The sequence below is a fragment of the Pseudomonas sp. P4_C4 genome (genome assembly GCF_056402055.1).
In genome coordinates this window covers 1-52,364 of record NZ_JBFUID010000045.1, presented here as the reverse complement: position 1 = coordinate 52,364, position 52,364 = coordinate 1, and the positions used below count along the sequence as shown (strand labels likewise).

Genomic DNA, 52,364 nt, shown 5'->3' with positions numbered 1-52,364 from the left:
CACACCGCCATCGCGAGCAAGCTCGCTCCCACAGGGATAGTGTTCCAACTTCGCGCATTCTGGGCATGAAGACCCGGCTCAAGGAGCTGGCGGCGGTCGGGATCAAGCCGATTCTGCTGATGGTGGGGGAGACGGTGTTCCTGGTTGTGYTGGTGCTGTTGTTGCTGCGCTGGGGCTTCTAATCGTCAGGTTGATACAAAACCTGTGGGAGCGAGCTTGCTCGCGATAGCGGTTTCACATTCAACACTCATGGCGGCTGACACACCGCCATCGCGAGCAAGCTCGCTCCCACAGGGATAGTGTTCCAACTTCGCGCATTCTGGGYATGAAGACCYGGCTCAAGGAGCTGGCGGCGGTCGGGATCAAGCCGATTCTGCTGATGGTCGGGGAGACGGTGTTCCTGGTCGTGCTGGTGCTGTTGTTGCTGTGCTGGGGGCTCTGAACGCGTCACCCTCTATACGTTTTATGGCAGGACCACACGGCGTTGACTCCTCATGCCGTGGGGTTCTCGACCGGTGTCACAAACACCGGTCTTTCGCGGCGACTGTACCAGCAGTCGCCGTTTTTTTTTGCGCTGTCGATTCAGAGTTCTTTAGGGCCAGCGAGGGGTTTGGCGGTGGTTTGTTTTTGCGCCCGCCACGTCGCCGGCGGCATACCAAACTGGCTGATAAACCACCGCGTAAACGAACTCGCCATCGAGTAGCCGAGCATGTCGGCAATGCGACTCAGCGAGTAGTTGGGGTTGTCCAAATAACGCAGCACCAGGTCGCGGCGCACGTCGTTGATCACGTCGTTGAAGGCGCAGCCGTCGTCCTTGAGGCGGCGTTGCAGGGTGCGCACGTTCATGCCCTGGCTTTGGGCGACCTGTTCGATGGTGGCGCGCCCCATGGGCAGCAGCAGGTAGATGGCCTTGCGCACCTCGAACAGCATCGAGGCGCCTTCGTGGTTCTGCAGCGAATCGAGGTAGCTCTGGGCGTAGCGGGCCATGGCCGGGTCGGCGTTGGGGTTGGTCATGTCGAGGCTGACGTCCGGGCAGACGATGCCGTTGAACTCGCTGCCGAACTCCAGGTTGCAGCCGAACAGGCGGCGATGCAGGTGCAGGTTGTCCGGTGGCTGGTGCATGAAGTTGACGCTGTAGGGGTGCCAGTGTGAGCCGAGCAATGCCGAGCACAGCCGGAACATCACACCGATGGCCAGCTCTGTGGCCTGGCGGCTGGGCATCGGCGTTTCGGTGACCACCTCTTCGCGAATGATCACCATCTTGCCGGCCTCTTCAATGAAGATCGCCAGCGAGTCATTCATCAGGTGCCGGTAATCCACCACGACCTGCAAGGCATCGCGCAGGGTGCGCTGGTGGCTGAGCAGCAGGCTGACCACGCCGAAGTCCGAGAGCTGGCGCGATTCGGCCATGCTCAGGCCGAAGGTCTGGCAACCGCTGGCAGCGGCCGAGTCTTCCAGCAACCGCACGGCGGCATCGATCTGGATACGGTGTTCAGGGGCTTGCAGTTGGGCCCTGCTCAGGCCGACAGCGGCCAGCACGTCGCGCGGGTTGAAACCCAGGTACTGGGTGACCTCCAGGTAGTTGGTCAAGACAGCGGCGCGAACAAGCTTGGTCATGCGAAAGTCTTCCCTGGGCCTATGGCGATTGGCGTGAGCGTGGCGACTATATCCAGCGCATCAACAGTTGAACAGTTGTCATGTCGTTGATGGATTTCATGCTGTCCGGTCACCCATCCTCTACGCTGCAGGGAGCCATCAGCGCTCATCCGTTGATTACAGTGACCTTGCGCCAACCTGGGGGATTTTTCGACCAGTGGTCGCGCTGTCCTGCTGTCCGACAATTTGTCATCAAAAGAAAAGTGCCTGACGTCCAATGTAAAGCGCTTCGGGTGGGCGCTCTTTAATGTCGACACTACAAAAAGCCCCTGGCGAAAACAGCCAGTCGAGTTATCGAGAAAGCGAAGGTGTTGACCGTGGACAAACTGCAAACTGCCGCCACCATTCTGATCGTTCCGGGTCTGCGCGAGCACGTGGCCGAACATTGGCAAACATTGCTTGCAGCCAGGCTGGGCAAAGTGCGCAGTGTTGCGCCGCTGGAGACCGACAAACTCGATTGCATGGCCCGTGTGCGGGCGATTCAACACGAACTCGAACAGATCGACGGCCCCGTGATTCTGGTGGCCCACAGCGCCGGCGTGCTGATGGTCGCGCACTGGGCGGCGCACTACAGCCGACCGATCAAGGGCGCTTTGCTGGCCGCGCCACCGGACCTCGATGCGGTCTGGCCGGCAAACTATCCTTCTTCCGAAACCCTGCGTAGCCAGGGCTGGAATCCTCTACCACAAGGCCCGCTGCCATTTCGCAGCGTCGTGGCCGCAAGCACCAACGATCACCTTGCCAGCCTTCCTGCAGTCACCCGCATGGCAGAAGGCTGGGGCGCCGAATTGCTCGATCTGGGCGATGTCGGCCATCTCAATCCGGCCGCAGGATTTGGCCATTGGCCGCAGGCCGAAGCACTCATCCTGGAGCTGGACCGCTAGTACAAGGAGCTGGACTGGCAGTACGCCAACCGGCATTTGCCCTCATTCCTTAAACGCAAACCCATCGATGTTTGCGCGGGGGCGGCTGCGCTTAAAACAAATACAAAAAGGCGGAGACAACGCAATGCACAACAATAAGAGTCACGGCTTCACCGCTCCACGCTACACCTTGTTGGCCTCAGCCATTCTCGCGGCAACCCTACCGGTGGCCCATGCGGCCGAGATCGAGACGGGGAATCCGGACTGGAACGTACGCGTGGATAACACCATCAAGTACAACTACGGCGTGCGCACCGAAAGCGCCGACAAACGCATGTTGGCAACGCCGAACAACAACGACGGCGATTACAACTTCCGCAAGGCCGGCACCAACATCACCAACCGTATCGACCTGTTGACCGAAATGGACGTGGTCTACAAGAACGCCATGGGTTTTCGCGTCAGCGCCGCCAGCTGGTACGACAAGGCCTATGACAACACCGGCTCCAATTCCAACCCGTTCGTCAACGGCAACGATGCGCGTTCGGGCCTGATCGCCAACGACCCGCGCCTGGCTGGGGTGACCCATGACAACGTCGGCAACGGCAGCCCGCACCTGAGCAACTATGCCCAGCGCTACTACAGCGGTCCTTCGGGCGAAATCCTCGATGCCTTCGTGTTCTACAGCACCGAAGTGGGCGAGGAGTCGATGTTCAGCGTCAAGGCCGGTCAGCACAACGTGTTCTGGGGCGAGACCATTCTCAACCCGGTGCACTCGGTCAGCTACGGCCAGTCCGGCCTCGACCTGGCCAAGCTTGCCGCGTCGCCGGGTACCGAGGCCAAGGAACTGTTCGTTCCGCGTAACCAGTTGTCGATGACGTTCACCGTCAATCCGGAATTGACCGTGGGTGCCCAGTACTTCCTCGATTGGGACGCCGCGCGTCTGCCGGAAGCCGGTACTTATTACGGTGGTTCCGACCTGGTCGGTTTTGGTGCGCAATCGTTCCTGCTCGGCAACACCAACGCCGTGGTGCCTGGCAGTCCGCTGGGTTGTGGCCTGGCGCCGTGCAACGCGTTGACCAACGTGCGTCGCGGCCATGACCTGACACCGGGCAGCAGCGGCGACTGGGGCGTCATGGCCAAGTGGTCGCCGGCCTGGCTGGATGGCACCCTCGGCGTCTACTACCGCGAGACTTCGGAAATCTTGCCGCAAGCCTGGCTGGACGCCAGGGGCATTACCTCGGCCAACCCCAACGGCACTCGGCCGGCAGGGCAAGTGCCTGCGGTGATCAACACCCTCAATTCGCTGGACACCGCCACCTATCAGATGGCCTATGCCGACAACATCAAGATCGTCGGCCTGAGCCTGTCCAAGGACGTGGGCGGGATCAGTGTCGGTTCGGACCTGAACATCCGTCACAACATGCCGCTGGCCAGTATCCCGGCGATCGTCAGTACCCGCAGCCCGCTGGGTCTGGGGCAAGGGCTTGGTCTGCTGCCTGCACGTACCGACGCCACCGGTGTGGTCTACGACACCCCGAGCCGCGGCGACAGCATGAGCGCCACCGGTGACACCTTGCACTGGACGCTCAACGGTCTGATGACCCTGCCGAAAACGCCGGTGTTCGATCAGGCAACCGTGCTTGCCGAGCTGTACTACAGCAACCTGCTCAAGCTCGATAGCAAGAACGAAGCGCTCTACAAGGGCAAGGACAGCTATCGCGGCATCGACGCGCCGACCCGGGACAACTGGGGTCTGGCAGTCAACTTCACACCGACCTGGTACCAGGTATTCCCGGGTGTCGACCTCAACGCGCCGATGTCGGTCAACGTCGGTCTCGCCGGCGTGTCACCGGTCTCCGGTGGCGGTGCCAAGGACACCGGCAACTATGCCGTGGGCGTCGGTGCCGTTGTGTACAACAAATACTTCGTTGACCTGAAGTACGTGGACTCCTTCGGCAAAACCGAAAAATGCAACGTCAGCGGTGTGAGTACCGGCCCGAACGGTGGTGACGGCTCCACGCCTAACGCCTTTAGCGGCAACGAGAACTACGCCTGTTTCGCCGGTGGCTACTCGTCCTTCTCCGGAGGTGGTGCCACGACTGAGGACCGTGGCGCCGTGTACCTGACGATGAAAACAACATTCTGATTCACCACTGATTTGCTCAATGCAAGCAGGAGAATAACAAGATGAAATTTGTAAAAACCGTGTTGGCCGCTTCGCTGGCCATGGTCCTTGCCGCCCAGGCACAGGCCGCTGTTTCAACCCAGGAAGCTGCCAAGCTGGGCACCAGCCTGACCCTGGTGGGCGCTGAAAAAGCCGGGAACGCTGATGGTTCCATCCCTGCCTACAACGGTGGCCTGACCACGCCGCCGGCCAGCTTCAAAGCCGGTGACAGCATGCGCCCGGATCCGTTTGCCAGCGAGAAGCCGCTGCTGGTGATCGACGGCAAGAACGTCGATCAGTACAAGGGCCTGCTCAGCGCAACCACCGTTGAACTGGCCAAGCGCTTCCCGACTTTCCATGTCGACGTTTTCCCGACTCACCGTACCGTTTCGCTGCCACAAGCCATTCTGGATAACGGCGTGAAGAACGCCAGCGGCGCCAAGTCCCTGGAAGGTGGCCTGGCCATCGACAACGTCCTGCCAGGCATACCGTTCCCGATTCCGCAGTCGGGCAACGAAGCGATGTGGAACTTCCTGTTGCGCTACCAAGGCGTCAGCATCAGCTCCAAGTACGACTCCTGGAACGTCGACTCGGCCGGCGTGGCGAGCCTGGCGACCACCGGGCAAGCGAACATTTCCTACCCGATCTATGAAAACCTCTCGCAGCCGATCAGCAGCGCCGACGTGTACTACCAGATGAAGCTGGCATACACCGGCCCAGCGCGCCGCGCCGGTGAGGCGATCATGCTCAAGGACGCCGCCAACCCGTTGCAGCAACCGCGTCGCGCTTGGCAGTACTTGCCGGGGCAGCGTCGAGTGAAACTGGCGCCGAGCTTGGCCTACGACACGCCAAACCCTGGTACCGCCGGTGCGGGCACCTACGATGACGTGTTCGTGTTCAATGGTGCACTGGATCGCTACGACTGGAAACTGGTCGGCAAGCAGGAAATGATCGTGCCCTACAACACCTACAAGCTGACCTACGTGCAGGATCCTAAGTCGCTGACCACTGCCAATCACCTGTCACCGGACTTCGTACGCTGGGAAAAACACCGCGTGTGGGTCGTTGAGGGCAACCTCAAGGCCGGTGCCCGTCACATCTACGCCAAGCGCCGCTTCTACCTCGACGAAGACAGCTGGACCGCTTTGGCCTCGGATCAATATGACGCCCGTGGTCAGCTTTATCGTGGTTCCTTCGCCTTCTTGAGCCAGAGCTACGACAAGCAGGTTCCGGACTCCACGCCCTTCATGATCTACGACCTGGTCGGTGGTTCGTACAACATCAACGGTGTAGTCGGCCCTTACGGCGGCATCAAGTACATCGACCCGCTCTCCAAGGCGCAGTGGTCTTCGGAATCCCTGGCCGGCGCCGGTATTCGCTAAGCCAACCGCAACAACGCACCCGCACGGTCCGGTGCGTTGTTGTAGGAGCGAGCTTGCTCGCGATGGACCGGAGGGCGACGCGGGCATCCAGACAGCACGCGTCATCGTTAACGTCCATCGCGAGCAAGCTCGCTCCCACATGAGCTGCACGGCGCGAGGTGTAGCGCGGTTTTCCGAAGAGGACGCAGTATGTGTTCGTATAAAAATAATATGTTGCAGCTGGCCTTTGGCGTTGTGCTTTGCCTGTCGCAGGGCATCACCCATGCGGCCGATTACGTCGATGTACTGGACCTGCCCGCCAGGGCTAGTGCCTTGGCCATCAACAGCCCGTTGTCCGGAATGACCCGCGCCGGTGGGCGCGTGATCGCCGTCGGCCAGCGTGGCCATATTCTGTTTTCCGATGATTCGGGAAACCATTGGCAACAGGCCGCCGTACCGGCCAGTGCCGACCTCACTGCGGTGAATTTTCCGACCACCACCCAAGGCTGGGCGGTGGGAAATGACGGCGTGGTGCTGCACAGCAGCGACGCCGGCGCGACCTGGCACAAGCAGCTCGACGGTCGTCAGATCGGCGCCTTGCTGGTCAAGCATTACACGGCGCTGGCCAGCGCCGAACCGGGCAATGAGCAATGGCCGCAGTTGGCTATGGAAGGCCAACGACTAGCCGATCAGGGCGCGGACAAACCGCTGCTCGACGTCTGGTTCGCCAACGACAAAACCGGCTATGTGGTCGGTGTATTCAACCTGATCCTGCGCACTGACGACGGTGGCCTGACCTGGACGCCATTCCAGGACCGCACCGACAACCCCCAGGGTTTCCACCTCAACGCCATCGCCTCCACCGGCGACAGTCTGTACATCGCGGGCGAGCAAGGCCTGCTGCTCAAATGGGACGACAGCGCCCAACGCTTCAATGCCGTGCCGACGCCTTATCAAGGCAGCTTTTTCGGCGTGCTCGGCAAGCCTGGCGAAGTGCTGATCTACGGTCTGCGCGGCAACGTGTTGCGCAGCACCGACGGCGGCCAGAGCTGGACTGTGCTGGACACCGGCCTGCACGTCAGCATCACCGCGGGCCTGATCGATGCCCGTGGCAACTATCGCTTGTTCACCCAGGGTGGGCAGATGCTGGTCAGCCAAGGGACGGGCGCGCAGTTGCATCTGGTGCGGCAACCGGCACCGACCCCGGTCGCCGGTGCCACCCAGTCCGCCGCTGGCGCGTTGGTGGTAGCGGGCAGCCGTGGCGCCCGGACGCTGTCCGCCGATCCAGCCCTCGAACCCTAAGAGCGAGAACCCAGACATGGGCAATATCAAACAAGACGCCATGCCGGTGATCCGCGAACTGCGGGATTTCGACCAGCGCTCCGGCAACCTTCTCGAGCGGCTGGTGTTCAACTACCGCCCGCTGTTCATGCTGCTGATGGCGCTCGCCACCGTGGTGCTGGGCTTCATGGCCGTGACTCGCCTGGAGCTGCGCCCAAGCTTCGAAAAAATGATTCCCCAGAGCCAGCCCTACATCCAGAACTTCCTGGAAAACCGCGCTTCGCTGCGCGGCCTGGGCAATTCGGTGCGGGTAGTGGTCGAGAACACCCAGGGCGATATTTTCGATCCGCAATACCTCGACGTGCTCAAGCAGGTCAACGACCAGCTGTTCCTCACCGAAGGCGTCGACCGCGCGTGGATGAAGTCGCTGTGGAGCCCGGCGGTGCGCTGGACTGAAGTCACCGAGGACGGTTTCCAGGGTGGCCCGGTGATGCCCGACAGTTATCAGGGCTCGCCCTCCGACATTGAACAGTTGCGCCAGAACATCTCCCGCGCCGGTCTGGTGGGCAGCCTGGTGGCCAGCGACTTCAAGTCGACCATGCTGATCGTGCCGCTGATGGACAAAGCCGCCGCCGGTGGTCAACGCATCAACTACCACGCTTTCTCGCAGATGCTCGAAGAGCAGTTGCGCGACAAGATCGAATACGCCGGCGACAGCGCTGCGCGTAAATCCGGGGTCGAAGGCACCGGCCATTACAAGGTGCGGGTGATCGGCTTCGCCAAGCTCATGGGCGACCTGATCGACGGCCTGATCCAGGTGATGATGTTCTTCGGCCTGGCCGTGGTCACTTCGCTGATCATCATTTACGGCTACACCCGTTGCGTGCGCAGCACTCTGCTGGTGGTCGGCTGCTCGCTGATCGCGGTGGTCTGGCAACTGGGTATTGTCGCCTGGCTCGGCTACGCCATCGATCCGTACTCGGTGCTGGTGCCGTTCTTGATCTTCGCCATCGGCGTGTCCCACGCCGCGCAGAAGATGAACGGCATCATGCAGGACATCGCCCGTGGCACCCATAAACTGATCGCTGCGCGCTACACCTTCCGCCGTCTGTTCATCGCCGGTGTCACCGCGCTGCTGGCCGACGCCGTGGGCTTCGCCGTGTTGATGCTGATCGACATCCCGGTGATCCAGGATCTGGCGATCACCGCCAGTATTGGTGTCGCCGTGCTGATCTTCACCTCGTTGTTGTTGATGCCGGTGGCGCTGTCCTATGTCGGTGTGGGCGCGAAAGCTGCCGAGCGTGCGCTGAAAATCGACAACCGCGCAGAGAAGCACAAAGGCTTCGGCAGACTGTGGGACGCGCTCGATCGCTTCACCACCGCCAAGTGGGCCACCGGCGCGGTAGTGGTCGCGGTGTTGATGGGCATTGGCGGTTACATGGTCAGCCAGAACCTGAAAATCGGCGACCTCGACAGCGGGGCGCCGGAGCTGCGCGCCGACTCGCGCTACAACCGCGACAACGCCTACATCACCCAGCATTACGCGCTGTCCAGCGACCTGTTCGCGGTGATGATCAAGACCGCGCCGGAAGGCTGCCTGAACTACAAGACCCTGGTCCTCGCCGACCGCCTGGCCTGGGAACTGCAACAGTATCCGGGCGTGCAGGCGACCGCGTCCTTGGTCAACGCGGTACGCCAGATCACCGCCGGCACCTACGAAGGCAACCCCAAGCTCAACAGCATCCAGCGCAACCAGGACGTGCTGAACTACGCCGCGCAACAAGCCTCGGTCAACTCCCCGGAGCTGTTCAACACCGACTGCTCGCTGATGCCGGTGATCACCTTTCTCAAGGATCACAAGGCCGAAACCCTGGACGCGGTGGTGGCGATTGCCGACAAGTTCGCCAAGGAAAACAGCACCGCGGATCGCCAGTTCCTGCTCGCCGCCGGTACCGCCGGTATTGAAGCCGCAACCAACATAGTGGTCCGCGAAGCCAACCGCACCATGCTGCTTTACGTCTACGCGGCGGTGACGCTGTTCTGCCTGATCACCTTCCGCAGCTGGCGCGCCACGCTGGTGGCGCTGTTGCCGCTGGTGCTGACCTCGATCCTCTGCGAAGCCTTGATGGTGGCCATGGGTATCGGTGTGAAAGTCGCGACCCTGCCGGTGATCGCCCTCGGCGTGGGCATCGGCGTGGACTACGCCTTGTACCTGCTCAGCGTGCAACTGCACTTCCAGCGCCAGGGCCTGCCTTTGTCCCAGGCCTACCGCAACGCCGTGTCGTTCACCGGCCGGGTGGTCGGGCTGGTGGGCATCACCCTCGCTGCTGGCGTGGTGTGCTGGGTCTGGTCGCCGATCAAGTTCCAGGCCGACATGGGCATCCTGCTGACCTTCATGTTCCTGTGGAACATGCTCGGCGCGCTGATCCTGATTCCGGCCCTGTCCTGGTTCCTGCTGCGCGAACGGGCCCCTCAGCCCGGTTCTGTCGCGGTAACCGAAAACGCTGAATCCACTGAACGTCCCGGCATGCCCCATGCCGTGACCACTTCCGAGTAAGCCAAGATGTCTGATTACAAAGCTCCCCTGCGCGACATGCGCTTCGTACTCAACGAGGTTTTCCAGGTGTCCCGGCTCTGGGCGCAATTGCCCGGCCTGGCCGACGTGATCGATGAAGAGACCGCCGCCGCCATCCTTGAAGAGGCCGGCAAGATCAGCGCCGAAGTGATCGCGCCACTGAACCGCGCCAGCGACGAACAGGGCTGCACCTGGAACGACGGCGCGGTCACCGCTCCGGACGGTTTTGCCCAGGCCTATCAAGCCTTCGCCGAAGGCGGTTGGGTGGGTGTCGGCGGTGATCCGCAGTACGGCGGCATGGGTATGCCCAAGGCGATTTCGGCGCAGGTCGAAGAGATGGTCAACTCGGCCAGCCTGTCGTTCGGCCTGTACCCGATGCTGACCGCCGGCGCCTGCCTGTCGATCAAGGCCCACGCCAGCGAAGAACTGAAAGCGGCTTACTTGCCGAACATGTACGCCGGCACCTGGACCGGTTCGATGTGCCTGACCGAAGCCCATTCCGGTACCGACCTCGGCCTGATCCGCACCAAGGCCGAACCCCAGGCCGATGGCAGTTACAAGGTCAGCGGCAGCAAGATTTTCATCACCGGTGGCGAGCACGACCTGACCGAAAACATCATCCATCTGGTGCTGGCGCGACTGCCGGATGCACCGGCCGGGCCGAAAGGCATCTCGCTGTTCCTGGTGCCGAAAGTGCTGGTCAACGCCGACGGTTCGCTGGGTGAAAACAATGCGCTGTCCTGCGGCTCCATCGAACACAAGATGGGCATCAAGGCCTCCGCCACCTGCGTGATGAACTTCGACGGCGCCACCGGCTGGATCGTCGACGCACCGAACAAAGGCCTGGCGGCCATGTTCACCATGATGAACTACGAGCGTCTGGGCGTGGGCATACAAGGCTTGGCACAGGGCGAGCGTTCGTACCAGAACGCCGTCGCCTACGCCCGTGACCGCCTGCAAAGCCGTGCACCGACCGGCGCGCAGCACAAGGACAAAGCGGCCGACCCGATCATCGTGCACCCGGACGTGCGCCGCATGCTGCTGACCATGAAAGCCTTGAACGAAGGCGGCCGTGCGTTCTCCAGCTACGTGGCCCTGCAACTGGACATCGCCAAGTACAGCGAAGACGCACCGACACGCCAGCGCGCGCAGGATCTGGTATCGCTGCTGACCCCGGTGGCCAAGGCATTTCTCACCGACATGGGCCTGGAGACCACCATCCACGGCCAGCAGGTCTTCGGCGGCCACGGCTACATCCGTGAGTGGGGCCAGGAGCAACTGGTGCGGGACGTGCGCATTACCCAGATCTACGAAGGCACCAACGGCATCCAGTCGCTGGACCTGGCCGGGCGCAAGATCGTCGGCAGCGGCGGGGCGCTCTACCGTTTGTTCGCTTCGGAAATCCGCAACTTCACCGCCACTGCCTGCGCGGACCTCGGCGAGTTCACCCAGCCGCTGAACGCCGCCGTCGACACCCTCGACGACCTGACCGCGTGGCTGCTGGACCGGGCACAAAACAACCCGAACGAAATCGGCGCGGCCTCGGTCGAGTACCTGCACGTGTTCGGCTACACCGCGTACGCCTACATGTGGGCGCGTATGGCCAAGGCCGTCATGAGCGGCGATGGCGAAGACGATTTTTACACCAGCAAACTGGCCACCGCACGTTTCTACTTCGCCCGGTTGCTGCCGCGTATCCACTCGTTGAGCGCATCGGCCAAGGCCGGCAGCGACTGCCTCTACGAGCTGCAAGCTGATCAGTTCTGATCGAAAGGACAAGGAACCTTAAACATGATGGCGACAAAAATAATTCCGCCCGCCGACGGCGCTTATGCCTATCCCTTGCTGATCAAGCAACTGCTGCTGTCCGGCGTGCGCTACCAGCCGGGCCGGGAAATCGTCTACGCCGACAAGCTGCGCTACAGCTACCAGACCCTCAACAAGCGTATTCGCCGCCTGGCCAATGCGCTGACGGCGGCCGGGGTCAAGGCCGGTGACACCGTGGCTTTACTCGACTGGGACAGCCACCGTTACCTGGAATGCTTCTTCGCCGTGCCGATGATCGGCGCGGTGCTGCACACCGTGAACATTCGCCTGTCGCCGGAGCAGGTGTTGTTCACCATGAACCACGCCGAAGATGACCTGGTGCTGGTGCATGATGATTTCCTGCCCCTGGTCGAGCAGATCCAAGGTCGGCTGGAAACCGTTAAAGGCTACCTGCAGCTCACCGATGACGAGGCAACCACCACCTCGCTGCCGATGCTGGGCGAGTACGAGCACCTGCTGTCCCTGGCCCCGGACCAGTACGACTTCCCCGATTTCGACGAGAATTCGGTCGCCACGCTGTTCTACACCACCGGCACCACCGGCGACCCGAAAGGCGTGTACTTCAGCCACCGGCAACTGGTGCTGCACACCCTGAATGCCGTCGGCACCCTGGGCGCCTATCAGGGCCAGCCGCTGCTGCGCTCCGACGATGTGTACATGCCGATCACGCCGATGTTCCATGTGCATGCCTGGGGTGTGCCGTATGTCGCGACCCTGATGGGCATCAAACAGGTGTATCCCGGCCGCTACGAGCCCAACAGCCTGGTCAGGCTGTACCGCGAAGAGAAGGTGACCTTCTCCCACTGTGTGCCGACCATTTTGCAGATGATCCTCAACTGTGAGGAAGGCAAGGCGACCCGTTTCGATGGATGGAAAATGCTCCTGGGCGGTAGTGCGCTGACCCTCGGCGTTGCCAGCGAGGCCAATGCCAAAGGCATGGTGGTGCATGCCGGCTACGGCATGTCCGAGACCTGCCCGTTGCTGTGCCTGACGTACCTGCGCGACGAAGACCTGCAGCTATCTGCCGAAGCGCAACTGCCGATCCGCATCAAGACCGGCACGCCGGTGCCGATGGTCGACCTGAAGATCATCGACGCCGAGGGCAATGACGTGGCCCATGACGGCGAGTCCCTGGGCGAGATCGTGGTGCGCGCGCCGTGGCTGACCCAGGGCTATCTGAAAGCCCCGGACAAAGGTGCGCAGCTGTGGCACAACGGCTGGCTGCACACCGGCGACATGGCCTCGATTGACCCACTGGGCGGCGTGGAAATCAAGGACCGCATCAAGGACGTGATCAAGACCGGCGGTGAGTGGATCAGCTCCCTGGAACTGGAAAGCCTGATCAGCGAACACCCAGGCGTCATGTCCGTGGCCGTGGTGGGCATCGTCGATGAACAGTGGGGCGAACGCCCGATGGCCATGGTCGTCTGCGAGCCGGGGCAATACCTTGACCGCAAGATTCTGGAGGTTCATTTGCAAGCCTTCGTCGACGGCGGGCGCATCAACAAATGGGCGATCCCCAAGCAGTTCAAGTTCGTGACCGAAATCCCCAAGACCAGCGTCGGCAAGATCAACAAGAAGCTGATCCGGGAAACTGAAGCGAACTGAGGGGTAAACCTGCCGCTGTTGTTGTAGGAGCGAGCCTGCTCGCGATGGACTCGAGAGCGCCGCGTTATTGTAGGAGCGAGCTTGCTCCGGGCGGCGTTCCGACGATGGACTGGAGAGCGCCGCGTTTAACCAGTAAACACGCGTTATCGTTAACGACCATCGCGAGCAAGCTCGCTCCTACAACGAGTCCAGCAGCAGGCGGTTTCTGGATAGCCCGATTGGCGTCATCTTTGTCATAGTCCTCGCCAGAGATAACGCCCCGTTGGTCGCAGTTTTCAGCGCTTGTGCCAAGCTGAACGGGGTATTGAACCGCCGTGTATTCAAATGCCGGCCAGCCAAACCCCAGGAAGCCCGCGACATGAACTTCACCCGTGCATCAAACGTCCGCAAAGAGTTCTACAAAGCCGTCTGGTTCTACTTCAAAGTGGTGTGGCCGATCTTCTCGATACTGCTGTTAGTGATCGTTGCGTTTGGCCTCATCATCGCCCAGATGGAAGGATGGAGCCCTGATGACGGTGTCTACTTTGCCTTCGTGACGGGGCTGACCATCGGCTACGGAGAGCTGGTGCCCAAACTGGGCGTCTCGCGAGTGTTGGCAGTGCTGCTGGGTTTCAACGGCGTGCTGATGACCGCGACGTTCGCGGCAATCAGTGTCCGGGCGATTGAAGTGACCGTGACGGCGGCGCGGAAGGAGTAGGGCAATCCCAACCACAACACATATCCCCCTGTGGGAGCGAGCTTGCTCGCGATGGCGGTATATCAACCAGCAAAAATGCTGAATGTTAAGCCCTCATCGCGAGCAAGCTCGCTCCCACAGTGTTTTTTTGCAGCCAGCAGGCTAAGCCTCCCACCCCGCCCCAGTCACCGCCGCCTGCACCAGTGGGTGCAAGTCCGCCCCCTGATGTTCCGTCTGCCAGGCCAGCAGTTCCTTGCGCATGCTCRGCGCCCAGTACATCTGCATATGATTGCGCACGCTGAGCACCGCCTGTTGCTGGTCCGGCTGGCTGGCGAAGTACTGGGCGATCTGGTTGGCCATCTTGATCAGGTTGTCAGTACTCATCGGCGTACCTCGGCTTTGGTCCCGCGTGCCTGACGACGTTCATCGAGCAAACGTTGCTGTTCCTCGCTGAATTCCTGGAAGCGCTTTTGCCACTCCGAAGGGTGATAAACGCGACTGACCTCCACGGCCGTGACCTTGTACTCCGGACAGTTGGTCGCCCAGTCGGAGTTGTCGGTGGTGATGACGTTGGCGCCCGATTCCGGGAAGTGGAAGGTGGTGTACACCACGCCTGGGGCGACCCGTTCGGTGATTCGCGCACGCAGCACGGTCTGCCCTGCGCGGCTGCCGATGCCGACCCAGTCTCCTTCGTTGATGCCACGGCTCTCAGCGTCGGTCGGGTGGATTTCCAGGCGGTCTTCGTCATGCCAGGCGATGTTATCGGTACGCCGGGTCTGCGCGCCGACGTTGTACTGGCTGAGGATGCGCCCGGTGGTCAGCAACAGCGGATAGCGACTGTTGACCTTTTCCTCGGTGGGCACGTAGCCGGTGAGCATGAAGCGCCCCTTGCCACGCACGAATTCTTCGATGTGCATGGTTGGCGTGCCGTCCGGTGCCTCGGCGTTGCACGGCCATTGCAGGCTGCCGTGGCGGTCCAGTTCGGCGTAGCTGACGTTGGTGAAAGTCGGCGTCAGGCTGGCGATTTCATCCATGATTTGCGATGGATGTTGGTAGTTCATCGGGTAGCCCAAGGCATTGGCCAGGGCCACCGTGCCTTCCCAGTCGGCCTTGCCGCCCAGCGGGTCCATGACCTTGCGCACCCGGGAGATGCGTCGCTCGGCGTTGGTGAAGGTGCCGTCTTTTTCCAGGAACGAGCAGCCCGGCAGGAACACGTGGGCGAACTTGGCGGTTTCGTTGAGGAAAATGTCCTGCACCACTATGCATTCCATGGCCGACAGGGCCGCGGTGACGTGCTGGGTATTGGGGTCGCTCTGGGCGATGTCTTCGCCCTGGCAATACAGGCCCTTGAAGCTGCCGCCCAAGGCTGCCTCGAACATGTTGGGGATACGCAGGCCCGGGTCGGGTTGCAGGGTGACGTTCCAGGCCTGTTCGAACTGCGCTCGTACCACCTCGTTGGAGACGTGCCGGTAGCCGGGCAGCTCATGGGGGAAGGAACCCATGTCGCAGGAGCCCTGGACGTTGTTCTGCCCGCGCAGTGGGTTCACGCCCACGCCTTCGCGGCCGATGTTGCCGGTGGCCATGGCCAGGTTGGCGATGCCCATCACCGAAGTACTGCCCTGGCTGTGTTCGGTGACGCCCAAACCGTAGTAGATCGCCGCATTGCCACCGGTGGCATACAGGCGCGCAGCGGCACGGATGTCGGCAGCGGGTACACCGCAGACAGGGCCGAGGGCTTCCGGCGAGTTTTCCGCACGGCTGACGAATTCACTCCAGATCGCGAAATCGCTACCCTCGCAACGGGCGTCGATAAAGGCCTGGTTGAGCAGTCCTTCAGTGACAATCACATGAGCCAAGGCGTTGAGCATGGCGACGTTGGTACCGGGGCGCAGGGCCAGGTGATACTCGGCGCGGGCATGCACCGTATCCACCAGATCAATGCGTCGCGGATCGATGACGATCAGCCGCGCGCCTTCACGCAGGCGACGTTTGAGTTGAGAGGCGAACACCGGGTGGGCGTCGCTGGGGTTGGCACCCATCACCAGGATCACGTCGGCCTGCATCACCGAGTCGAAACTCTGGGTGCCGGCGGACTCGCCCAGGGTTTGTTTCAGGCCATAGCCGGTGGGCGAGTGGCAGACCCGCGCACAGGTGTCGACGTTGTTATTACCGAAGGCGGCCCGCACCAGTTTCTGCACCAGATAGGTTTCTTCGTTGGTGCAGCGGCTGGAGGTGATGCCACCAATGGAATCGCGGCCATATTTTTGCTGCAGCCGGCGAAATTCGCTGGCGGCGTAAGTCACCGCTTCATCCCAGCTGACTTCCTGCCAAGGGTCGCTGATGTGCTTGCGGATCATCGGCTTGGTGATGCGATCCGGGTGGGTGGCGTAGCCCCAGGCGAAGCGCCCCTTGACGCAGGAGTGGCCGTGGTTGGCCTGGCCGTTCTTGTCCGGAACCATGCGTACCAACTGGTCGCCTTTCATCTCGGCACGGAACGAGCAGCCCACACCGCAATAGGCACAGGTGGTGATCACGCTGCGTTCGGGTTGGCCCAGTTCGACCACGCTTTTTTCCATCAGGGTCGCGGTGGGGCACGCTTGCACGCAGGCGCCGCAGGACACGCATTCCGAATCGAGGAAGTTCTCGCCGCCGGCAGCGGCCACCCGGGATTCGAAACCGCGCCCGGTAATGGTCAGGGCAAAAGTGCCCTGGGTTTCTTCGCAGGCGCGCACGCAGCGGTTGCAGACGATGCACTTGCTCGGGTCGTAGTCGAAATAGGGGTTGGAGGTGTCTTTCACGTCCTCCAGATGGTTCTCGCCTTCATAGCCATAACGCACTTCCCGCAGGCCGACCTGACCGGCCACGGTTTGCAGCTCGCAGTTGCCGTTGGCCGAGCAGGTCAGGCAGTCCAGCGGGTGATCGGAGATGTACAGCTCCATGACGTTGCGGCGCAGGGTCGCGAGCTTGGGCGTCTGGGTGTGCACGCTCATGCCTTCGCTGACCGGCGTAGTGCAGGACGCCGGATAACCACGCATGCCGTCGATCTCCACCAGGCACATGCGGCAGGAGCCGAAGGCTTCCAGGCTGTCGGTGGCACAGAGTTTGGGAATGGTAGTGCCCAGCAGCGCGGCGGCGCGCATCACCGAGGTGCCTTCGGGCACGCTGATGCTGCGGCCATCGATGTTGAGGGTGACTTGCACCTGGCTGTCGCGGGCAGGCGTACCCAGGTCAATGTCTGTTTTCGGGTCGAAGAGAGTGATCATTGTTCGGCCTCCGAGGCTTGCAGACCGAAGTCGGCGGGGAAGTGCTTGAGGGCGCTGGCGACCGGAAAAGAGACCATGCCGCCCAATGCGCACAGCGAACCGTATTGCAGGGTGTCGCACAGGTCCTTGAGGATGATCACCTGTTCATCGCGACCGTTCTGGTCGGGAGCGGCCAGCAGGCGGTCGATCACTTCAACGCCACGGGTAGAGCCGATACGGCACGGCGTGCATTTGCCACAGGATTCCTCGGCGCAGAACTGCATGGCGAAGCGCGCCATGCGGGCCATGTCCAGGGTGTCGTCAGCCACCACCACACCACCGTGACCGAGCATCGCACCGATGGCCATAAAGGCTTCGTAATCCAACGGTGTGTCGAATTGCGAAGGTGGCACCCAGGCGCCGAGCGGGCCGCCCACCTGCGCAGCCTTCAACGGCCGGCCACTGGCGGTACCGCCGCCGTAGTCTTCCACCAGCTCCCGCAAGGTCAGGCCAAAGGCACGTTCCACCAGACCGCCGTGACGAATATTGCCCGCCAGTTGAAACGGCATAGTTCCCAGGGAGCGGCCCATGCCGTAGTCGCGATAGAACTGCGCGCCCTTGGCCAGAATCAGCGGCACCGAGGCCAACGTCAGCACGTTGTGCACCAGCGTCGGCAAGCCGAACAGCCCCTGCAACGCCGGAATCGGCGGCTTGGCGCGAACGATCCCGCGCTTGCCTTCGAGGGAGTCCAGCAGCGCGGTTTCTTCACCGCAGATATAAGCACCGGCCCCGACCCGCACTTCCATATCGAATGCCAGGCCGCTGCCGCCGACATTGGCGCCCAGGTAACCGGCTTCTCGGGCGATGTTCAACGCGGCCCGCAACGTGGCCACGGCATCCGGATATTCCGAGCGCACATAGATGTAGCCGAAAGTGGCGCCGACGGTAATGCCGGCAATGGCCATGCCTTCGATCAGCAGGAAGGGGTCGCCTTCCATCAACATGCGATCGGCAAAGGTGCCGGAGTCGCCTTCGTCGGCGTTGCAAACAATGTACTTCTGCACAGCCTGAGTGCCGCGCACCGTGCGCCACTTGATCCCGGCGGGGAAGGCCGCGCCGCCACGGCCACGCAGGCCCGAATCGAACACTGCCGTCGCGGTCTGCTCGCCGCCAATGGCGATGGCCTGGGTCAAACCCTCGAAACCGCCGTGGGCCCGGTAATCCTCCAGGGACAGCGGCCGGGTAATGCCGGCGCGCGCAAACAGCAGACGTTGTTGAGACTTGAGATAAGGCAATTCTTCCACCAGCCCCAAGGCCAGCGGATGAGCGGACGGCTCGCCTTGCAACGCATCGAGCACCGACGGCACATCCGCCGCCGTCAGCGGCCCAAAGCCGATCCGACCTTGCGGACTGTCTACCTCCAGCAACGGTTCCAGCCAATACAGACCACGCGAACTGGTGCGCTGCAACTCCAGCGGCAAATTGCGTTCCCGGGCCTGAGTGATCAGGGCCACCGCCACCTCATCGGCACCCACGGCACGGGCAAGGGAATCACAAGGCAGATAAAGAGTCGGCATCACACGTCCTCCCGGCATGCATCGAGCAATGCATCCAAACGCTCAGCACTGAGTCGCGCATGCACCCGGCCATCCAGCTCCAGAGCCGGCGAACAGGCGCAGGCACCCAGGCAATACACCGGCCGCAAACTGATGCTGCCATCAGCACTGCTGCCGTGATCGTCCAGTTGCAGACGCTCGCGCAACTGCGCGGCAAGCTGCTCGGCACCGCGGCTCTGGCAGGATTCGGCCCGGCACAGCCGCAAGATATGCCGCGCGGGTGGCGCGGTACGGAAGTCATGGTAAAAACTGATCACCCCACGAACCTCGGCCTGACTCAGGTTCAGGGCATGGGCAATCTCGGGGACGGCGACATCGGGGATGTAACCGATGCGCTCCTGAATATCATGAAGAATAGGCAACAGCGCACCCGGGGTGCCCTTATGGCGCTCCAGCAGACTGTTGACCACAGGCAGGTGCAACATCTCATCAGGCATTCAGCAATCCTCACGGTCACGGACAAACCAGGCGGTTGTCGGTTGTCCGAAAGTGTCGGCTGCGGCATTCACACCACGTCACGGTATCGTGGCATCTACAGACCGTCGGCCAGGGCACCCTGAGCGGGCATCTTGTTGCGCCCGGCACGGTCTTCGCCGCACCTCAATAGGGGCATAAAAGCCAGATTGCCACGCGGCCCTTGATTCGGCTGCACCAGAGCGACGTGTTCGGTTCTGTCTACGACCTTGTATTGAGTCTAGAAGAATGAGGGGTGAGGCGCCGTGCCAGAGGGGAGGTTGCTGGAGTTATGCACAGCGGATTGCCTGTGGAAAAGGTGACGATCAAGCCCACCGGAAGCACCCGGAGGCCGGGAAATCTGACACTCTCAAAAACGGTTTAGAGCGGGTTTGACAGTCAGAACCAGAACGAAAATCGCGTTCCTACGCAAATTTCAGGTCCGCTGATACACCAATCATTGGCAGATTTTACGTAGCGACGCAGACTTCAAAACAGTGTCTGCGTTTTTACATAGCCTGGTCCCAAAGCTGACGGTAGTAACAGGCAGAAATCAGCCAAAAGCGGCCTGTCGAAAAACCGTTAATCTCATTCCAACTTGGTCTTCACATTCTGCCCCGTGACCGATCAATGCTTCACTGTCTAAAAAAACCTCCCCCCTTGGGTGAGTGTCGCTTTTCGCATCAACTCTTTGCGCAATTTTCCGGGGGACATGCCAAACATGTTCTGAAAATGTCGAATGAAATGGGGCGCATCGGCGAACCCGCATTCGAAAGCGATTTCCCCTATATGTCGATCCGAGCTGATGAGGAGCCATCGGCCAAACCTGAGTCGAACCTGACGGTAGAATTGGGCTGGAGTGTTACTGGTTTCGGCGACAAACAGCCGCTCAAGTTGCCGTTTACTGGTACCGACAAGGTTTGCGATTGAGTCAATATCCAAGGGCTCGGTCATGTGCTTTTCCATCAGCATCACGGCTTCGTGCAGGCGCCTGTTCGAAGAGCTGGCATAGCCAAGTGCCTTGCGCCGGTCGACGAAACTGCCGGAGCTGGTTTTTGCGACCGTCATCTGATGAACAACTTTGCCGGCCCGATCCGGGCCGCAATGCACCCCAATAAGATGAATGGCCAACTCAATCACTGAGATACCGCCTGCGCAGGTGATCCGATCCTTGTCGATGAGGAAGTCACTGTTGCTGACAAAGCGCAATCTGGGGAACAGACGTTTCCAGTCGTCGCAATGGTAGGCATGTACGCAAGCGGTACGTCCCTCCATCAAGCCATGTCGAGCGAGCACGAAGCTGCCCGTGCATAGACCGATCAACGGCACGTTAGCGGCTGCTGCCTGAAGCAGAAATGCCGGATACGTCTTTGGTGCGGCCTCAAGGGAATCAAGCAGTCCACCAATCACCACGATGTAATCAAATTGATGAGGATTGGTGAGCTCACTGTCGATAGGCACATCCAGTCCGCAGCTGGAAATGACTCTTTGCCCGGGGGTACCGAGTACTTTCCATTGGCATCGTATCGGGCGGCTCTGATCACCCGTATCGGCAGCATGTCGCAACGCATCGGTCAGCCCCGAGAGTGACAGCAAGGGGAAGCGCGGCCACAACACAATACCGATAGACAACTCGGTGGCGCCGCGTCGGCTTGGCGGATGTCGTGCCTGACCATTATCAAGCCCTTCCACAAGGCTTTCGCTGGAGGTCCTGGGCAGTACATCTCCGAAATGTCGCAAATGTTCAATCATTCATGCAAACCATCCAACCAGTTATACCGTCGATCACCATACGATGAGCGCCTGCCCAACACCATGCTGTTCATAAAAAAACAATCGAGGAGCACGTGATGAAGAAGCCCAACGTTCAACGTTTTGCCGGTATCTATGCGGGTCTGCTGGTATCCATGCTGGCCTCGGTACCGGCATTCGCACTGGAAACGGTAGAGCCGGGAAGCCTGACTATCGCGTTCACTGGCGATATGCCGGGGACCGGTTATCAAGACAGCCGGATGGTCGGCTACGACGGTGAAATCCTTCAACAAATATCTGAGAAGCTGGGTTTGAAGGTTAAACCTGCCTTGATGGACTGGGCCGGCACCATCGCCTCAGTACAAGCTAAACGCGTGGATGTCATGGCCGGCACCATGGGCTGGACCGAGCAGCGCGCGAAGATCATGACCGTGAGCGACCCGATTCACTATTTCAAGAACGGCATCACCCAGACCGACAAGACCAACTGGAGCACCCTCAAAGATTTGCAGGGCAAGAAGGTCGGCACCATCACGGGTTTCTCGTTCATCCCTGAGATGCGCAAGATCGAAGGGCTGCAAGTAGCGCTGTATGACACCTCCGATGCCGCGGTGCGCGATCTCCTCGCCGGGCGCATCGATGCAGTGATTGGCGATCCTCCGGTCATGCAATACGCCATTTTTCGCAACGAGCAGTGGCACCTGCACTTCAATGCTTTCACCGACAACGATCCGAATTTCCCACTGCTGACGGGGCTAGGTCAGGTGGTGTACGGCTTCAATAAAGGGGCCAGCCCGCAGCTGGTGGCTGCCGTGAACGAGCAGATCCAGACCCTCTGGAAAAGCTGTGAAATGCGCAAGATCGGTGCCCGCTACGGTCTGACTCAGGATGTCTGGTATGTGCCGGAAGGCAAGGACCTGAGGCTGGGTGTCGACCGCCCGGCGGACTGGAAACTGCCCGGCTGCAAGTAAGCGCTTGAGCGGATGAATCGGCCTGATGGCCCGTGCCGATTCATCGCCATGTCTATAACAAAAAGAGGTTAACCAAGATGTCGACCCCGTCCGAACCTGCGTTGCTGCGAGTGCATGACCTGCACAAAAGTTATGGTGATCTGGAGGTGCTCAAGGGGATCAACCTGGAGTTGAAAGCCGGTGAAACCCTGTCGTTGATCGGCCCGAGCGGGTCGGGAAAGTCCACTTGCCTGCGTTGCATCAATTACCTGGAAAAACCCACTCGAGGCGATATCTGGCTGGGCGACGAGTTGATCGGGCAGATCAAGGACGGTAAACGCATACGTCTGATGAGTGATCGGGAAATGGCTCCGCAGCGACGCGAGATCGCGATGGTGTTCCAGCTCTTCTACCTCTGGCCACATTTGAGCGTACGCGACAACGTCGCGCTGGGGCCGATCAAGGCACAGGGTATGCCGCGCAAGCAGGCCTATGAGCTGGCTGATGCCATGTTGGAAAAAGTCCATCTGCGGCACAAGGCCGAGGTCTATCCCGAGCAGTTGTCCGGCGGACAGCAACAGCGGGTCGCTATTGCCCGCGCGTTGGCCCAACAACCTAAAGTCATCCTGTTCGACGAGCCGACCTCGGCGCTGGACCCCGAACTGGTGGGGGAAGTACTGGCCGTGATTCGTGAGCTGGCGCAAGAGGGCCGCACCATGATCATGGTGACCCATGAAGTGCGCTTCGCTCGGGATGTGGCGGATCGGGTGATCTTCATGGACGGCGGACACATTGTCGAGCAAGGGCCTTCGGCGCAGGTTATCGACAACCCAAGCCATGAGCGCACCCGCAGTTTTCTTGGGCGCATGGCCATGGAGGGCGCTTGATGGCGAACTTCGAGGTCTTTCTCGGGCTACTGCCTCTGTTGTTGAAAGGCGCGCTCACCGCCCTGGAAATCGCGCTGTGTACCTTGCTGCTGGCGAGTGCCGGAGGGGTAGTACTGGCGGTGTTGCTGACGTTCAGTCGGTCACGGGTGTTGCATGGGGTGATCGGCTGTTTCATTGAGTGGATGCGCAATGTTCCCGCGCTGGCGCATCTGTTCCTGATCTATTTCGGTCTCTCCTACCTTGGCATCAACTTGCCCGCGTGGCTGGCCGCCATCGTTGGCTTGAGTCTGGTGGGCAGCGCGGTGTTGGCCGATATTTTCCGTAGCGGCTTGCAGTCGCTGCATGTCGGTCAGCATGAAGCCGGATTGGCTGTCGGTCTGAGCCGGATGCAGATTTTGCACTGCATTCTCTTGCCCCAGGCCCTGCGCGTGACGTTGCCAGCGTTCGCCAACTACGTCACGCAATTGGTCAAGGACACGTCCATCGCCTCGGCCATTGCCGTGCCGGAAATCATGTTCCTGGCGCGTAATCTGGTGACCTCCACCTTCCAGACTTCACTGATCTATTTGGCTGTGATGTGCATCTACGCCGCGATGATTTTACCGATCGGTGTGGGATTCATTCGGCTCGAACGTCATTTTGGGAGCGCGCGATGATCAGTTTTTTTCAGCAATACCCGGAGTACTGGAGCGACTGGATCGCTCGCCTGTTGCTCGGTGCACGGATCACTGCCGAATTGTCCCTGATGGGGTTCGCTCTGGCGGTCGTGCTGGGGGCGTTGTTGGTCTGGGCGATGAGAAGTCCGAGTGTCATCCTGAAACGGTTGGCAGCGTTCTTTATTCAGAGCATGCGCGCTGTACCTCTTCTGGCGTTGCTGCTGGCCCTGTATTTCGCGTTGCCCAGCCTGGGGTTGACGTTGTCCGGCTATTGGGCCGGGGCCATCGGTCTGGGTTTGCAGGGTGCCGCTTACGTTGCGGAGATCCTCCGTGGCGGCCTGGATTCGCTGCATCGCGGCCAGCGCGAAGCCGCTATCGCCATCGGACTGACGCCGCTGAAAGCGTTTACCACCGTCATCCTGCCGCAAGCGATTCGCGGCATGTTGCCGCCACTGCTTAACGCCTACGTGTCGATCCTCAAGGACAGCTCGTTGTGCGCTCTGATCGCCACCGATGAGTTGATGCTGGCGGCGCGGGCCATCGCTTCGGAAACCTTCCTGCCAATGCATGTCTTCCTGCTGGTAGGGCTGTTCTATTTTGTTATCGCTTTCCCTCTTTCAATGCTGTCGCGTGTGCTTGAAAAGCACTTTTCACGCGGGCGCAAAACCGTGCGAGGTTGAACATATGAGCACCATAGATCGAGTTACTTCCCACAGCATTGCCCAGTTGCAGCGGGCGCTGCAGGCGGGATCGCTGACTAGCGAAGCGCTGGTTCGTGCGCAACTGGCGCGCATCGAGCGCTTTGACGAGCAGCTCAATGCCTATGTCGAGACCTATTCCTCGCGTGCTTTGAACGCGGCTATCGCCGCTGATCGCCAGCGTGCGTCCGGCATACACCTGGGACCGCTGCATGGCATTCCTCTGGCGATCAAGGACTTGTTCGAGATCGATGGCCAGGCCATCACGGGTGGATCATTGGCACAGGCACCGCGTGTTTCGAGGTTGACCGCCACTGCAGTGCAACGCCTGGAGCGTGCCGGTGCAATCATTCTTGGCAAGACCCACACCGTCGAATTCGCTTTCGGTGGCTGGGGCACCAACGCGGTGATGGGCACGCCGTGGAACCCGTGGGACCGTAACGTGCATCGCGCTCCGGGTGGTTCAAGCAGCGGCTCGGCAGTGGCCGTGGCCAGCGGGTTGGCGAGCGCTGCGTTGGGCACCGACACCGGCGGCTCGGTGCGGATTCCGGCGGGCATGTGCGGCTTGGTCGGGCTGAAAACCACGCGTGGGCTTATCAGTCGCCATGGCTTGATCGAACTGTGTCCTTCGCTGGATTCGGTAGGGCCTATCACCCACACCGTTGAAGATGCGGCGTGGATGTTGGATGCACTGCTGGGCCCGGACCCGCTGGATCCGGTTTCGGCCCAGGCACCTGTATTCAGCGCCGCTGCCGGTCTCAATCAGCCGGTAGCCGGTTTGCGCATCTGGGTGTTGCCACAGGCCGAACGAGCGCATGTCGCTCCCGGGGTGCTGAAGGCTTACGATTTGGGGCTCAAGCAGTTGGCCGCGTTGGGCATGCAACTGATCGAGCAACCGCTACCCACGTCGTTGGAGCAGTGCATGCGCATCGCTGGTGGGCTGATGAGCGCCGAAGGTTATGCCAGCCTGGGTAGCTTGTTCGAGCGCGACGATCTGCGTTTCGACCCCCATGTTCAACGTCGCGTACTCAGTGGTCGCGCCATCGACGCAGCGTCGTATATCCAGTTGCACAATCAGCGCCGCGCCGCTCGGCACGCCATGCAGGAGGCCATGACCAACATAGACGCCTGCGCTTTCCCGACCAACGCTATTGGCAGTGTGCCGTTGGATGAGGTCGATGAATATGGCACGCCACTGGCCTTGTTGGGGCGGTTCGCCAACTTGCTGAACTTGTGTTCGGTGGCGCTGCCCATCGGGCTTGATGAAAAGTGCATGCCGGTCTCGATGCAGATTGTGGGTCGGGCATTCGCCGAACCGCTGATTCTGCGCATCGGCCATGCCTATCAACAGGTCAGCGATTGGCACACGCTACGGCCTGAGGGCTGGGAGCTGGCGGACAACGCGGTTGCGTGATGGATATAACTGCTTGATATATCCCTGGATATCACCCTGCCAGCGCCCCAAGTTAAAGTGGGGTTAGAAAGTGTCACCTATAAATTTATATAAAAATTTAATATATACCTTCCCAGTGATTTCGCGAGTTATCAAAAATTTCACCGGAAGGGTTACTCCAGGGATAACGTTTCAATAATGTTGTTCGCCATGTACTGAGTTTGCTTTTGTCGCTATCAGTGGTGTTTCCTGCCGCCCATAAAGTCAGGCCATTTCCTTAGTCGGGTAGTGGCTTGCGCAGAGTCATGTATGTCGTCAAATCGTTAGTTGTCATCAACAACGTTCTGTATCAGGAGATGTATTGTATGCCTTTCACTCGGACTGTTATTGCTCTTTCTTTAGGTCTGATTATAGGGCAGGGGTATGTTCAGGCTGCGCCGCTGCTTTCTTTGGATAATGGTCAGTCTGAACGGGCCGTGGTAACCAGTAATGCATGGGTTGAAATTAACCAGGCGGCGTTTGAAAACAATATTCGTACGCTCCAGAACACCTTGACGAATAAATCACGGCTTTGTGCCATCCTCAAGGCGGATGCCTATGGTCATGGTGTCGCGTTATTGATGCCGTCTGTCATGAAAATGGAAGTACCCTGCGTAGGCGTTGCCAGCAATGAAGAGGCTCGAGTTGTACGTGAAAGTGGATTCAAGGGGGAACTTGTCCGAGTGCGTACAGCGACGTTGGCCGAGGTGGAAGGAGCATTGCCGTACAAGATAGAGGAGTTAGTCAGTAGCCTCGATTATGCTCGAGAAACGGCCGCTATTGCTGAAAAGCATGGGGGTCGCCTGAAGGTTCACTTGGCGTTGAACGCAGGTGGTATGAGTCGCAACGGCCTGGAAATGAGCACTGAACACGGTCGGCAAGAAGCCTTGGCGATCAATCGTTTGGCTCCTCTGGAGCTGGTCGGAATCATGACTCACTTCGCGGTGCAGGATAAGGATGATGTTCGGCAAGGGCTCAAGGCTTTCAATGAGCAAACGGCTTGGCTGATAAAGGCCGCCGGAATTGATAGAAGTAAAATCACTCTTCATGCGGCGAACTCTTACGCGACGTTAGAAGTGCCAGAGTCGCATTTGGACATGGTACGTGCCGGAGGCGCCTTGTATGGGATGATGGAACCTTCGCATGCCGAGTACAAACCGGTCATGCAGGTCAAGTCATACGTGGCGTCTGTTAATCAATACCCTAAAGGCAATACAGTGGGGTATGACCGAACAGTGACACTGAGTCGTGATTCAAAGCTTGCGAATATTCCAGTGGGCTATTCTGATGGCTATCGTCGAGCGTTTACCAATAAAGGCGTTGTCCTTATAGATGGGCAGCGTGCTCCAGTGGTAGGGAAGGTCTCCATGAATACACTCATGGTGGACGTGACAGATATCCCTGCTGCGCGCGCTGGCGATCAAGTGGTGCTCTTCGGTAAACAAGGCGACAGTGAGATCGCCCAGAGTGAACTTGAAGAACTCAGCGGAACATTGCTGGTGGACCTTGCTACCGTTTGGGGGAGTAGCAATCCCAAAGCCCTGGTGGCGGATAAAGCCTCCGACTAACCAGTGAGGGTGCTAGTCGCTACTGCGGTGGTAACGCTCACACAGTAGCGACTTTTGGCAGTGACGCCTTGAGGATTTGACAGATCTGTTCTCGTCAACACTCGTCGGCCAGGTGCGGTCCATGGATGAGATGTTCCCCTCTTCGGGCAGCCTCATTACTCACTGAATAACTTTCAAGTAATCCCTAAGCGCAATGAGCGGCGCTTCAAGCTGCTCCAACGTCCGCGCATTGCTGAAATCAGCTGACAACCGATGCAGCTCACGCCCTAGCAATGTGTCAACACCACCTATAGCGTCCAGCGCCAAACCTACACAGTGTGCCACTCTAAACTGAATACCCTCGACATCACCCCGGCGCACCAGCAAGCCAAATACCTCCCGCTCGTAATCACTCATGATCGGATCATCCCGCAAAATCGGACTTTCACCTTCAGTCTCATAGGCCAGCTTGAGGCCGAAAAGGGCAACGGTTTCCAGTGGCAATTCCATTGTGTGAATCCTTGATTCGTTAGCCGAGCGGGTTCGGGTTGTGGCGTTGAAAAGCAGGATCAAAGGATCGCAGCCTTCGGCAGCTCCTACAGGTCAGTGCGTTGTTAGGGCGTTGTCGGTGGGGTGTCAGGTGCTTTTTTGCGGGCGAAAAAAAAGGCCTTGCAAAGCAAGACCTTTCTTAATTTTGGTGCCCCGAGGGAGACTCGAACTCCCACTCCTTTCGAAAACGGATTTTGAATCCGCCGCGTCTACCAATTCCGCCATCAGGGCTCAATGGCGGCGAAGTATAGAGATGAGATAACCGCTGGTCAATCAGGTACATGGAGAATTTTTGATATTTCCGCTAGACTTCCCGGCCCTGCTAGACGACACCCCATCATGCGCGTTGCTGACTTTACCTTCGAGCTCCCTGATTCGCTGATCGCCCGCCATCCGCTGGCCGAGCGGCGCAATAGTCGCCTGTTGACCCTGGATGGGGTCAGCGGCGCCCTGGCACACCGTCAATTCACTGATTTGCTGGAGCATTTGCGCCCCGGCGACTTGATGGTGTTCAACAATACCCGGGTGATTCCGGCGCGGCTGTTTGGCCAGAAGGCTTCCGGCGGCAAGCTGGAAATCCTGGTGGAGCGGGTGCTCGACAGTCATCGCGTGCTGGCCCATGTGCGTTCCAGCAAGTCGCCCAAGCCTGGGTCGAAGATCCTCATCGACGGCGGTGGCGAGGCCGAGATGCTGGCGCGGCACGATGCGTTGTTCGAGCTTAAGTTCACTGAGGAGGTGTTGCCGCTGCTCGACCGTGTCGGGCACATGCCGCTGCCTCCTTATATAGACCGCCCGGATGAAGGCGCCGATCGCGAGCGTTACCAGACCGTCTACGCCGAGCGTTTGGGTGCGGTGGCGGCGCCGACGGCGGGGCTGCATTTCGATCAGGTGCTGATGGAGGCGATTGCCGCCAAGGGCGTCGAGACTGCGTTCGTGACCTTGCACGTCGGTGCCGGCACTTTCCAACCGGTGCGGGTCGAGAAGCTCGAAGACCACCACATGCACAGCGAATGGCTGGAAGTCGGCCAGGACGTGGTCGATGCCGTTGCCGCCTGCCGCGCTCGCGGTGGTCGCGTGGTGGCCGTGGGGACCACCAGTGTGCGTTCCCTGGAAAGCGCCGCCCGCGATGGCGTGCTCAAGCCGTTCAGTGGCGACACCGACATTTTCATCTACCCGGGCCGGCCGTTTCATGTGGTCGATGCCCTGGTCACCAACTTCCATTTGCCCGAATCCACGCTGTTGATGCTGGTTTCGGCGTTCGCCGGTTATCCCGAAACCATGGCTGCCTATAAGGCTGCCGTGGACAACGGTTACCGCTTTTTCAGCTACGGTGATGCGATGTTCATCACGCGTAATCCTGCGCCGACTGCCCCTAAAGAATCGGGCCCCGAGGAAACAGTATGAGTCGCACCTGTCGTATGTCTTTCGAGCTGCTGGCCACTGATGGCAAGGCTCGTCGCGGTCGTTTGACCTTCCCGCGCGGTACCGTCGAGACCCCGGCCTTCATGCCGGTGGGCACCTACGGTACGGTCAAGGGCATGCTGCCACGGGATATCGAGGCGACTGGCGCTGAAATCATTCTGGGCAACACCTTCCACCTGTGGCTGCGCCCAGGCACCGAAGTGATCAAGAAGCACGGCGACCTGCACGATTTCATGCAGTGGAAAGGCCCGATTCTGACCGACTCCGGCGGTTTCCAGGTGTTCAGCCTGGGCGCCATGCGCAAGATCAAGGAGGAGGGCGTGACCTTCGCTTCCCCGGTCGACGGCGCCAAGGTGTTCATGGGCCCGGAAGAGTCGATGCAGGTGCAGCGTGACCTGGGCTCCGACATCGTGATGATTTTCGACGAATGCACGCCGTACCCGGCTGACGAAGACGTTGCCCGCATCTCCATGGAGTTGTCCCTGCGTTGGGCCAAGCGTTCGAAAGAAGCCCATGGCGAGAATACGGCGGCGCTGTTCGGCATCGTTCAGGGCGGCATGCACCAGGACCTGCGCATGCGCTCCCTGGAAGGCCTCGACAAGATCGGCTTCGACGGCCTGGCCATCGGCGGCCTGTCGGTGGGCGAGCCCAAGCACGAAATGATCAAGGTGCTGGATTACCTGCCGGGCATGATGCCGGCTGACAAACCTCGTTACCTTATGGGCGTTGGCAAACCGGAAGACTTGGTTGAGGGTGTGCGCCGCGGTGTGGACATGTTCGATTGCGTGATGCCAACCCGTAATGCCCGCAACGGGCATCTGTTCATCGATACCGGCGTGCTGAAGATCCGTAACGCGTTCCATCGCCATGATGATTCGCCGCTCGATCCGACCTGCGATTGCTATACCTGCCAGAACTTCTCCCGCGCTTATCTGCATCACCTGGACAAGTGCGGCGAAATGCTGGGAAGCATGCTCAATACCATCCATAACTTGCGCCATTATCAAGTGCTTATGGCTGGTTTGCGCGAGGCTATTCAACAGGGTACATTGGCCGCCTTTGTCGATGCCTTCTACGCCAAACGCGGGCTTCCCGTGCCGCCTTTGGACTGAGTTTTCTGACCCCAAGATTCAACATTTGCAACTGGAGTGCTAAATGAGCTTTTTTATCTCTAATGCCATGGCTGACGCCGCTGCACCTGCTGCGGGCCCAATGGGTGGCGGTTTCGAGTGGATTTTCCTGGTCGGTTTCCTGGTCATCTTCTACCTGATGATCTGGCGTCCACAGGCCAAGCGCGCCAAAGAGCAGAAGAACCTGCTGAGCAGCCTGCAAAAGGGCGACGAAGTTGTGACCACCGGCGGCATCGCCGGCAAGATCACTAAAGTGGCCGACGATTTCGTCGTTCTGGAAGTTTCCGACACCGTCGAAATGAAGTTCCAGAAAGGCGCCATTGCCGCCACGCTGCCAAAAGGCACGCTCAAAGCGATCTAAGTTTCAACTTCATATTCAATCGACGGGGCGCGCAAGGCGCCCCGCGTCATAAACGGGCGGCGTGATGCTGAACAAATATCCTCTGTGGAAATACATTCTGATCCTGGCGGTGCTGGCGGTCGGTCTGATTTATTCCGCTCCCAATCTTTATCCTGATGACCCGGCCATTCAGGTCAGCGGTGCAAGCACTGCACTGCAAGTCAATCAGGCTGATCTGGACCGTGTGAGCGCTGCGCTCAAGGAATCCGGGATCAACGTCAAGGCTGCCACCCTGGCTGCCAACGGCAAGGGCGGCCTGATTCGCCTGACCAAGGCTGAAGACCAGCTGCCAGCCAAGGACGTCGTGCGCAAGGCATTGGGTGATGACTACGTCGTTGCACTGAACCTGGCACAAACCACCCCGCAATGGCTGCGCAACCTCGCTGCGCACCCGATGAAGCTGGGTCTGGACTTGTCCGGTGGTGTGCACTTCCTGCTGGAAGTGGACATGGAGAAAGCCCTCGACGCGCGCCTGAAAGTCTACGAAGGCGACGTCAAGAGCCTGCTGCGTAAAGAGAAGCTGCGCTATCGCAGCCTGCCGCAACTGGGCGGTGCTATCCAGCTGGGCTTCGCTGATGAAGACAGCCGCGAGCAGGCCCGTTCGATCATCCGCAAGAACTTCAACGATTTCGACATTGTTCCGGCCGACCTCAATGGTCAGGCGGTGCTGCGTCTGGCGATGACCCCGGCCAAGCTGGCGGAAATCCGCGAATACTCCATCAAGCAGAACTTGACCACGGTACGTAACCGCGTCAACGAGCTGGGTGTTGCTGAACCGATCGTTCAGCGTCAGGGCGCCAACCGCATCGTGGTTGAGCTGCCGGGCGTGCAGGACACTGCCGAAGCCAAGCGTATCCTCGGCAAGACGGCCAACCTCGAGTTCCGTCTGGCTGCTGAGCCGGGTGCTTCGAAAGCCACTTCCGAGGAATTCGAGTTCCGTGAAGGCAAGCGTCCTCCTGCGCTGATCGAGCGTGGCCTGATCATCACCGGTGACCAGGTGACTGACGCCAAGGCTGGCTTCGGCGAGCATGGCACACCGGAAGTGAACATTCGTCTGGATGGTCACGGCGGCGAGCTGATGAGCCGTGCGACCCGTTCGAACGTCGGCCGCAGCATGGCGGTGATCTTCATCGAGCAGCGTCCGATCACCACCTACACCAAGCAGATGGTCAACGGCGTCGAGAAAGACGTGCCGGTTCAGACCTTCAAGGAAGAGAAGAAGATCATCAGCCTGGCGACCATCCAGTCGCCGCTGGGTGCTCAGTTCCGCATCACTGGCCTGAATGGCCAGGGTGAGTCGTCCGAACTGGCGCTGCTGCTGCGTGCCGGTGGTCTGGCTGCACCGATGTACTTCGCTGAAGAACGTACCATCGGCCCAAGCCTGGGTGCCGACAACATCACCAAGGGTATCGATGCATCGCTGTGGGGCATGCTGTTCGTCTCGCTGTTCATCATGGCCATCTACCGCTTCTTCGGCCTGATCGCCACCGTCGCTCTGGCGGTGAACATGGTGATGCTGCTGGCCCTGATGTCGCTGCTGGGTGCAACGCTGACCCTGCCGGGTATCGCCGGTATCGTGTTGACCATGGGCATGGCGGTCGACGCCAACGTGCTGATCTTCTCGCGGATTCGTGAAGAGATCGCCGCCGGCATGACCGTGCAGCGCGCAATCAACGAAGGCTTCGGCCGGGCATTCACCGCGATTCTCGACGCCAACCTGACCACCTTGCTGGTCGGCGGCATCCTCTTTGCCATGGGCACCGGCCCGGTCAAGGGCTTCGCAGTGACCATGTCCCTCGGGATCTTTACCTCGATGTTCACGGCCATCATGGTGACCCGCGCGATGGTCAACCTGATCTTCGGCGGTCGTGACTTCAAGAAGTTGTGGATTTAAGGGGCTGCCATGTTACGTACAATCAACTTCATGGGCGTTCGCAACTTTGCGTTCGGCGTCACATTGTTCCTTACCGCACTGGCAATGTTCAGTGTCTTCCACAAGGGCATGAACTGGGGGCTGGATTTCACCGGCGGTACGCTCATCGAGCTGACCTACGAGCGTCCGGCCGATGTCACCAAGGTGCGTGAGCAGCTGGTGACCGCGGGTTATCACGAAGCCATCGTGCAGAACTTCGGTGCGACCACCGATTTGCTGGTGCGCATGCCTGGTGAAGACCCGCAACTGGGTCACCAGGTCGCCGAAGCCTTGCAGAAGGTGGGTGGCGAGAACCCGGCGACGGTCAAGCGTGTCGAGTTCGTCGGCCCGCAGGTGGGTGAAGAGCTGCGCGACCAGGGCGGCCTCGGCATGCTGATGGCGCTGGGCGGTATCCTGATCTACCTGGCGTTCCGCTTTCAGTGGAAGTTTGCGGTCGGTGCGATCGTGTCCTTGATCCACGACGTGATCGTGACCGTCGGTATCCTGTCGTTCTTCCAGATCACCTTCGACCTGACGGTGCTGGCGGCGGTACTGGCGATCATCGGTTACTCGCTCAACGACACCATCGTGGTATTCGACCGGGTTCGTGAGAACTTCCGTGTACTGCGCAAGGCCAGCCTGATCGAGAACATCAACATCTCGACCACGCAAACCCTGCTGCGGACCATGGCGACTTCGATCTCCACCTTGCTGGCGATCGCGGCCCTGCTGTTCTTCGGCGGCGACAACCTGTTCGGCTTCTCCATCGCCCTGTTCATCGGTGTTCTGGCGGGTACTTACTCGTCGATCTACATCGCGAACGTGGTGCTGATCTGGCTGAACCTGAGCACTGAGGATCTGATTCCTCCGGCCAACACCGAGAAGGAAGTCGACGACCGTCCTTGAAGGCAAAGTCTTTAAGCGATGTAGTCCAAAAAAGGCGCGAGTTGAACTCGCGCCTTTTTTTGTGCTCCAAGGCTGGGAGAAGCGCGGACATGTTCCGCATGTGATGGTCCAGGAGGTTCATGTGAACAAGTCGATGCTGGTTGGTGCTGTACTGGGTGCTGTCGGTGTAACTGCCGGGGGTGCTGTGGCCACCTACAGCCTGGTTAAAAGCGGCCCGGAGTACGCACAAGTACTCGCCGTTGAGCCGGTCAAGACACAAATCAAGACTCCACGTGAAGTATGCAAGGATGTAGCGGTCACCCGGCAGGCGCCGGTGAAAGATCAACATCAGATCGCCGGTACGGTGGTCGGTGCATTGGCAGGTGGTTTGCTGGGTAACCAGATCGGTGGCGGCACCGGTAAGAAGATCGCCACGGTCGCGGGTGCTGTCGGTGGCGGTTACGCCGGCAACAAGGTGCAGGAAGGCATGCAAGAGCGTGACACCTACACCACGACCCAGACCCGCTGTAACACGGTTAACGACATCAGTGACAAGGTTGTAGGTTACGACGTGCGGTATTCGCTGGACGGCAAGGAAGGCAAGGTGCGCATGGATCGTGATCCAGGCAACCAGATTCCGGTGGATAAGGAAGGCAAGCTGATCTTGTCGGAGAATCAGGCGGCTCAGTGATCTGCTGACGCTGGATAAAAAAGAAGCACCCTGCGGGGTGCTTTTTTTGTGCTCGCGATTTAAGCATCACCCCCAATCCCCTGTGGGAGCGAGCTTGCTCGCGATGACGGTGTCACATTCAGCATATGAGGTGACTGATACATCGCTATCGCGAGCAAGCTCGCTCCCACAGGGGTTTGTGGTGTTTTGAAGGGCAAATTCCAGGCATAAAAAAAGCACCCCGAAAGGTGCTTTTCTGTCGCGGGAAGCTTAGCGCTTCAGCGAGGCTGGCAGGTGCGGCTGGATCGCCGTCAATACTGCCTTGAAGCATTTGGTGTTGCCGGCAACGACGTGGCCTTTCTCAAGGAAGTCGTGACCGCCGGTGAAGTCACTCACCAAACCGCCGGCTTCCTGGATCAGCAGGGCGCCCGCAGCCATGTCCCACTCGGACAGGCCCGACTCCCAGAAGGCGTCGAAACGGCCGGCGGCCACGTAGGCCAGGTCCAGGCTAGCCGAACCTGCGCGGCGGATGCCGGCAGTCTGGCCAACCAGCGCGCGGAACATGCCCAGGTAGTTGTCGAGGTTGTCCATCTGGTCGTCACGGAACGGGAAGCCGGTACCCAGCAGGGCGCCGTCCAGGCTGGTGCGACCGCTGACGCGCAGGCGACGACCGTTCAGTTGAGCGCCGCGACCACGGCTGGCGGTGAATTCTTCCTGGCGAACCGGGTCCAGAACAACAGCGTGCTCAAGACGACCGCGGTATTTGCAGGCGATGCTGACAGCGAAGTGAGGAATGCCGCGCAGGAAGTTGGTGGTGCCGTCCAGCGGATCGATGATCCACAGGTACTCTTCGCCTTCGATGCCGGTGCCGGCGTGCATGCCGGTTTCTTCACCCATGATCGAGTGATTCGGGTAGGCCTTGCGCAGTGCATCGATGATTTTCTGTTCGGCAGCGCGATCCACCTCGGATACGTAATCCTTGGCGTCTTTTTCGTCGACCTTGATGGTATCCAGGCGCTCGATGGAGCGGAAGATCAATTCACTGGCGCTGCGGGCGGCGCGCAGCGCGATATTCAGCATGGGCTGCATGGATGTGTCACCTAAGGTTGTTAAAGAAAGCCGGGCATTCTATCAGAAAGTTTCTACAGGAGAAGGACGACGTTCGCTTTCATGGCTTAACGGTAGCCAGCGCTGTAAGATTCCGCTCCCGATTATCGTGTTCGAGAGCGCCTCCCTTGCTGCAAAACATTCGTGTCGTCCTGGTCAATACCAGCCATCCGGGCAATATCGGCGGGGCTGCGCGTGCCATGAAGAACATGGGGCTGTCGCGGCTGGTGCTGGTCGAGCCTCGTGTGTTCCCGCATCACGAGGCCGATGCCCGTGCCTCCGGTGCCGGGGACATCCTTGAAAACGCGCAAGTCGTCGCCACCTTGGAAGATGCCTTGGTCGGCTGCAACCTGGTGCTGGGTACCAGTGCCCGCGATCGGCGTATTCCCTGGCCGTTGCTCGACCCCCGCGAATGCGGAACGAAGGTGGTCGAGGAAGCCGGGCAGGGTGCGGAGATTGCCCTGGTGTTCGGTCGTGAAGACTCCGGCCTGACCAACGAAGAGCTGCAGCGATGTCATTATCACGTGCACATCCCATCAGACCCTGAGTTCAGCTCGCTGAACCTTGGGGCGGCGGTGCAGGTGTTGGGTTATGAAGTGCGCATGTCCTGGCTGGCGGCCCAAGGTCAGCCGAGCAAGGTCGAGAAGGAAGAAGTGGCTTCGGTCAAAAGCGCTGAGCTTGCGACCATGGACGAGCTGGAACGATTCTATGAGCACCTGGAGCAGACCCTGGTGGCCATCGAATTCCTCGATCCGGAAAAGCCACGGCACTTGATGGCGCGCCTGCGCCGGTTGTACGGACGCAGCTCGGTCAGCCGGGCGGAAATGAATATTTTGCGTGGCATCCTCACGGAAACCCAGAAAGCGGCCCGTGGCGAGCTCCTTAAGCGGAAGGATTAATGATGTTCGAGCGTTTGCGTGAAGATATCCAGAGCGTATTCCACCGAGACCCGGCGGCGCGTAACGCTTTTGAAGTCCTGACCTGCTACCCCGGCATGCACGCCATCTGGATTCACCGTTTGTCGGCGATGCTGTGGCGCGCGGACCTGAAATGGCTGGCGCGGCTGGTGTCGAACTTCGGTCGCTGGTTGACCGGGATCGAGATCCATCCGGGGGCCAAGGTGGGGCGTCGCTTCTTCATTGACCATGGCATGGGCATCGTTATCGGTGAAACCGCCGAGATCGGCGATGATGTCACTATTTACCAGGGCGTAACCCTGGGCGGCACCAGCTGGAACAAGGGTAAGCGTCACCCGACCTTGGGTGATGGCGTAGTTGTCGGGGCGGGCGCGAAGGTGCTCGGCCCGTTCACTGTCGGTGCCGGGGCCAAGGTGGGTTCCAATGCTGTAGTGACCAAGGAAGTGCCGCCGGGTGCCACTGTGGTGGGTATTCCGGGGCGGATCATCGTCAAGTCCGATGTCGAGCAGGACGCCAAGCGCAAGGCCATGGCCGAGAAGATCGGTTTTGATGCCTACGGCCTCAGCGAAGACATGCCCGACCCGGTGGCGCGTGCCATTGGTCAGCTGCTCGATCACTTGCAGGCGGTCGATGGGCGCCTGGAGGGGATGTGCGGGGCGCTGAAGGACCTGGGCAGCAATTACTGTGCGAAAGATCTGCCTGAGCTGCGCGAAGAGGACTTTGCCTGTGTGAAGGACAAGGATCAGAGTCAGGCTAGCTAGACCGAGTTGACCTTATCGCGAGCAGGCTCACTCCTACATTTGAAATGCGTTCCCCTGTAGGAGCGAGCTTGCCCGCGATGAACGATAACTCGGTATTACTGGCTGTTCTCAGCCAGCCTTTGCTATGATGCTGCCGCTCTTTTGCGGGTAAACCTGACTAAAGCACTAGGTCTTATAGTTGACTTAAATACTCGGGAATTGCATACTCGCCTCATTCCGAACTCCGTGGTAATTGTCCATGCGACTGACTACAAAAGGCCGATACGCCGTGACCGCCATGCTCGATCTGGCATTGCACGCGCAGCACGGGCCCGTGTCCCTGGCCGATATCTCCGAGCGCCAAGGCATCTCCCTGTCCTACCTCGAACAGCTTTTCGCCAAATTGCGCCGCAGCAATCTGGTGTCCAGCGTGCGCGGTCCGGGCGGTGGCTACCAATTGTCCCGCGACATGCAGGGCATCCAGGTCGCCCAGGTGATCGATGCGGTGAACGAATCGGTCGATGCAACCAAATGCCAGGGGCAGGGTGATTGCCATTCCGGCGACACTTGCCTGACTCACCACTTGTGGTGCGATCTGAGCCTGCAGATTCACGAATTTCTGAGCGGTATCAGCTTGGCTGACCTTGTGACTCGCCGTGAGGTGCAAGAAGTAGCCCAGCGTCAGGACCAGCGCCGTTGCAACAGCAAGGCGCCACGCCTGGACAAGATTGAAGCGTCCGCCGTCGAATGACAGCCGAAGAGCTAGCGGCACGCCAGCCAGCCTGATTTAGGAGATAGTCCATGAAATTGCCGATTTACCTTGATTACTCTGCGACCACCCCGGTTGATCCGCGTGTTGCGCAAAAAATGAGTGAATGCCTGCTGGTCGACGGAAACTTCGGTAACCCGGCGTCCCGTTCCCACGTGTTCGGCTGGAAAGCCGAAGAGTCCGTCGAAAACGCCCGTCGTCAGGTCGCTGACCTGGTCAACGCCGACCCGCGTGAAATCGTCTGGACCTCCGGTGCCACCGAATCCGACAACCTGGCAATCAAGGGTGCGGCGCATTTCTATGCCACCAAGGGCAAGCACCTGATCACCACCAAGATTGAGCACAAGGCTGTCCTGGACACCATGCGCCAACTGGAGCGTGAAGGCTTCGAAGTGACCTACATCGAGCCTCGCACCGATGGCCTGGTGACCCCGGAGATGATCGAAGCCGAACTGCGCGACGACACCATCCTGGTTTCGGTCATGCACGTGAATAACGAAATCGGCACCGTCAACGACATCGCAGCGATCGGCGAACTGCTCCGCTCCAAGGGCATCCTGTTCCACGTCGACGCCGCTCAGTCCACTGGCAAGGTCGAGATCGACCTTTCGAAGCTGAAAGTCGACATGATGTCGTTCTCCGCCCACAAGACCTACGGTCCTAAAGGTATCGGCGCCCTGTACGTAAGCCGCAAGCCGCGCGTACGTATCGAAGCGACCATGCACGGTGGTGGTCATGAGCGCGGCATGCGTTCCGGCACCCTGGCGACCCACCAGATCGTCGGCATGGGCGAAGCTTTCCGCGTAGCCAAGGAAGACATGGCTGCCGAGAACGCACGCATCAAGGCGTTGAGCGACCGCTTCTACAAGCAGGTCGAGCACCTGGAAGAGCTGTACGTCAACGGCAGCATGACCGCCCGCGTTCCGCACAACCTGAACCTGAGTTTCAACTACGTTGAAGGCGAGTCGCTGATCATGGCGCTCAAGGATCTGGCGGTTTCGTCCGGTTCGGCCTGCACCTCGGCGTCCCTTGAGCCTTCGTACGTACTGCGGGCCCTGGGCCGCAACGACGAACTGGCACACAGCTCGATCCGCTTCACCTTCGGCCGCTTCACCACCGAAGAAGAAATCGACTACGCCGCGCAGAAAGTCTGCGAGGCCGTAACCAAGCTGCGCGCTCTGTCGCCGCTGTGGGACATGTACAAAGACGGCGTCGATATCTCGAAGATCGAGTGGGCGGCACACTAACTATAGAAGCCGCCGGATACAGGTCCTGTAGCAGCGCGGCGGTACACGCAGCGCAACTGCAGGGTCTCAAGAGCGGCCCTGATGAGTGAGGATTGAGAATCATGGCTTACAGCGAAAAGGTCATCGACCACTACGAAAACCCGCGCAACGTCGGCAAGATGGACGCGGAAGACCCTGATGTCGGCACCGGCATGGTCGGCGCTCCGGCGTGCGGCGACGTGATGCGCCTGCAGATCAAGGTCAACGACGCCGGCATCATCGAAGATGCCAAGTTCAAGACCTACGGTTGCGGTTCGGCAATCGCTTCCAGCTCCCTCGCCACCGAGTGGATGAAGGGCAAGACCCTGGACGAAGCGGAAACCATCAAGAACACCCAGCTGGCTGAAGAACTGGCCCTGCCGCCAGTGAAAATCCACTGCTCGGTACTCGCTGAAGACGCCATCAAGGCGGCTGTTCGCGATTACAAGCAGAAGAAAGGCTTGATCTGATTTTCGAGTTTTGGCGACGAGTAAGGAGTCACCGATGGCTATCAGCATGACAGAAGCGGCTGCTCGACACGTGCGGCGCTCCCTCGACGGGCGCGGCAAAGGTGAAGGGATTCGTCTGGGTGTTCGCACCACAGGCTGTTCCGGCCTTGCCTACGTGCTGGAGTTTGTCGACGAGGTGGTTGCAGAGGACCAGGTGTTCGAAAGTCACGGCGAAAAAGTGATCATCGACCCGAAAAGCCTGGCCTACCTGGACGGCACCGAGCTCGATTTCGTCAAGGAAGGGTTGAACGAAGGCTTCAAGTTCAACAACCCCAACGTGCGCGGTGAATGTGGCTGCGGCGAAAGCTTCAACATCTGAGGCTTGTCGTGGGTACTCCTTGTCATTTCGCTTTATTCGAGCTGCAACCGAGTTTCAATCTGGACCTCGATCAGCTGGCTACGCGCTACCGAGAGTTGGCGCGCGGCGTTCATCCGGACCGCTTTGCTGACGCTTCCGAGCGCGAGCAGCGGTTGGCGCTAGAGCAATCCGCGAGCCTCAACGAGGCCTACCAGACGCTCAAGAGTCCACCCAAGCGCGCGCGTTACCTGCTCGCCTTGAATGGTGGCGAGCTGCCGCTGGAGGTCACGGTGCATGATCCGGAGTTTCTTCTGCAGCAGATGGAGTTGCGTGAAGAGCTCGAAGACCTGCAAGACAGTGCCGATTTGGCCGGTGTTGCAGCGTTCAAGCGTCGCTTGAAAACCGCTCAGGATGTACTGAACCAAAGCTTCGCGGCTTGCTGGAATGATGCAGCGCAACGTGAACAGGCCGAGCGCCTGATGCGGCGCATGCAGTTTCTCGACAAGCTCACCTACGAAGTGCGCCAGTTAGAAGAGCGCCTCGACGATTAACCCAGTGCCGCTCCGGTCGCACGCCTGATATACAGATAAGTCCTGATAACGATGGCCCTACTGCAGATCGCCGAACCCGGCCAAAGTCCTCAACCGCACCAGCGTCGTCTGGCTGTGGGGATCGACTTGGGCACTACCAATTCGCTGGTCGCTGCATTGCGCAGTGGTCTTTCCGAGCCTCTTGCCGACGCAGAAGGGCGGGTCATCCTGCCGTCTGCCGTGCGCTACCACGCCGATCGCGTCGAGGTTGGCGAATCCGCCAAGCTGGCCGCCGCCACCGATCCGTTGAACACCGTGCTGTCGGTCAAGCGCTTGATGGGTCGTGGTCTGTCCGACGTCAAGCAGTTGGGCGATCAGTTGCCGTACCGCTTTGTCGGCGGCGAGTCGCACATGCCGTTCATCGACACGATCCAGGGCCCGAAAAGCCCGGTCGAAGTCTCCGCCGATATCCTCAAGGTCCTGCGTCAACGCGCCGAAGCGACCTTGGGCGGCGAACTGGTGGGCGCGGTGATCACCGTTCCGGCCTATTTCGACGACGCTCAGCGTCAAGCCACCAAGGATGCGGCCAAGCTGGCCGGTCTGAACGTGCTGCGCTTGCTCAATGAGCCGACCGCGGCAGCCGTGGCTTACGGTCTGGACCAGCACGCCGAAGGCCTGGTCGCGATTTATGACCTGGGCGGCGGCACCTTCGATATTTCGATTCTGCGCCTGACCGGCGGTGTCTTCGAAGTCCTGGCTACCGGCGGCGACAGCGCCCTGGGCGGCGACGACTTTGACCACGCGATCGCTGGCTGGATCATCGAGAGCGCTGGCCTGTCCGCCGATCTCGACCCGGGCGTGCAACGCAACCTGCTGCAGACTGCTTGTGCGGCAAAAGAAGCGCTGACCAACTCTGCGAGCGTCGAAGTCGCTTATGGCGACTGGAAGGCTGAACTCACTCGTGAAGCCTTCAATGCGCTGATCGAGCCGATGGTTGCCCGCAGCCTGAAGGCCTGCCGCCGCGCTGTTCGTGATTCCGGTATCGAGCTGGAAGACGTGCATGCCGTGGTCATGGTGGGTGGTTCGACTCGCGTTCCTCGCGTTCGTGACGCCGTCGCCGAAGCCTTCGGCCGTGAGCCGCTGACAGAAATCGATCCGGATCAAGTGGTAGCGATTGGCGCTGCGATCCAGGCCGATACGTTGGCCGGTAACAAGCGTGATGGCAGCGAATTGCTGCTGCTCGACGTGATTCCGTTGTCCCTGGGGCTGGAAACCATGGGCGGCCTGATGGAGAAGGTGATTCCGCGCAACACCACCATCCCTGTCGCCCGCGCCCAGGACTTCACCACTTATAAAGACGGCCAGTCGGCCATGGCCATCCACGTATTGCAGGGCGAGCGTGAGCTGATCAGCGACTGCCGCTCCCTGGCACGCTTCGAGTTGCGCGGGATTCCGGCGATGGTGGCTGGCGCGGCGAAGATTCGCGTGACCTTCCAGGTCGATGCCGACGGTCTGCTCAGTGTTTCCGCCCGCGAACTGGGTTCGGGCGTCGAGGCCAGCATCCAGGTCAAGCCGTCCTACGGTCTGACCGACGGCGAAATCGCCAAAATGCTCAAGGATTCGTTCCAGCACGCCAATGACGACAAGGTTGCCCGCGTATTGCGCGAGCAGCAGGTCGACGCCCAGCGCCTGATCGAGGCGGTGCAGGCTGCTCTGGAGGCGGATGGCGAGCGCTTGCTCGACGCCGAAGAGCGCCTGGTCATCGACATGCAGGTGCAGGAACTGACCGAACTGATGAAAGGTACCGATGGTTATGCTATCGAGCAGCAGACCAAGCGTCTGTCGCAAGTGACCGACGCCTTTGCTGCCCGCCGCCTGGACTCGACGGTGAAAGCCGCGCTGGCGGGGCGCAACCTGAATGAGATTGAGGAATAACGATGCCGCAGGTCATTTTTCTGCCACACGAGAAGTTCTGCCCTGAAGGCATGGTTGTAGAGGCTGAGACCGGTACGTCCATCCTCGAGCTGGCCCATGAGCACCATATCGAGATGGAAAGTGCCTGTGGCGGTGTCTGCGCCTGCACCACTTGCCACTGCATCATCCGCGAGGGTTTCGATTCGCTGGAAGAGGCCGACGAGCTGGAGGAAGACTATCTTGATAGGGCCTGGGGGCTGGAGGCTCAGTCGCGTCTGGGCTGTCAGGCGAAAGTCGGGACTGAAGACCTGACCGTCGAAATTCCGAAGTACTCGGTCAACCACGCAGCCGAAGCGCCGCACTGATTCAAGGAGCTGTCATGAGTCTCAAGTGGACTGATGTTCTGGAAATTGCGATCCAGCTGGCTGAAAGCAAGTCCGATGTGGATCCGCGTTACGTGAATTTCGTCGATCTGCACCAATGGGTGCTGGCATTGCCGGAGTTCAGCGATGATCCGACCCGCGGTGGCGAGAAGGTGCTTGAAGCCATTCAGGCCGCCTGGATCGAAGAAGCAGACTGAGTCTGTACCGTACGCAGTTAGGCAATACCCAAGAACCCGCGTATAATTCGCGGGTTTAATTTTTCGTAAATTACCGTTTCTGGAGTTACACCATGGCTGTTCAACGTACTTTCTCCATCATCAAGCCTGACGCTGTTGCAAAAAACGTTATCGGCGAGATCACCACTCGTTTCGAAAAAGCTGGCCTGCGCGTTGTAGCTTCGAAACTGAAGCAACTGTCCAAAGCTGAAGCTGAAGGCTTCTACGCTGAGCACAGCGCTCGTGGTTTCTTCAACGACCTGGTTGCTTTCATGATCTCCGGTCCGGTTGTCGTTCAGGTTCTGGAAGGCGAAAACGCTATCGCTCTGAACCGTGAGCTGATGGGCGCTACCAACCCTAAAGAAGCTGCTGCCGGCACCATCCGCGCTGACTTCGCTGATTCCATCGACGCCAACGCTGTGCACGGTTCGGACTCCGAAGCCGCTGCCGCTCGCGAAATCTCGTACTTCTTCGCAGCTACTGAAGTAACCACTCGCTAAGCATTGGCTTAAGAGTGAAGGTGAATCCATGACTACATCGACTGTAAAAACCAACCTGCTGGGTCTGACTCAACAGGAAATGGAAAAATTCTTCGACTCAATCGGGGAGAAGCGTTTCCGTGCCGGTCAGGTAATGAAATGGATTCACCACCTTGGCGTCGATGATTTCGACGCCATGACGAACGTCAGCAAGGCCTTGCGCGACAAGCTCAAGGTGATTGCTGAAGTTCGCGGTCCTGAAGTGGTCAGCGAGGACATTTCCACCGACGGCACCCGTAAATGGGTGGTGCGCGTGGCGTCCGGCAGCTGCGTCGAGACCGTGTACATTCCCCAGGGCAAGCGCGGCACCTTGTGCGTTTCGTCCCAGGCAGGCTGTGCCCTGGATTGCAGTTTCTGCTCCACCGGCAAGCAAGGCTTCAACAGCAACCTCACCGCCGCCGAAGTCATCGGTCAGGTGTGGATTGCCAACAAATCCTTTGGCAGCGTCCCGGCAACCGTCGACCGTGCCATCACCAACGTGGTGATGATGGGCATGGGTGAGCCGCTGCTGAACTTCGACAACGTCGTCGCGGCCATGCATTTGATGATGGACGACCTGGGCTACGGCATTTCCAAGCGCCGTGTGACCCTGTCGACCTCCGGCGTGGTGCCGATGATCGATGAGCTCTCCAAGCACATCGACGTCTCCCTGGCGTTGTCCCTGCACGCACCGAATGACGCATTGCGTAACCAATTGGTGCCGATCAACAAGAAGTATCCGCTTAAGATGCTGCTCGAGTCGTGCCAGCGCTACATGTCGAATCTCGGCGAAAAGCGCGTGCTGACCATCGAGTACACCTTGCTCAAAGATATCAATGACAAGGTCGAGCACGCGGTGGAAATGATCGAGCTGCTCAAGAACATCCCGTGCAAGATCAACCTGATCCCGTTCAACCCGTTCCCGCATTCCGGTTACGAGCGTCCGAGCAATAATGCGATTCGTCGTTTTCAGGATCAGCTTCACCATGCAGGTTTCAATGTCACCGTCCGCACCACCCGTGGTGAGGACATCGACGCCGCCTGTGGTCAATTGGTAGGGCAGGTGCTGGATCGCACCCGTCGCAGCGAACGTTATATCGCCGTGCGTGAACTCAACGCCGACAACGATGTAGCGCAAGACGCCGCGAAATAACCAAGAGAGGAACTCTATGTCCCTGCGCTTTGCGCTGCTTTTGCTGTTGGCCAGCCTGTGTGCTGGCTGCGTGCTTTCGGGCGACTACAGCCCGATGAAGACCAGCAAGGGCCGCGATGAAGCGCGTGAGGCGTACGTTCAGCTGGGTATCGGGTATTTGCAGCAGGGGATGACCGAGCGCGCCAAGGTCCCGTTGAAAAAAGCGCTGGAACTGGATGGCTCCGACCCTGATGCCAACGCGGCGCTGGGGCTGGTGTTCCAGGCCGAGATGGAACCGGAACTTGCCGATGAGCATTTCCGCAAGGCGCTGTCTTCCCGTCCCGCCGATGCGCGAATCCTCAATAATTACGGCAGTTTTCTGTTCGAGCAGAAGCGTTACAAGGAAGCCTACGAGCGCTTTGAACAAGCCGCAGCCGATACCCTGTATCCTGAGCGTTCGCGGGTGTTCGAGAACCTGGGCATGACCGCTGCGATGCTCGGTCAGCGCGATTTGGCCCAGCAGCAACTGGAAAAAGCCCTGCGCCTGAACCGCCAACAACCTCGTGCATTGCTGGAAATGGCTGAGTTGTCTTACGAAGACAGGCATTATGTGCCCGCGCGTGACTATTACGACCGTTTTAGCCAGCTCACTGAACAAAATGCACGTAGTCTATTGCTCGGCGTTCGGCTGGCAAAAGTGTTTGACGACCGCGACAAGGCCGCAAGTGCCGGCCTGCAACTAAAAAGACTCTATCCCGGTACACCGGAATATCAGCAATACCTGTCGGAGCAATGATGAAAGCGGCGCATCCCGAAGTTGTAGCAGCGAATCGCGTAAACCCCGGTGAGACTTTGCGCCAGGCCCGCGAAAGCAATGGCTGGTCGCTGGCCGAAGTGGCCCTCAAGCTCAACCTCACCCCCACTTCCTTGAGCAATCTGGAAGCCGGCGCTTTCGACAAGCTGCCCGGGCATACTTTTGCCCGTGGTTACATTCGCGCCTATGCCAAATTGCTCGGCATGGACCAGGCCGTACTGGTCCAGCAATTCGATCAATCCACCGGTACCGACTCCCAGGGCAGCAGTGTTCACAGTCTGGGTCGTATCGAAGAACCGGTCCGGGTCTCCCACACCATCCTGCGAATCGTCAGCCTGCTGTTGCTGATCGCGGTGATCGGTGGCGGTTTCGTCTGGTGGCAGGATCAGACCTCGATGCGTACCAAGGACCTGATCGGGCTGGTTCCGGAACACGTTGAAGTCGAAGGCGCCGACGGTACTACGCAGATTCATCCACTGGACGAGCCGGAAGACCAGGCTGTCGTGGAAGGTCAGACCGAAGGCGGAACCGTCCTCGCACTGCCACAGGCCGACACTCCGGCAGAAGCTCAGGCGACTGCACCGGCGGTGCAGGCCACTCCAGCCGCGCCTGCTCACAATTCAGCGCCAGTTGTCGCAGCACCAGCGACTCCGTCAACTCCCGCCCCGGCAGCGCCTGCTGCCCCGGTCGCGACTGTTCCGGCAGCCCCGAGCGCTCCTGCTCCAGCGGTAACCGCGCCAGTGGCCGGTCAAGGCCAGGTTCAGGTGCAGTTCACCGCCGATTGCTGGACACAAGTGACCGACGGTAGTGGCAAGGTACTGTTCAGCGGTCTCAAGCGCAAAGGCGCCGGCCTGGCAGTCAATGGTAAACCACCGTTTACCGTGCGTCTGGGCTTTGCCCGCGGCGCTCAGGTCAGCTACAACGGCCAGCCGGTTGATGTCGCTCCGTTCACCAGTGGCGAGACTGCTCGCCTGAAGTTGGGTCAATAAGTCATGCACGGCGAATCTCCAATCAAACGTCGCGAATCCCGCAAGATCTGGGTCGGTAACGTGCCTGTTGGCGGCGATGCACCTATCGCTGTGCAGAGCATGACCAACAGCGACACCAACGATGTCGCGGCCACTGTCGCGCAAATCAATCGCCTGGAAGCGGCCGGCGTCGATATCGTGCGGGTCTCCGTACCGGACATGGACGCTGCCGAAGCCTTCGGCAAGATCAAGCAGCTGGTCAAGGTGCCCCTGGTTGCCGACATTCACTTCGATTACCGGATCGCTTTGCGCGTAGCCGAACTGGGTGTCGATTGCCTGCGGATCAACCCGGGCAACATCGGTCGCGAAGACCGCGTGCGTGCGGTGGTGGATGCCGCCCGTGACCGCGGGATCCCGATCCGTATCGGTGTGAACGCCGGCTCCCTGGAAAAAGACCTGCAAAAGAAATACGGCGAGCCGACCCCGGCTGCGCTGGTCGAGTCTGCCTTGCGTCACGTCGAGCACCTTGAACGCCTGAACTTCCAGGATTTCAAGGTCAGCGTGAAAGCGTCCGACGTGTTCATGGCCGTCGAAGCCTACCGCCTGCTGGCCAAGGAAATCGTCCAGCCGCTGCACCTGGGCATCACTGAAGCCGGTGGTTTGCGTTCCGGCACGGTGAAATCTGCCGTGGGCCTCGGTATGCTGCTCGCCGAAGGGATTGGCGATACTATCCGCATCTCGCTGGCGGCCGACCCGGTCGAGGAAGTGAAAGTCGGCTACGACATTCTCAAGTCCCTGCACCTGCGTTCCCGTGGCATCAACTTCATCGCCTGCCCGAGCTGCTCGCGGCAGAATTTCGATGTGGTCAAGACCATGAACGAGCTGGAAGGGCGCCTCGAAGATTTGCTGGTGCCGCTGGATGTCGCGGTCATCGGTTGCGTGGTCAACGGCCCGGGCGAAGCCAAGGAAGCCCATATCGGCTTGACCGGCGGTACGCCGAACCTGATTTACATCGACGGCAAGCCGTCGCAGAAACTGACGAATGACAATCTGGTGGATGAGCTTGAACGCTTGATCCGCCAGAAAGCGGCCGAAAAGGTCGAAGCTGACGCTGCCGTTATTGCGCGCGGCTGAACCTGACTGAAGAGCCGAACGAATTTAAGGATTTAAAGTGAGCAAGTCTCTGCAAGCCATTCGTGGCATGAACGACATCCTGCCCGAGCAGACCCCCCTGTGGCGTCATTTCGAAGGCACCGTTTCGCGCCTGCTGGATAACTACGGTTACAAGCAGATCCGCATGCCGATCGTCGAGTTCACCGAACTGTTCAAGCGTTCCATCGGTGAAGTGACCGACATCGTCGAAAAAGAGATGTACACCTTCGACGACCGCAACGGCGACTCCCTGACCCTGCGCCCTGAAGGCACGGCGGCCTGTGTGCGCGCAGTGCTGGAGCACGGCATCACCGGTGGTGGCCAGGTGCAGAAACTCTGGTACATCGGCCCGATGTTCCGCCACGAGCGTCCGCAGAAAGGCCGTTATCGCCAGTTCCACCAGATCGGTGTCGAAGTGTTCAACCTCGACGGTCCGGACATCGACGCCGAGCTGATCGTGCTGACCTGGCGCCTGTGGGGCGAACTGGGCATCCGCGATGCGGTCAAGCTCGAGCTCAACAGCCTGGGCACCAGCGAATCCCGTGGTCGTTATCGCGAAGCACTGGTCGAGTTCCTGTCCCGGCATCTGGACAAGCTGGACGAAGACAGCCAGCGCCGCCTGAAGACCAACCCGCTGCGGGTTCTTGATACCAAGAATGCCGACACCCAGGCGGTATTGGTCGATGCACCGAAAATGGCCGACTACCTCGACGAAGAATCCCGCGTGCATTTCGAGGGCCTCAAGGCTCGCCTGGACGCCGCCGGCATTCCTTACGTGATCAACCCGAAGCTGGTTCGCGGGCTGGATTACTACAGCAAGACCGTTTTCGAGTGGGTCACCGACAAGCTCGGCGCCCAGGGCACCGTGTGTGCCGGTGGCCGTTACGACGGTCTGGTGGAGCAGATGGGCGGCAAGCCGACCGCCGGCGTTGGCTTTGCCATGGGCATCGAACGCCTGGTGCTGTTGCTGGAAACCCTGGAGCAGATCCCGCAAGAGATCTCCCGTCAGGTCGACGTCTACCTCTGCGCCTTCGGTGAAGCCGCCGAGCTCGCCGGGCTGATCCTGGCGGAGCGCGTTCGTGACCAGTTGCCCAACCTGCGCCTGCAAGTGAATGCCGGCGCCGGCAGTTTCAAAAGCCAGTTCAAGAAGGCCGACAAGAGCGGTGCGCTGTATGCGCTGATCCTCGGTGACGACGAAATGGCCCAGCAAGTGGTAGGTTTCAAGCCCCTGCGTGGCCAGGGCGAACAACAAAGCATTGCCTGGGATGCGCTTGCAGCACACCTGGCCACCTGCGTCGTGCAGGGTTGAAGCTGTCTAAACAGCCGAATTAGCGATTAAGGAGTATTGGGGTGTCGAGTACCGAAGACGAACATGTGGCGGAATTGAAGGAATGGTGGTCACGCAACGGTAAGCCCCTGGTCACTGGCGGCCTGTTGGCGCTGGTCATCGTGTTCGGCTGGCAGGCGTTCCACAAGTATCAGAGCAATCAGTCGCAAGGCGCCTCGATTCTCTATCAGCAATTGCTCGAAACCACGTTGACGCCTGATGGCAAGCCTGATGCGGCCCGTGTTTCGGACCTGGCCGGCAAGCTCAACAGCGAGTTCGGCGGCAGTGCCTACGCGCAGTACGGCAGCCTGTTCGTGGCCAAGGTTGCGGTCGACAGCGGCAAGCTGGACGACGCGGCCAGCGAGCTCAAAGCCATCGTCGCCAAGCCGGCCAACCCGGCGCTGGGCGAAATCGCCCGTCAGCGTCTGGCCCAGGTGCTCGGTGCGCAGAACAAGCCAGACGAAGCACTGAAGTTGCTCGACGGCGATGCCGACAAGGCATTCCTGGCCACTCGCGAAGAGCTCAAGGGCGACCTGCTGGTGCAGTTGGGGCGTACCGATGAGGCGAGCGCGGCGTATCAAAAAGCCAAGGCGGCTCTGTCGGATGAAGCGGCGGTCGGTGGCCTGCAAATCAAGCTGGACGACCTGGCCAAAGGGGATGCGTGACGTGATTCGTTGGAAACATGCAGCATTGCTGGCTCTGGCCTTGTTGGCCGCGGGTTGCAGCAGCAACAGCAAAAAAGAACTGCCTCCGGCCGAACTGGTCGACTTCAAGGAAGAAGTGGTTCTGCACAAGCAGTGGAGTCGTTCGATCGGTGACGGTCAGGGCGAAACCTACAACATGCTGGTTCCGGCCATCGATGGCGATACCATCTATGCCGCCGACGTCACTGGCGTGTTGATGGCGATGGACCGCAACACCGGCGACGTCAAATGGAAGAAAGATCTCGAGCTGCCTGTCTCCGGCGCCGTTGGCGTAGGTTACGGTCTGGTCACCATCGGTACGCTCAAGGGTGAAATCGTTGCCCTGGACGCCATCAACGGTGAAGAGAAGTGGCGCGCTCGCGTGTCCAGCGAAGTACTGGCACCGCCAGCCAACAACGGTGACGTTGTGGTGGTTCAGACCCAGGACGATCGCCTGATCGGCCTGGATGCCTCTACCGGTAACCGTCGCTGGATCTATGACAGCACCCCTGCGGTACTGACCCTGCGTGGCACCAGTGCGCCGATCGTGACCAACCGCCTCGCGGTGGCTGGCCTGTCGACCGGTAAAGTGGTTGCCGTGGATATCACCAACGGCGTACCGGTGTGGGAACAGCGCGTAGCGATCCCGCAAGGTCGTTCGGAGCTGGAGCGTGTGGTCGATATCGACGGTGGCTTGCTGCTGTCGGGCGAGACGCTGTATGTCGCCAGCTATCAGGGGCGCGTTGCCGCTCTGGACCTGCAAAGCGGCCGTCAGCTCTGGCAGCGTGATGCTTCCAGCTACGCCGGTGTCGCCCAGGGTTTCGGTACCGTTTATGTGAGCCTGTCTTCGGGCACCGTTGAAGGCGTCGACGAGCGTTCCACCACAGCCTTGTGGAGCAACGATTCGCTGGCCCGTCGTCAACTGTCGGCCCCGGAAGTGTTCTCCAGCTACGTTGCAGTCGGTGACCTGGAAGGTTACCTGCACCTGCTGAGTCAGGTGGACGGTCGTTTCGTCGGCCGCGAGCGCATCGACAGCGACGGCCTGCGTGCCCGTCCGCTGGTGATGGGTGACACGATTTATGTATATGGCAACAGCGGCAAACTGGAAGCCCTGACCATCAAGTAAAGGTTTGACTATGCTTGGGGTTAACACCCCCAGGCAGCTTCACTTTTGTAGGAGCGAGCTTGCTCGCGATGGACGCCAACGATTACGTTTGCTACCTGAATAAACGCGGTGCTGTTGCGTTTATCGCGAGCAAGCTCGCTCCTACACAGTGTTGCCCCGAGCACCAGCCGCTGCCTCGCAGCGGCTTTTGTATTTTCTGAAATAACGAAGTGGAGAGCCGCATGGTTCCCGTAATCGCCTTGGTGGGCCGACCAAACGTCGGCAAGTCCACCTTGTTCAACCGCCTGACCAGGACTCGTGATGCCATCGTCGGCGACTTGTCCGGTCTGACCCGTGATCGCCAGTACGGTGAGGCCAAGTGGCAAGGGCGTTCCTACATTCTGGTCGACACCGGTGGTATCTCCGGTGACGAGCACGGTATGGACGAAAAAATGGCCGAGCAATCGCTGCTGGCCATTGAAGAAGCGGATGTCGTGCTGTTCCTGGTAGATGCCAAGGCCGGTTTTACCGCCGCCGACCAGATGATCGCCGAGCATTTGCGCAAACGTAACAAGCGTTCCTACGTGGTTGCCAACAAGGTCGACAACATCGACCCTGAAATGGCCCGCGCCGAATTCGCTCCGTTGGGCATGGGACACGCGATCCCGATCGCTGGCGCTCATGGTCGTGGCATTACTCAGATGCTGGAAATCGCCCTGAGCGAATTCCCGAAAGACGAAGAAGAGCCGGAAGAAGGCGAGGAAGAAGACGTCGCCGAAGGCGAGGAAGCCAAGCGCATTCCTGGCCCAAGCGAAAAAGACGGGATCAAGATCGCGATCATCGGCCGTCCGAACGTCGGCAAGTCGACCCTGGTCAACCGCATGCTCGGGGAAGACCGGGTAATCGTCTACGACCAACCCGGCACCACCCGTGACAGTATCTACATCCCGTTCGAGCGTAACGACGAGAAGTACACGCTGATCGACACCGCCGGTGTGCGCAAGCGCGGCAAGATCCACGAAGAGGTCGAAAAGTTCTCCGTGGTCAAAACCCTGCAAGCGATCAAAGACGCCAACGTGGTGATCTTCGTGATGGACGCCCGCGAAGGCGTGGTGGACCACGACCTCAACCTGCTGGGCTTTGCCCTCGAGGCCGGTCGTGCATTGGTCATCGCGATCAACAAGTGGGACGGCATGACGCCGAGCGAGCGCGACTTCGTCAAGATCGAGTTGCAGCGTCGCCTGTTCTTCGTCGAGTTTGCCGATATTCACTTTATCTCGGCACTGCACGGCACCGGCGTGGGCAACCTCTACGCCTCGGTACAGAACTCGTTCAAATCCGCAGTAACCCGCTGGCCGACCAACCGCCTGACCCAGATCCTGGAAGATGCGGTCGGTGAGCACGCCCCTCCGATGGTCAACAACCGCCGGATCAAGCTGCGTTACGCCCACTTGGGTGGTGCGAACCCGCCGATCATCGTGATTCACGGCAATCAGATCGAGAAGGTGCCGAAGTCTTACGTTCGTTACCTGGAAAACACTTACCGTCGTGTCCTGAAGCTGGTCGGTACGCCGATCCGCATCGAGTTCAAGGGTGGCGAGAACCCGTACGAAGGCAACAAGAACACGCTCACCGACCGTCAGGTCAACAAGAAGCGTCGTTTGATGTCGCACCACAAGAAAGCCGACAAGAAGCGCCGCGACAAGCGCTGATTCGAGCGTTCTGGGGCGTGCTTTTGTAGGAGCTGCCGCAGGCTGCGATCTTTTGATTTTGCTTTAAAGACAAGATCAAAAGATCGCAGCC

At 59.9% G+C, this 52,364-nt stretch carries 47 protein-coding genes, 1 tRNA gene and 2 pseudogenes; 41 read left to right on the top strand and 9 right to left on the bottom strand.

All coding sequences use genetic code 11. The features are described from left to right. A pseudogene (locus AC1DXW_RS21860) lies at positions 1 to 182 on the top strand (hypothetical protein); the annotation flags it as partial. A 137-nt stretch (positions 183 to 319) separates the two neighbouring features. After that, positions 320 to 442: pseudogene (locus AC1DXW_RS21855) on the top strand (putative sulfate exporter family transporter); the annotation flags it as partial. Between the two features lie 140 nt (positions 443 to 582). Here the strand turns inward: AC1DXW_RS21855 and AC1DXW_RS21850 are convergent. Beyond that, complete coding sequence (locus AC1DXW_RS21850; protein WP_477756064.1) at positions 583 to 1,617, bottom strand: AraC family transcriptional regulator; 1,035 nt, start codon at positions 1,615 to 1,617, stop codon at positions 583 to 585. Positions 1,618 to 1,973: 356 nt separating this feature from the next. Between AC1DXW_RS21850 and AC1DXW_RS21845 the strand changes: the two genes are divergently transcribed. From AC1DXW_RS21845 to AC1DXW_RS21810, 8 genes are all read left to right on the top strand, one after another. Beyond that, a complete protein-coding gene (locus AC1DXW_RS21845; RefSeq protein ID WP_477756065.1) occupies positions 1,974 to 2,540 on the top strand; it encodes an RBBP9/YdeN family alpha/beta hydrolase in 567 nt (188 codons plus the stop codon). A gap of 124 nt (positions 2,541 to 2,664) precedes the next feature. After that, a complete protein-coding gene (locus AC1DXW_RS21840) occupies positions 2,665 to 4,668 on the top strand; it encodes a DUF1302 domain-containing protein (RefSeq protein WP_477756066.1) in 2,004 nt (667 codons plus the stop codon). A 41-nt stretch (positions 4,669 to 4,709) separates the two neighbouring features. After that, a complete protein-coding gene (locus tag AC1DXW_RS21835; RefSeq protein ID WP_477756067.1) occupies positions 4,710 to 6,068 on the top strand; it encodes a DUF1329 domain-containing protein in 1,359 nt (452 codons plus the stop codon). A 189-nt stretch (positions 6,069 to 6,257) separates the two neighbouring features. Then, positions 6,258 to 7,349 (top strand): WD40/YVTN/BNR-like repeat-containing protein, encoded by a 1,092-nt coding sequence (locus tag AC1DXW_RS21830; RefSeq protein WP_477755134.1) that lies wholly within the window; start codon positions 6,258 to 6,260, stop codon positions 7,347 to 7,349. A 16-nt stretch (positions 7,350 to 7,365) separates the two neighbouring features. Next, positions 7,366 to 9,885, top strand: a complete 2,520-nt coding sequence (locus AC1DXW_RS21825; protein ID WP_477755135.1) for an efflux RND transporter permease subunit — start codon at positions 7,366 to 7,368, stop codon at positions 9,883 to 9,885. Between the two features lie 6 nt (positions 9,886 to 9,891). Further along, entirely contained in the window at positions 9,892 to 11,670 is a 1,779-nt protein-coding gene (locus tag AC1DXW_RS21820; RefSeq protein WP_477755136.1) for an acyl-CoA dehydrogenase C-terminal domain-containing protein, read from the top strand. A gap of 24 nt (positions 11,671 to 11,694) precedes the next feature. Then, positions 11,695 to 13,338, top strand: coding sequence for a fatty acid--CoA ligase (locus tag AC1DXW_RS21815; protein ID WP_477755137.1), 1,644 nt, complete (start codon positions 11,695 to 11,697; stop codon positions 13,336 to 13,338). A 358-nt stretch (positions 13,339 to 13,696) separates the two neighbouring features. Beyond that, positions 13,697 to 14,035, top strand: coding sequence for a potassium channel family protein (locus AC1DXW_RS21810; protein WP_477755138.1), 339 nt, complete (start codon positions 13,697 to 13,699; stop codon positions 14,033 to 14,035). A 141-nt stretch (positions 14,036 to 14,176) separates the two neighbouring features. Here the strand turns inward: AC1DXW_RS21810 and AC1DXW_RS21805 are convergent, their stop codons facing one another. The 5 genes from AC1DXW_RS21805 to AC1DXW_RS21785 form a co-directional block, all read right to left on the bottom strand. Then, positions 14,177 to 14,398, bottom strand: coding sequence for a formate dehydrogenase subunit delta (locus tag AC1DXW_RS21805; protein ID WP_477760437.1), 222 nt, complete (start codon positions 14,396 to 14,398; stop codon positions 14,177 to 14,179). Continuing rightward, positions 14,395 to 17,277 (bottom strand): formate dehydrogenase subunit alpha, encoded by a 2,883-nt coding sequence (gene fdhF, locus AC1DXW_RS21800; protein WP_477755139.1) that lies wholly within the window; start codon positions 17,275 to 17,277, stop codon positions 14,395 to 14,397. Before fdhF ends, AC1DXW_RS21805 begins: the two co-directional genes overlap by 4 nt. Continuing rightward, on the bottom strand, positions 17,274 to 18,833 hold the full coding sequence (locus AC1DXW_RS21795; protein WP_477755140.1) for a formate dehydrogenase beta subunit: 1,560 nt from the start codon (positions 18,831 to 18,833) through the stop codon (positions 17,274 to 17,276). Before AC1DXW_RS21795 ends, fdhF begins: the two co-directional genes overlap by 4 nt. Beyond that, complete coding sequence (locus AC1DXW_RS21790; RefSeq protein ID WP_477760436.1) at positions 18,833 to 19,309, bottom strand: formate dehydrogenase subunit gamma; 477 nt, start codon at positions 19,307 to 19,309, stop codon at positions 18,833 to 18,835. Before AC1DXW_RS21790 ends, AC1DXW_RS21795 begins: the two co-directional genes overlap by 1 nt. Before the next feature lie 658 nt (positions 19,310 to 19,967). Then, entirely contained in the window at positions 19,968 to 21,077 is a 1,110-nt protein-coding gene (locus AC1DXW_RS21785) for a GlxA family transcriptional regulator (RefSeq protein ID WP_477756001.1), read from the bottom strand. A gap of 98 nt (positions 21,078 to 21,175) precedes the next feature. Here AC1DXW_RS21785 and AC1DXW_RS21780 point away from each other — a divergent pair, with 98 nt between their 5' ends. The 6 genes from AC1DXW_RS21780 (at position 21,176) to alr (ending at position 27,268) form a co-directional block, all read left to right on the top strand. Beyond that, positions 21,176 to 22,048, top strand: a complete 873-nt coding sequence (locus AC1DXW_RS21780; RefSeq protein ID WP_477756000.1) for an ABC transporter substrate-binding protein — start codon at positions 21,176 to 21,178, stop codon at positions 22,046 to 22,048. A gap of 77 nt (positions 22,049 to 22,125) precedes the next feature. After that, entirely contained in the window at positions 22,126 to 22,914 is a 789-nt protein-coding gene (locus AC1DXW_RS21775) for an amino acid ABC transporter ATP-binding protein (protein WP_086945812.1), read from the top strand. Further along, positions 22,914 to 23,570, top strand: a complete 657-nt coding sequence (locus tag AC1DXW_RS21770; protein ID WP_019582764.1) for an amino acid ABC transporter permease — start codon at positions 22,914 to 22,916, stop codon at positions 23,568 to 23,570. Before AC1DXW_RS21775 ends, AC1DXW_RS21770 begins: the two co-directional genes overlap by 1 nt. Further along, the gene (locus AC1DXW_RS21765; protein WP_218429438.1) at positions 23,567 to 24,250 is read left to right on the top strand and encodes an amino acid ABC transporter permease; all 684 of its coding nucleotides are present in this window, start codon (positions 23,567 to 23,569) and stop codon (positions 24,248 to 24,250) included. The genes AC1DXW_RS21770 and AC1DXW_RS21765 overlap by 4 nt, the downstream gene beginning before the upstream one ends. A gap of 4 nt (positions 24,251 to 24,254) precedes the next feature. Continuing rightward, positions 24,255 to 25,682: an amidase gene (locus tag AC1DXW_RS21760; RefSeq protein ID WP_477760435.1), complete on the top strand. Its 1,428-nt coding sequence runs from the start codon at positions 24,255 to 24,257 to the stop codon at positions 25,680 to 25,682. A gap of 344 nt (positions 25,683 to 26,026) precedes the next feature. Continuing rightward, the gene (gene alr, locus AC1DXW_RS21755) at positions 26,027 to 27,268 is read left to right on the top strand and encodes an alanine racemase (protein ID WP_477755281.1); all 1,242 of its coding nucleotides are present in this window, start codon (positions 26,027 to 26,029) and stop codon (positions 27,266 to 27,268) included. A 159-nt stretch (positions 27,269 to 27,427) separates the two neighbouring features. On the opposite strand, the gene AC1DXW_RS21750 is transcribed toward alr, so the two are convergent. Together AC1DXW_RS21750 and AC1DXW_RS21745 are read right to left on the bottom strand one after the other, a co-directional pair. Beyond that, positions 27,428 to 27,757 carry a hypothetical protein gene (locus AC1DXW_RS21750; RefSeq protein WP_477755280.1) on the bottom strand — a complete coding sequence of 110 codons (330 nt, stop codon included), beginning with the start codon at positions 27,755 to 27,757 and terminating at the stop codon, positions 27,428 to 27,430. Positions 27,758 to 27,942: 185 nt separating this feature from the next. Next, positions 27,943 to 28,027 (bottom strand) — tRNA-Leu (locus tag AC1DXW_RS21745). A gap of 108 nt (positions 28,028 to 28,135) precedes the next feature. On the opposite strand from AC1DXW_RS21745, the gene queA reads away from it, so the two are divergent. The 6 genes from queA (at position 28,136) to AC1DXW_RS21715 (ending at position 34,236) form a co-directional block, all read left to right on the top strand. After that, complete coding sequence (queA, locus tag AC1DXW_RS21740; RefSeq protein WP_477755279.1) at positions 28,136 to 29,200, top strand: tRNA preQ1(34) S-adenosylmethionine ribosyltransferase-isomerase QueA; 1,065 nt, start codon at positions 28,136 to 28,138, stop codon at positions 29,198 to 29,200. Between the two features lie 14 nt (positions 29,201 to 29,214). Continuing rightward, the gene (tgt, locus tag AC1DXW_RS21735) at positions 29,215 to 30,330 is read left to right on the top strand and encodes a tRNA guanosine(34) transglycosylase Tgt (RefSeq protein WP_162488928.1); all 1,116 of its coding nucleotides are present in this window, start codon (positions 29,215 to 29,217) and stop codon (positions 30,328 to 30,330) included. A 43-nt stretch (positions 30,331 to 30,373) separates the two neighbouring features. Beyond that, complete coding sequence (gene yajC / locus AC1DXW_RS21730) at positions 30,374 to 30,709, top strand: preprotein translocase subunit YajC (protein ID WP_007982729.1); 336 nt, start codon at positions 30,374 to 30,376, stop codon at positions 30,707 to 30,709. A 64-nt stretch (positions 30,710 to 30,773) separates the two neighbouring features. After that, positions 30,774 to 32,642: a protein translocase subunit SecD gene (gene secD, locus AC1DXW_RS21725; protein ID WP_477755278.1), complete on the top strand. Its 1,869-nt coding sequence runs from the start codon at positions 30,774 to 30,776 to the stop codon at positions 32,640 to 32,642. 9 nt (positions 32,643 to 32,651) lie between these two features. After that, positions 32,652 to 33,566 (top strand): protein translocase subunit SecF, encoded by a 915-nt coding sequence (secF, locus tag AC1DXW_RS21720; protein WP_477755277.1) that lies wholly within the window; start codon positions 32,652 to 32,654, stop codon positions 33,564 to 33,566. A gap of 121 nt (positions 33,567 to 33,687) precedes the next feature. Further along, positions 33,688 to 34,236, top strand: coding sequence for a glycine zipper 2TM domain-containing protein (locus AC1DXW_RS21715; RefSeq protein WP_150728289.1), 549 nt, complete (start codon positions 33,688 to 33,690; stop codon positions 34,234 to 34,236). 249 nt (positions 34,237 to 34,485) lie between these two features. Here the strand turns inward: AC1DXW_RS21715 and suhB are convergent, their stop codons facing one another. Beyond that, positions 34,486 to 35,304, bottom strand: a complete 819-nt coding sequence (suhB, locus tag AC1DXW_RS21710) for a type III secretion system regulator SuhB (protein ID WP_007982736.1) — start codon at positions 35,302 to 35,304, stop codon at positions 34,486 to 34,488. A 146-nt stretch (positions 35,305 to 35,450) separates the two neighbouring features. Between suhB and trmJ the strand changes: the two genes are divergently transcribed. The 19 genes from trmJ (at position 35,451) to der (ending at position 52,273) form a co-directional block, all read left to right on the top strand. Further along, entirely contained in the window at positions 35,451 to 36,221 is a 771-nt protein-coding gene (gene trmJ / locus AC1DXW_RS21705) for a tRNA (cytosine(32)/uridine(32)-2'-O)-methyltransferase TrmJ (RefSeq protein ID WP_008053257.1), read from the top strand. A 2-nt stretch (positions 36,222 to 36,223) separates the two neighbouring features. Beyond that, positions 36,224 to 37,000 carry a serine O-acetyltransferase gene (cysE, locus tag AC1DXW_RS21700; protein ID WP_102670196.1) on the top strand — a complete coding sequence of 259 codons (777 nt, stop codon included), beginning with the start codon at positions 36,224 to 36,226 and terminating at the stop codon, positions 36,998 to 37,000. 238 nt (positions 37,001 to 37,238) lie between these two features. Next, complete coding sequence (gene iscR / locus AC1DXW_RS21695) at positions 37,239 to 37,730, top strand: Fe-S cluster assembly transcriptional regulator IscR (RefSeq protein WP_003227911.1); 492 nt, start codon at positions 37,239 to 37,241, stop codon at positions 37,728 to 37,730. Positions 37,731 to 37,780: 50 nt separating this feature from the next. Beyond that, positions 37,781 to 38,995 (top strand): IscS subfamily cysteine desulfurase, encoded by a 1,215-nt coding sequence (locus AC1DXW_RS21690; protein WP_477760434.1) that lies wholly within the window; start codon positions 37,781 to 37,783, stop codon positions 38,993 to 38,995. A 101-nt stretch (positions 38,996 to 39,096) separates the two neighbouring features. After that, positions 39,097 to 39,483: a Fe-S cluster assembly scaffold IscU gene (gene iscU, locus AC1DXW_RS21685; RefSeq protein ID WP_007974006.1), complete on the top strand. Its 387-nt coding sequence runs from the start codon at positions 39,097 to 39,099 to the stop codon at positions 39,481 to 39,483. 34 nt (positions 39,484 to 39,517) lie between these two features. Further along, complete coding sequence (gene iscA / locus AC1DXW_RS21680; RefSeq protein WP_003227904.1) at positions 39,518 to 39,841, top strand: iron-sulfur cluster assembly protein IscA; 324 nt, start codon at positions 39,518 to 39,520, stop codon at positions 39,839 to 39,841. An 8-nt stretch (positions 39,842 to 39,849) separates the two neighbouring features. Beyond that, positions 39,850 to 40,371 carry a co-chaperone HscB gene (hscB, locus tag AC1DXW_RS21675; RefSeq protein ID WP_477754701.1) on the top strand — a complete coding sequence of 174 codons (522 nt, stop codon included), beginning with the start codon at positions 39,850 to 39,852 and terminating at the stop codon, positions 40,369 to 40,371. A gap of 51 nt (positions 40,372 to 40,422) precedes the next feature. Then, entirely contained in the window at positions 40,423 to 42,285 is a 1,863-nt protein-coding gene (gene hscA, locus AC1DXW_RS21670; protein ID WP_477754700.1) for a Fe-S protein assembly chaperone HscA, read from the top strand. Positions 42,286 to 42,287: 2 nt separating this feature from the next. Next, entirely contained in the window at positions 42,288 to 42,629 is a 342-nt protein-coding gene (fdx, locus tag AC1DXW_RS21665; RefSeq protein ID WP_108228044.1) for an ISC system 2Fe-2S type ferredoxin, read from the top strand. Positions 42,630 to 42,643: 14 nt separating this feature from the next. Next, positions 42,644 to 42,844, top strand: coding sequence for a Fe-S cluster assembly protein IscX (gene iscX / locus AC1DXW_RS21660; protein ID WP_477754699.1), 201 nt, complete (start codon positions 42,644 to 42,646; stop codon positions 42,842 to 42,844). A 92-nt stretch (positions 42,845 to 42,936) separates the two neighbouring features. Further along, positions 42,937 to 43,362, top strand: coding sequence for a nucleoside-diphosphate kinase (ndk, locus tag AC1DXW_RS21655; RefSeq protein ID WP_007903599.1), 426 nt, complete (start codon positions 42,937 to 42,939; stop codon positions 43,360 to 43,362). A gap of 28 nt (positions 43,363 to 43,390) precedes the next feature. Further along, positions 43,391 to 44,533, top strand: a complete 1,143-nt coding sequence (rlmN, locus tag AC1DXW_RS21650) for a dual-specificity RNA methyltransferase RlmN (RefSeq protein ID WP_477754698.1) — start codon at positions 43,391 to 43,393, stop codon at positions 44,531 to 44,533. Positions 44,534 to 44,549: 16 nt separating this feature from the next. Continuing rightward, positions 44,550 to 45,308: a type IV pilus biogenesis/stability protein PilW gene (pilW, locus tag AC1DXW_RS21645; RefSeq protein ID WP_477754697.1), complete on the top strand. Its 759-nt coding sequence runs from the start codon at positions 44,550 to 44,552 to the stop codon at positions 45,306 to 45,308. Next, positions 45,308 to 46,315: a RodZ domain-containing protein gene (locus AC1DXW_RS21640; protein ID WP_477754696.1), complete on the top strand. Its 1,008-nt coding sequence runs from the start codon at positions 45,308 to 45,310 to the stop codon at positions 46,313 to 46,315. The genes pilW and AC1DXW_RS21640 overlap by 1 nt, the downstream gene beginning before the upstream one ends. A 3-nt stretch (positions 46,316 to 46,318) precedes the next feature. Continuing rightward, complete coding sequence (gene ispG, locus AC1DXW_RS21635) at positions 46,319 to 47,428, top strand: flavodoxin-dependent (E)-4-hydroxy-3-methylbut-2-enyl-diphosphate synthase (RefSeq protein WP_003185136.1); 1,110 nt, start codon at positions 46,319 to 46,321, stop codon at positions 47,426 to 47,428. Positions 47,429 to 47,465: 37 nt separating this feature from the next. Then, on the top strand, positions 47,466 to 48,755 hold the full coding sequence (hisS, locus tag AC1DXW_RS21630; RefSeq protein WP_477754695.1) for a histidine--tRNA ligase: 1,290 nt from the start codon (positions 47,466 to 47,468) through the stop codon (positions 48,753 to 48,755). A gap of 41 nt (positions 48,756 to 48,796) precedes the next feature. Beyond that, complete coding sequence (locus AC1DXW_RS21625) at positions 48,797 to 49,438, top strand: YfgM family protein (protein ID WP_477754694.1); 642 nt, start codon at positions 48,797 to 48,799, stop codon at positions 49,436 to 49,438. Further along, positions 49,431 to 50,582, top strand: coding sequence for an outer membrane protein assembly factor BamB (gene bamB / locus AC1DXW_RS21620; RefSeq protein WP_477754693.1), 1,152 nt, complete (start codon positions 49,431 to 49,433; stop codon positions 50,580 to 50,582). The genes AC1DXW_RS21625 and bamB overlap by 8 nt, the downstream gene beginning before the upstream one ends. Before the next feature lie 221 nt (positions 50,583 to 50,803). Further along, positions 50,804 to 52,273 (top strand): ribosome biogenesis GTPase Der, encoded by a 1,470-nt coding sequence (gene der / locus AC1DXW_RS21615; RefSeq protein WP_218429453.1) that lies wholly within the window; start codon positions 50,804 to 50,806, stop codon positions 52,271 to 52,273. The last annotated feature ends 91 nt before the right edge of the window (positions 52,274 to 52,364 follow it).

Coding starts and splice junctions, on each gene's coding strand:
- AC1DXW_RS21850 (WP_477756064.1), bottom strand. CDS start 1,617: ATGACCAAGCTTGTTCGCGCCGCTGTCTTGACCAACTACCTGGAGGTC.
- AC1DXW_RS21840 (WP_477756066.1), top strand. CDS start 2,665: ATGCACAACAATAAGAGTCACGGCTTCACCGCTCCACGCTACACCTTG.
- AC1DXW_RS21835 (WP_477756067.1), top strand. CDS start 4,710: ATGAAATTTGTAAAAACCGTGTTGGCCGCTTCGCTGGCCATGGTCCTT.
- AC1DXW_RS21830 (WP_477755134.1), top strand. CDS start 6,258: ATGTGTTCGTATAAAAATAATATGTTGCAGCTGGCCTTTGGCGTTGTG.
- AC1DXW_RS21825 (WP_477755135.1), top strand. CDS start 7,366: ATGGGCAATATCAAACAAGACGCCATGCCGGTGATCCGCGAACTGCGG.
- AC1DXW_RS21820 (WP_477755136.1), top strand. CDS start 9,892: ATGTCTGATTACAAAGCTCCCCTGCGCGACATGCGCTTCGTACTCAAC.
- AC1DXW_RS21815 (WP_477755137.1), top strand. CDS start 11,695: ATGATGGCGACAAAAATAATTCCGCCCGCCGACGGCGCTTATGCCTAT.
- AC1DXW_RS21810 (WP_477755138.1), top strand. CDS start 13,697: ATGAACTTCACCCGTGCATCAAACGTCCGCAAAGAGTTCTACAAAGCC.
- fdhF (WP_477755139.1), bottom strand. CDS start 17,277: ATGATCACTCTCTTCGACCCGAAAACAGACATTGACCTGGGTACGCCT.
- AC1DXW_RS21795 (WP_477755140.1), bottom strand. CDS start 18,833: ATGCCGACTCTTTATCTGCCTTGTGATTCCCTTGCCCGTGCCGTGGGT.
- AC1DXW_RS21790 (WP_477760436.1), bottom strand. CDS start 19,309: ATGCCTGATGAGATGTTGCACCTGCCTGTGGTCAACAGTCTGCTGGAG.
- AC1DXW_RS21785 (WP_477756001.1), bottom strand. CDS start 21,077: ATGATTGAACATTTGCGACATTTCGGAGATGTACTGCCCAGGACCTCC.
- AC1DXW_RS21780 (WP_477756000.1), top strand. CDS start 21,176: ATGAAGAAGCCCAACGTTCAACGTTTTGCCGGTATCTATGCGGGTCTG.
- AC1DXW_RS21775 (WP_086945812.1), top strand. CDS start 22,126: ATGTCGACCCCGTCCGAACCTGCGTTGCTGCGAGTGCATGACCTGCAC.
- AC1DXW_RS21770 (WP_019582764.1), top strand. CDS start 22,914: ATGGCGAACTTCGAGGTCTTTCTCGGGCTACTGCCTCTGTTGTTGAAA.
- AC1DXW_RS21765 (WP_218429438.1), top strand. CDS start 23,567: ATGATCAGTTTTTTTCAGCAATACCCGGAGTACTGGAGCGACTGGATC.
- AC1DXW_RS21760 (WP_477760435.1), top strand. CDS start 24,255: ATGAGCACCATAGATCGAGTTACTTCCCACAGCATTGCCCAGTTGCAG.
- alr (WP_477755281.1), top strand. CDS start 26,027: ATGCCTTTCACTCGGACTGTTATTGCTCTTTCTTTAGGTCTGATTATA.
- AC1DXW_RS21750 (WP_477755280.1), bottom strand. CDS start 27,757: ATGGAATTGCCACTGGAAACCGTTGCCCTTTTCGGCCTCAAGCTGGCC.
- queA (WP_477755279.1), top strand. CDS start 28,136: ATGCGCGTTGCTGACTTTACCTTCGAGCTCCCTGATTCGCTGATCGCC.
- tgt (WP_162488928.1), top strand. CDS start 29,215: ATGTCTTTCGAGCTGCTGGCCACTGATGGCAAGGCTCGTCGCGGTCGT.
- yajC (WP_007982729.1), top strand. CDS start 30,374: ATGAGCTTTTTTATCTCTAATGCCATGGCTGACGCCGCTGCACCTGCT.
- secD (WP_477755278.1), top strand. CDS start 30,774: ATGCTGAACAAATATCCTCTGTGGAAATACATTCTGATCCTGGCGGTG.
- secF (WP_477755277.1), top strand. CDS start 32,652: ATGTTACGTACAATCAACTTCATGGGCGTTCGCAACTTTGCGTTCGGC.
- suhB (WP_007982736.1), bottom strand. CDS start 35,304: ATGCAGCCCATGCTGAATATCGCGCTGCGCGCCGCCCGCAGCGCCAGT.
- cysE (WP_102670196.1), top strand. CDS start 36,224: ATGTTCGAGCGTTTGCGTGAAGATATCCAGAGCGTATTCCACCGAGAC.
- iscR (WP_003227911.1), top strand. CDS start 37,239: ATGCGACTGACTACAAAAGGCCGATACGCCGTGACCGCCATGCTCGAT.
- AC1DXW_RS21690 (WP_477760434.1), top strand. CDS start 37,781: ATGAAATTGCCGATTTACCTTGATTACTCTGCGACCACCCCGGTTGAT.
- iscU (WP_007974006.1), top strand. CDS start 39,097: ATGGCTTACAGCGAAAAGGTCATCGACCACTACGAAAACCCGCGCAAC.
- iscA (WP_003227904.1), top strand. CDS start 39,518: ATGGCTATCAGCATGACAGAAGCGGCTGCTCGACACGTGCGGCGCTCC.
- hscA (WP_477754700.1), top strand. CDS start 40,423: ATGGCCCTACTGCAGATCGCCGAACCCGGCCAAAGTCCTCAACCGCAC.
- fdx (WP_108228044.1), top strand. CDS start 42,288: ATGCCGCAGGTCATTTTTCTGCCACACGAGAAGTTCTGCCCTGAAGGC.
- iscX (WP_477754699.1), top strand. CDS start 42,644: ATGAGTCTCAAGTGGACTGATGTTCTGGAAATTGCGATCCAGCTGGCT.
- ndk (WP_007903599.1), top strand. CDS start 42,937: ATGGCTGTTCAACGTACTTTCTCCATCATCAAGCCTGACGCTGTTGCA.
- rlmN (WP_477754698.1), top strand. CDS start 43,391: ATGACTACATCGACTGTAAAAACCAACCTGCTGGGTCTGACTCAACAG.
- pilW (WP_477754697.1), top strand. CDS start 44,550: ATGTCCCTGCGCTTTGCGCTGCTTTTGCTGTTGGCCAGCCTGTGTGCT.
- AC1DXW_RS21640 (WP_477754696.1), top strand. CDS start 45,308: ATGAAAGCGGCGCATCCCGAAGTTGTAGCAGCGAATCGCGTAAACCCC.
- ispG (WP_003185136.1), top strand. CDS start 46,319: ATGCACGGCGAATCTCCAATCAAACGTCGCGAATCCCGCAAGATCTGG.
- bamB (WP_477754693.1), top strand. CDS start 49,431: ATGCGTGACGTGATTCGTTGGAAACATGCAGCATTGCTGGCTCTGGCC.
- der (WP_218429453.1), top strand. CDS start 50,804: ATGGTTCCCGTAATCGCCTTGGTGGGCCGACCAAACGTCGGCAAGTCC.